Raw genomic sequence first — 57671 nt, forward strand, 5'->3', positions numbered from 1 at the left:
TCCGCATAGCGGAAGAAGCGCACGACGACTATTCGTTCCTGACCAATATGGAACGTCTGGTCGGCAACTCGGTGCTCGCCGCCGAATCGGTGCCGGCGGCGCTGGGCGTGGTCAAGTATGCCAAGGGCGATCCGCTGCGCACCATCACCCTGAGTTCGTCAATCGGCAACGACACCGACTCCATCGCCACCATGGCCGGCGCGATCGTCGGCGCCTTGTGCGGCACGGCGGCGCTGCCGCAGGAGATGTGGCGCGAGTTCCGCCTCGCCAATGCCGCCGAGTTCGATCTCGATGCATTGGCCGATGGTCTGGGCGGCCTCGCACAATGCCGGCCGGCGGCATAGATGCATAGCGCTCAATCCATGCCGACGGCGTATCCGCATTTGTTGGCGAACTCGGTCGGACGTCGTTTCGACCTGCTTGCTTTTGGCGACCCGGTGCTCGACATCGTGCTTGATGCCGCCGTCATGCCGGCGCCGGGCGGCAAGGTGGTGGGACGCTTGCGCGGCGCCTGGGGCGGCGGCACGACCGCCAACGCCGCCTGCGCGGCCGCGCGCCTGGGCCTGGCGAGCGGGATATTCGGAGGCGTCGGCGACGATGTCCATGCGAGTGTCCTGCACCAATCGCTGGCGCATTTCGGCGTCGATCGCTCCTGCCTGATATCGGTCCAAGGCGTGCCTTCCGCATTGGCAATCACCATGCTCATGCCCGGCGGCGAGAAATCGATCATTTACCTGCCGATGCCTGCGATGCCGACCGACGGTATCCGCCTGGATGCGGCGTTGTCGGCGGCACGGATAGTCTACGCAATGCCGTATGACCTCGACGAGCTGACGCAACTGAGCAAGCTGGCGCGAAGCCACGGTACCCTGGTCGCCATCGATCTCGAACCGGCGGTGGCGCCCGATCCACAGGCCATGCGCGCACGCGCGGCGCTGGCCGACATTGTATTTTTCAACGAAGCGGGATTTGTCGCCGGCACCAGCGCGGCGCCGGGCGACGCTGCCATGCGCAGCGTGCTCGAACTCGGACCGGCGCTGGTGGCGGTGACCTGCGGCGCAGCGGGTGCGATGGCGATAGGACGCAGCGCGGCGGCAATCGAGTACGCGACGCAGGCAGCATACCCCGTGGAGGTGGTGGATACGACCGGCGCCGGCGACACCTTCAATGCAGCGTTCCTGAGCGCCATGCTGCGCGGCCTCGACTTGGCCGCCGCCTTGCAGTTCGGCTGCGCCGCCGCCAGTTGCACGGTCGCGGCGATGGGCGCCCGGACAGGGCTGCCCGACCGCGCGCAAGTGGAGCGGATCGTACAACAAGCCCAATCAGGTGAATACATGAAAGCGAATCCGCGATGACGCCGATCATTATCGACTGCGACCCCGGCATCGATGACGCACTCGCCTTGCTGCTGGCGGCAGGCAGTCCCGCAATGGATATCCTGGCGGTGACCACCGTGGCCGGCAACCGTCCGGCCCCGGTGACCGCGCGCAACGCGCGCAAGATCATGGATCTGGCCGGTCGGCATGCGGTGCCGGTGTATGCGGGCGCCGAACGGCCTTTCAGCGGGGGCGAGGCGCGTTGCAATCTGGTGCACGGGGTCGACGGCCTGGGCGGGGTTGCGCTGGCGTCCGAGCGCGAGATCAACGCGGGACACGCGGCATCGATGCTGGTGCAACTGCTGCAAGAGCGTCCGGCTGCGACGGTCGAACTGGTTGCCATGGGACCGCTGACCAATCTCGCACTGGCCGAGATGCTCGCGCCCGGCATCCTGCGCCGGGCCCGGCGTCTGCTGGTCATGGGCGGCGCCTTGCGGGTCCCGGGCAACGTTACTCCGGCCGCCGAATTCAACTTTTACGCCGACGCGCTCGCGGCGCACATCGTGCTGGGAGCGCAAGCCGAGCTGTTGCTGTTCCCGCTCGACGTTACCGCCAAGGCGATCATGAGCGACGCCTGGATTGCATCCATCGGCGCGCTCGGTTCGGACAGCGGCAGGGCGGCGGCGGCAATGCTGGCGGCGTATGCCGAACAGGATCCGTTGTTGCATGACGCCTGTCCGGTGGCGTACCTGCTGGAGCCTGCCTTGTTCGCCGGCGAACCTTGCGAGATTGCCGTCGACTGGCGCGCCGGTCCGACCGACGGTCAGGTGCTGGCGCATTTCGCGCATAGCCGCGGTGCTGCGTTCGCGCCCAACGTTGTCGCCATGACCGGCGTGCATAATGCCGACTTGCTGGCATTGGTGCGCAACCGTATTGCCGCACTGCCTTGATGCCGGATAGCTGGAGAGCGATGTGAGCAAGCACCCGAATACGCACTTGAATAGACGCCTGTACCGATCGTGGCAGGCCCTCATCCTGTTCGTGCTGGCGTTATCGGCCTGTTCCGCGCCGTCGCAGCGCGACACCCAGGCAGCATCTTACGCCGCAGCCCACAGTGTGGGCAGTCTGCGCCTTATCGGCGAACAACGCATACCGCTCAACCAGCCGTTCATGGATACGATCGTGGGCGGTTTGTCGGGCCTTGACTACGATGCCGCCACCGACACCTGGCTGGCCGAGAGCGATGATCGTTCCGAGGTCAACCCGGCGCGCTTCTATTCCCTGCGCTTGCGATACGACCTCAACGGCTTTGACAGCGTGGAGCTGACCGGCGTGACGTTTTTTCGCCAGGCTGACGGCAGCACTTATCCGAGCGTCGCCACGTTCGCCAAACGCGGCGGCGATGTGCCGGATATCGAGTCCATCCGGCTCGATCCGCACGACGGCAGCGTCTGGTATTCCAGTGAAGGCTACCGCCGCTTGGGGTTGGCGCCGTTCGTCCGGCAGGCCGGGCGCGACGGTGGGCTATTGCGAAATTTTCCGGTCGGCGCCATGTTTGCCATCGATCTTCGCGGCGAGCGCGGCCCGCGCGACAACCTATCCTTTGAAGGCCTGAGTTTCTCTCCCGACGGTCGCTATTTGTGGCTCGGCATGGAGGCGCCCTTGTACCAGGACGGGCCGCTGCCGACAGTGCAGGCAGGTGCGATGGCGCGCGTGACGAAGTACGAGCGCGACGGCGCCATGGCGGCGCAATACGCCTATCCACTCGACCCGATTCCGGTTGCGCCGGGCGGACGTTATGCCGACAACGGCCTGTCGGAAATACTGGCTGTCGACGATCATCGCCTGCTGGCGATCGAGCGCGCAGGGGTGCAGGATAAGCAAGGCATTTTTCATTTTCATATCCGTCTCTACGAGATGGATGTGGACGGCGCCAGCGATATCCGCGATGTCGATACGTTGCGGACAAGCCGCTTCACCCCTGTCGCCAAACGGCTGCTGCTGGACTTCGATCATGGCCAACTGGAGATGGTCGACAACCTCGAAGGAATGGCCTGGGGCCCCAGACTGGCCAACGGCCACGACAGCCTGGTGCTGGTCTCCGACAATAATTTCACCGCATCTCAAGTGACGCAGTTGCTGGTGTTCGAGGTTCTGCCCAGGCAGGATTAAACCGCCTTGACGCTGTTCCCGCCGCCGGAAAACCAAAATCCGGCAACAGATTCCAATATAAAAAACGCCTTTCCCTTTGCCTTCGGGATCGTGAAATCGTTTTCATTGAATTTCTTTATTATAAATAGGTACGTACCAATATATATATTTTTGAATTCAATTTTTAATAGACGTGTCATAAAAATGTGTTAGAAAATTTATTTTAAATGTTTTTTTAAATAAATAAAACTACCACGTAACCATTGCAAACAATGACTTTCATTGAATTCAATGGCGACATTTTCTATTTTGTGTACGCGCAAACTCGAATGCCATAACTGCAATAAAGAGATCTGAGGATGAAAACAGGACCGTACCAGCAAAGGAACCTTGGCAAACTCAGCCAACACCCACGCTTGCCTGAGCCGACGGCGTACTGTTGCCGTCCCCATCATCTAACGAGTGAAAAATTATTATGGTTGAGAGAACTACACCCGCCTCCTCATCGTCCGCGCCGATCGCACCGACGACCGGAGAAATCGAAATGCAGGATTCACCTGTCGTCCGTCATCCACCGACGCCGCAGGAGCAACTAGCGACACAATCCAACCGCAGTGCATTGGCCGCTGCGGGCACGACGATGCAACGCCAATTACAGGGGCCTGACGACGCTGCGGAAGCATCCACTTCCAGCCCGCTTATGCTGCAGGCAGGCATGACATTACCCGGTGCACTCGATGCACTTGCCGAGCATACGCGGCAATTACAGAGCGACCTGGAGCGGGAGAGCCTGCGCCTCGACGGCAACGCGCCCACGGCTCAGGAGGCTTACTATCACACGCTCACTCCCTTCGCTTCGACAATGCAGGAATTCCAGCAATTCTGCACCAAGCACAATGCATTGCCGGCGCCCTCGGCAAGTGCCGGGTACACACTGAAGCAGCCTAACGACCATGCCGGGATTCTGATCGTGGGAGTCGAACATGGGCGCTACCTGATGTATGAGCAACTTGTGCTGGTGGACACGAAGATTCCCGTTAAGACTTCTCCAGGCGCGGACGACAGGCTGGAGACGCACCGCTTCGTGCTGGGCGACGATCAGCATCCGATACCACTGGATGAACTGGACCACGCTATCGAGCAGGTCAATGCCGCCAACAGCGCTTCCATAAAAGGGAAGAATAAGGCGGACGCCGCCAAAGCAGGCGCCGATGAAATGGAAACCCCATTTCGCACGCAGCGCAAGCGCCTGGCGCGCGCAGCGCCATTGCGTCTGCGAGAGAACATCAAGGAGTCGACCGACATGTTCGTCGATGCGCGTCTCGGCGCAAAAAAAATGGCGAACAAAAAAATGTGGGCCAACAGTACGCACGCGATGCCGCAAGGCGTAGGGCGGGTTGACGAGAATGGCGTCTACGATTTTTACATGAGCGACGATGCGGTCGAAAACACCTGGAATATCTTCCAGCACTTGCCTTCCAAACCGCTCAAGGTACCCAAAGGGCCCGACGGCAAGCCCCGCGCCTTCCAGGCCGAGGGTCCTGTGATCGCCTGCTTCGAGGGTATCGCGCACATCGATGTGATGGGACCGAAAGGCCAGGAGGAAAGCGTCAAGGCGGCGAAGTTGAGCGTGCGGCAATTGATGGCATATTTTCGCGACCTCGAGACCTCGGTGGAACGCCGGGATGTCACGTTGCTCCTGACGATGGAAGACAGGAGCATCCACCAGGTCGTCTTTGGCGACAACGGCTTATGGATCAAACTGCGCAATCCCAAAGCCTTGCTGGAGAAGGGGCCGGCCGCGGCGTTCGGCCACTTCCAGGGCGCGGGGGACGGCAGGCCGGAGATTTTCACCTATTCCTATGATGGCGGCGACAACGGTCTGGAGGGCAGCGAGAGCGGACATGCGGAGCCGCAATTGGTGGTGCCGGGCGGCAGCCGCCTGCCTGCCGGACCTTTTCTGCTGGGGCCGGCCGGTGCCGGCGTCGCAAGGACCACCAACGATTTTCTGGTGTCCAAACTGGGCGCCGACCAAGGCGGTGCGGTACTTCGCCTGTTCACGCAGATGACCGAAGCGATTTCCGGGAATGTCATTGCTTCGACCAGGTTGATCGCCAACGTGGCCACCGGCAATCCCGTCTTTGCAGGCGGGCGCGGCGGGGTGACAGAGGCCACCAATAAACTGGTCTCGGCGGTTGTCAGCGGCGCCCTGGTGATGGTCATGAATACGCTGCTGGAGGCATTGCCTCATGAGAAGAGCGGTGCGCGATTCGGAGGAACGCACGGCTTCAGCGCCGCCGGCGGCGGTAAAAAGGTTAGTCCCGGCATCATCTTTCTGGCGATTGCGTCCATGGCGATTGTCCAAAATTCGTTGACGGTCCTTTATCGGGCCTTGGGTTATTTTGTTCCTGCCGGTCTCACCAAACGTGATACCAAGGTGCAGATCCTGCTTAATGACGTGCTGTTGCCGACACTGCCTGAAATGGCGCGGCTGTCGGCCAGCATGCTGGTGCAAATGGGTTTTCATTTCAGTCGCGGCAGCGGCGGCGATATCGGCATGCTGGCGGCGCAGTCGCTGGGTAATGCCGCGCTGGACAATTTTCTCGGCCGGCGCATTGGCGAACCTGCCAACAATGTGATTCTCGAAAACCTGCGCCTGACCGGTCGTTTTCTTCTGGAGACGGCGACGCGCGGCGCAGGCAACAGCTACAGCTCGCCGGAATACAACCCCGCGCATGTGACTGCAAACATGCGGGAAGGGATGATCACTCGCATGATCACGCATGGCCCTTATAAACTGCTGATGCCGATCATCGGCAATATGCTGAATTACTTCGGTACGACGGGACCCAACGCCGGTGCTTACTACGGTCAGGTGTCGCGTTCCGGCGCTGCGCTTTTCAACCTGCCGGAATTGCTTATCGGCGTTGGCGACGCAGGGCTGGCCAAGGCCGATAGTCTCCTGCAGAAATCTGCGGATCAAGTCGGGCTGACGGAGTTGGTCAAGGTCTGCAACAGCTTTTTTGACGATGTCCAGCGCCACGGCAACCGCGTGTTGCTCAGGTCGAAAGGGCCGATCCAGAGCGAACTCGACGATGTCGACGCCGCTATCCGCGCACAAAAGGCTGAGCCGGGAGAAGCAGAGGAGCATGAGCGCGGGCTCGACGCGAAGATGCAGCAGATGGTGCTCGACTCCCAGGCGGGAAAGGCCGCGCAGGGAGGTCCCACCGCAATGCGGAGCAATCGCAGGCAATTGCCCAAAGGAAGCGCCAAGTTCATGCGTGAACTGGACCGGCAACAACAATTGAACAGCAGCGACGAAGCGCAGGCCGCGCTCGGGCATATTCCTTATCCGGTCAAGGTAAGCCATGACGGCAGGACAAGACCGACAGGCGGTAAAAAGTCGACGCCGTTATCGCTCCACGATAGCGCGACGATTCCGCTCAATGCAACAACCTGGAGCGAGACTGCGCAGGAGTTCGCATTGCCTACGCATAATCGGATGCTGAACGCCCTAGGCCTGAACGACATGAGGCTGCCTGACGGTTCGGAACTGCCGCGTTTGCTCAAGCTTGAAACACTGGACTATATCGTCAAGTACACCTTCAATTCAGGGCCTTTCCATTACGGTCTGCGCTGGGATAAAACCGGACAGAAATTCCGCCAGACGATCGTCGAGGGCATCAAACTTGAACTGCAGGCCATCAACAGACGCGGCCATACCGAGGGCGCATCGCCGTGGCGCCGTACCGGCGGCGCAGACTTCTACCATCCTATCGGTGCGCTTTATATCAACCTGGCGATACGCTGTTCGCCGAAATTCTCCGCCATCGTGCAGCGCGCGGTCGGACCGGAAGCGCCGTATCTTACCGCCGATCCGGGAGACGATTCGGTGCATGTCAAGCCTGGCGACCTGGTCATGTTGACCGAGGTTCTTTCTTCCACGATGTCGTCCAGGCTGGCCGCAGCGTTCGGGCAGGCGCTGGGGTTCGGCAGTCTGCCGGAAGAGCGCAGCGTCAAGCTCGCCATCAGGACGCGCGCCGTGGTCATCACTCCCAAGACCGACCTCGGGCAGGCGGAATCGCTCAATCCTCCCGGCACAATGTACCGGGTGCGTCACATCGACCCGACACCGCCTCCGCCTGAGCTGGCGCCGGGAGAGGAGGCCGATCTGGCGACCCAGATCAGTCGGGTTGCTTATATGGAGGAGGCCGATACTGTCGAAATGGAGCAGCGTTATCTTGATTTTGAAAAAGGAAAACTCGGCCCGAAAGACGACGGCCTCGAGATGCTGCACCCCGTCTCCGGCCATCTTTACCGCTATGACGGCCGCAACGATGAGGCGGTATATGACAACGCAATCAAGAGCTATTACCTCGGCACCAAGATGGAAACGCCGACGCTGACGACGGAAAAGGCGCGTTGGCGGCATCCGTTCAATTCCGATTACGCTCCCAGGATCACCAAGGACGCGATCAACGCCGCGATGTCGGACAAGGAATCGGCAATACGCGCCTACCTGGACTGGGCTTCGGAGAATGCTCCCCATGAAGAGCGCAGGATAAAGCAGGGCTTCTATTCGACGGAGGACGGCAAGGCCATGCTTGAGGCGCGCAAGACCGTCAAGGCTGAGGCAAGGAAGATCGCCGACATCTATGCCGCGCTGCCAGGCGATGCCGCCGACCGTTTGCCGAATGGCCAGCCTGGCGAGTTGCTGGCCTGGACCGTCATGAACATGCTGCGGCTGCCGATCGACATGTTCGGTGTCGACGAACACGGGCATGTCGACCTCGACAATCCGACCAGATTGAACCGGACCTACGACAAGGTTCCGGTCGACGATCGTCGTGCGATTGCCGTCGGCGTGGGGGCCGACGGGTATTACATCATCCGGCCAGAGGGCGGCGAGGCGAGGGCCTTCAAAGTCGAAGCGGGAGGAACTGGACACTCGGCAGGCAACCTCCTGCACGTCATCAACTATCGCGCCTACGCGGCGCATCAGCAATATGAACAATTGACGCTGGCCGACGGAAGGCCCGGCCTGAAGCCAGACGAAAGGGCAAGAGATACCGTACGCGACCTGACCGCCGAATTGAAAGACTATGCCTCGGTCAGCAGCTATGCGGTATGGCTGGATGGCCTGACTGGCAAGTACGATGAGCTGGGCGGCAATGACTCTGCGACAGTGAAGAAGAAGGGGAAAGAGAAGGATAAAGTGTAACGGCGCGAACGATGGGGAAACGGTTTTCCTACTGCGCCGCTCGATAGAGTTGCTTAAGTCGGGGGTATTGGGAACGCCTTCACCGCGGCATGCCGAGCGGCTTGGCTTGCCCGTTCCAACATACAGGGAGTGCGGTCGGCCGCGCTCCCTGTATTGAGCCGGTGTGCAGGTGTCGCCTAGAACTTGCCGGTCACATTGACATTGACCGACTGCGTGCTGGTCTGGGAATTGGCAATGCTGTGACTGTACATCAGCGATAGCGCAATACCGTTTTTTAGCAACAGCTTCAACCCCAGCCCACCCAACCACTGGCTGTTATCCTGAGAAGTGTCTGCGACGGTGTATATCGGACTGGACAAGGTCGGATCCGCATACGTCATGGCCGCCTGACCGGCGCCTTGCAAACTGTGCTGATAGGCGATTCTGGCTTGCGGCACCAGCGTGCCGACGGCCAGATGATAGCTGAGCTCGCCGCGCATACCCAACGACGCCGCGTCGTTGCGGACAGTTTGCCCGAAATACGTCAGAGCGCCGGCGCCGTTGCCGCTTTCGGTATAACGGTCCAGTCTTGCGCGCGCGATATCGACACGTCCGAAAGGCGACAGCATCCAATTGTCGCCACGCCATTCATAGCCCGCCGTCAACGACCCGAACAACTGACGGCCGCCGCGCGAACCGCTGGCGTTGACGCCGGCATCGCTTACGTAGCGCATCAGGTCGAAATGCAACGCACCATAACCGGCTACGACATCCACATATACTTGCGGTGCGGGCCGGACGCTGGCATAAGCGACCATCATGACAGCCTGACCGACACTCCTGGCGCTGGCATCGTCGGCAGTGTAATTGCTGCGACTGTAGCCTGCGCCGAGGCCCAGCGTCAGCTTGCTGCCGACACGATAATCACCGCCGAAGCTGATGCCGCTGGTCGTCAGCTTGAAGCCGCTCTGGACGCCATTGGATTTTTGCTGTCCCAGGTCTAATGCGCCGCCGATCCACCACGACATCTCTTGCCGACTTGCCGCACCTGGCGATTGCGGCAAGTCGGGCAGGCCTTCATCCTCCGCGTGCGTCGGCGTCGCTGTTGATTGTGCCGCCGGACTGGTTCTGCGCAGACCGCGGCGCAGGGCCTCCAGGCCGGTGCCTGCGTAGTTGACGGTGTCGCCATTGACGGCCCAGAAATTATCGGTGCTGCCGGAAGTCGCCGCGGGATTGACGCTCAAACCGAAGGAGGAGCGTGCCCAACCATCTCCGTGCAAGGTTTCCAGACGTTGGTTGAAGTTGTTCAACTGCGCACTGGAAAAACGCTGGACCGCTTGCGTTTGCGCCGCCATCAATGCCGTCACCGCGGCATTTTTGGTCGGGTCAGGCAAGGCCGCATAGACAAATACGCCAGACCCGGTAACGGTACCGTTTGCGGTAGTAATGACTACATCGATTGCGCCTGCTGCATGCGCAGGCGTGGTCACGGTGATTGCATTGACTGCATTGGCGACAATCTTCGCTGCCACCCCTCCAAACGATACGGCACTGGCACCGCCCAGGTTGGCGCCGCTGATGACGACACGGGTGCCGCCCAGGGCCGGGCCGCCGGCTGGCGACAGCGAGGCGATCGCCGGGCTGGTGCTGGCCACCGTCAGCGTGAAGGCACCGGATGTCATCGCGTCATTATTGGTATCCCCGCCATATGCTGCGGTGATCGAATGCACTCCGACCGACAGCGTCGAGGTGGTATAGGTTGCAGTCGTGCCGGAGACCGTGCCGCTGCCGATCACGGTGGAACCGTCCTTGAAACTGACGGTTCCTGTCGGTGCGCTGCCGCCGCTCAGTGTCGCCGTCAATATGACCGGTGCACGTTCGCTGACCGAAGTTGCCGACGCAGAGGCGACGATCGTCGGAGCGACCTTGGCGATCGTCACCAATGCCGCAGCCGAGACGGCGGTCGTATTATTGGCATCCCCGCCGTACTCGGCCGTCAAAGTATGCAGGCCCACTGCGAGGGTGGCGATGCTCAACGTTGCCGTTGTGCCGGAAACGCCCGCGCTGCCGAGGGTGGACGCGCCATCCTTGAACACCACCGTTCCGCCTGGCGCGCTGCCGCCGCTGAATGTCGCGGTCAATATCAACGCCGTGCCGTAAGGTGCCGATGCGGCAGACAGACCGAGTGCAACGGTCGGCGTCATTTGCACCACGGATACGGACACCGCGCCGGAAGTCACGGCGATGTTGTTGGCGTCTCCGCCATACACTGCGGTGATGCTATGCGGGCCGACCGTCAGCGAAGATGTCGTCAAGATCGCCGTAACGCCGGAAATACTGGCAGTACCCAGAGTCGCTGTGCCATTCTTGAACGTGACGGTTCCGCCCGGCGAAGCAGCCCCCGTCAGGGTGGCGCTAATGGTCACCGCACTGCCGACACTGACTGATGCCGACGATACCGTTACCGCAATACCCGGCGTCACCTGCGTCATCGCAACCGACACGGCTGACGAGGTGGCGGCGGCATAGTTGGCATCGCCGCCGTAGACTGCGGTAATGGAATGCGGTCCCACCGTCAGCGTAGAGACGGAAAGGATGGCCGCGCCGCCCGAGATGACGCCGGTACCAAGCGTGGTGCCGCCGTCTTTGAAGGTGACGGTGCCGCTGGGCGAGCCGGTCCCGGACACGTTGGCGGTCAGGGTGATTGCGGCGCCGTATGCTGCCGATGTCGCCGATGTCGACAACATCACCGCAGGCGTCGCCTGAGCGATGGTCACTGTCAGCAACGATGACGTGATGCTAGCGTAATTGGCGTCGCCGCCATAGACCGCGGTAATGGTATGCGTACCTGCCGCGAGGGACGAAGTGGCGAAGCTGGCGACGGCGCCGGACACGGTACTGCTTCCCAGCGTGGTCGCCCCGTCCTTGAATGTGACCGTGCCGGAAATGCCCGCGCCGCCGGTCAGCGCGGCGGTCAGCGTCACCGTGTTGCCGTAGGTAGTCGAGGTTGACGACGCACTCAGCGCAACGGACGGCGCCGCCTGTGCCACCACCACTGTCAGTAACGATGATGTGGCGCTGGCGTAATTGGCATCGCCGCCATAGACCGCGGTAATGGTATGCGTACCCACTCCGAGGGACGAAATGGAGAAACTGGCGGCGGCGCCGGACAGGGTGCCGCTTCCCAGCGTGGTCGCCCCGTCCTTGAATGTGACCGTGCCGGAAATGCCCGCGCCGCCAGTCAGCGCGGCGGTCAGCGTCACCGTGCTGCCGTAGGTAATCGAGGTTGACGAGGCACTCAGCGCAATGGACGGCGTCGCTTGTGCCACCGACACCGTCACCGGCGTCGAAGTGGTCGAATCGCCGCTGAAGACCGCTGTGATGGAATGTACTCCCGCGGTCAATGCAGACGTGATCAGGCTCGCGTTGCCGCCGGAGATGGTTGCCGTTCCCAGCGTCGATGCGCCATCCATGAAGGTGACGTTGCCGCTGCCTGCGATGCTGCCGGCAAGGTGTGCGGTGAGGGTGACCGCCGTCCCAAAGCCTACTGACCCGGAGGAAGACGACAACGTAACCGACGTCGCAACATAGGGCGCAACCGTGATGGTGTAGAAAAATGTGTCGATTGGCACGCCGTTGGTATCGCTAAGCGTGACCGTCAGCGACGCGGTCCCTGCCTGGGTCGGAGTACCGGCCACATAGTAAGTGCAAAAGTTGGGATCGGTTGAGGCGGGATTCAATGTGAGTCCATTGATCCAATTGCTGTACACGAAGGTCAGTTGCGGACACATCCCATTCGACGGAATCACGAACGTCTGGTTATAAGACACGCCCACTGTGCCGTCCGCAAGGGCGGTGGTGGCTCCCGCCTGTGCCATGGACAGGGTGCAACACCACGCGATCAATGCCAGTACGCCTTTGCAAATGGCAGCGCGGATAGTCCGCGTCAGCAGCCCGCCAGCTTGTTTTTCCCCGTGCGCCCGCAGGTTTTTTTTAGAATTATTCACTACACTCATCTTCCGTATTCTTATCTGGACGGCCTTGGCGACGGCCTCCACCTGGTATGGTGTGTCAACATGGCGGCAGCACACTGCGCCATGCGCGAATCGAGACACAACCAGGACTCGCCGAGCCAAAGCATCGGCAGCAGACTATACATAGAAACGACTGCGTGACATATAGTCCGAATGGACTGTGCGAACGTTTTAACAGAAGACGGTTGCGAAGGACTTCAGGCGGGACCGGCAAGTCGACACGCAAGGTCGCGTCATCAATACCTTGCGGGTCCGGGCATGGCGTTGGGGGTGAATTTTCAGGCGTCGGGAGGGCAGAGCCATGCTATCGATGGCTCCACGCGTACTAAACCGGTGTTGAAAACGTTGCGGGTTGATCGTCCGGCGGCTCGGGATCGTTAACCGCAACGGACGGAACACTTGCCAGCCAACTCTGCAGTTGCGAAGGGGACACCGGCTTATGCAAGAGCGGCAAACCGCTGGCGCGGGCCTCTCGTAGTCGGGCCGGAGCAGTATCGCCGGTGATCAGCAGCGCGGGAAGATCCATTCCGCATTCCGCGCGAATGGCCTGGATTGCTTCTGTGCCCGTACGCTGTTCACGCAGGCGGTAGTCGCTGATGATGATGTCGGGACGCCGGGATCTGGTCAGCCATAGCGCCTCTTCTATTGAGTCGGCCGCCATGCAGTGGTATCCCCAATCGCTCAGCAATTGAACCATGCCGGCGCGGACGATCTGGTCGTCATCAATGATCAGGATGTGCGCCTCGGGCAAAGCCGGGTGTTTATCAGCCGGCACGCTTTGAGGCGCTTCGGGACTGAAAGGCTGAACTGCCGTCGGCATGACGAGTCTGAACACACTGCCTCGATGCGGCACTGACAGCAACGACAGTTCATGCCCCAGCACAGCCGCCAGTCCCTGCACAATCGCCAATCCCAAGCCCAGTCCTTTTTGACGATCCCGTTCGGGATTGCCAAGCTGATGAAATTCGCGGAAGACTTCCGTTTGCTGTGAAGGGGCAATGCCGATACCGGTATCCCATACTTCAAGCCAAACATTGCCGCCTCGCCTGCGACAACCGATCAATACGCCCCCATTGACGGTATAGCGAATGGCATTTGACACGAGATTACGCAAAATCAGCTCGACCAGAGCCGGGTCCGACATGACAACGACATCGGTTTCGCGCGAACGATAGACGATCGACTTGGCATCGGCTTGCGGCGCAAGTTCATTCTCGATCTTGTTCATCAGCGATTGCAGTTTGAAAGGATGAAGCTGCGGTTCAACCACGCCGGCCTCGATTCTCGAATAATCCAGCAAGGTATGCAGCATGTCGGCCGATGCGTCTGATGCCGAACGGATACTGGCAATCAACTGGCGCTGGGCCGGAGCAAGCTCTGTCCGCGCCAGCACTTCAAGAAAGAGGCCTTGCGCGTGAATCGGCTGGCGCAGGTCATGGCTGGCTGCGGCAAGGAATCTGGACTTGGCGATATTGGCCTGTTCAGCCTTATGCATGGCCTGTTGGGATTTTTCCGACTCAAGCCGCAGGCGCTGTACCAGGTCGACGTTCTCGAAACGCAGTTCGATGGCCTGGCGCGATGCTCTCGCGCTGTTGCGCGCCTGTACCAATAATGTGCAAACGTAAAGGACCGCGGCGATGCCCAGTGCGTTAAACGCGACTTCATGGAATTGCCAGACCTTGGTCGCAATCATGCCCAGCTCCAGCACACAGAACGCAAAGAATGCCGGCAGCACAGGGGACAACAGCGACATCGAATTGCCGACGATGCCCGACAATACCGCCAGAACCAGGACGCTGCCTGAAGGGGAGGCGGTACCCAGCGTTATCCATGCCAGCGAACCCCATACCGCGCCGTCGATTGCGTGCAATGTCACCAGGCGTCGTATCAAGGAGGGGACGTCTCCCGGCAAAATCGACGACGCCAGGATACGCCGGGCATCAAAGACGTCGAACAGCTTCGATACGATTACCAGTGCGCACCAGACAAGGAGTGCGACAAGATTGCTTTTGTTGTAAAGCGAATAGACCATCACAAGCGCAACCAGAATCCCCGGGATGGCCGAGCTCCCCAAATTGCCGAGCAGGAGTCTGATCTGTTCGATCTGGATACGTTCTTCTTTTGATCCCGGCACGACTATTTGCATGCTAGTGCACCAATCCGCGTCGATGCGCCGAGGCGACCGCCTGCGACCTGCTTTCCACCTGCAACGCCGCAAGGATTGCCTGGACATGCCCGCGTATCGTATTTTCGGAGAGATCCATGCGCCGCCCGATGGCTTTGTTCGACAATCCCTGGCACAGGAAATCAAGCACTTCGAGTTGCCGCGGCGTCAGGTGCAGCTTGCCGGATTGCTCGGTTTCCGAGGCGCAGTCGATTGGCTTATCGCTGTTGCATCCTCCTCGTAAAACCAGCCGGATGAAGGAAAGAATGTGATCGGCAGAATCGTTTTTCGACACAAAGCCGGTTGCTCCGCGCCTGATGGATTCACTTACGGCTTTCTCGGTATCGTCGGACGACAGGACCACTACCGGTGTAGCAGGCCATTTACGCTTGAGCAGGGCAATGCCGTCCAGCCCGTTCAAGCCGCGTAACTGAATATCGAGCAGCAGGATTGAAGGCGGCTCGTTCAGCAACTGCATGGCTTCCTCCATCGAAGAAGCCTCCTGGATTTCCGTATCCTCCAATCCGGTTGCCAGCACCATGCGCAATCCGGAGCGAAACAGCGCATGATCGTCGATTAACAATATTTTTATCATTGGTGTCACTACAGCAGCCCCTTGCAATTCCATTTGCATCAACTTACTTCGATCGAATGCCATCTGTACTGCGCTATTCGATGATTCGGCTCGACGGACATAAAAACTTCATATTCGCCAGGCCGCAATCCTATACCTGAATATTACAACGCCAGTAAGGCGGACGTGTCCTGCCTGGACGGCGTAGCTGCATTGTCGGCTGCCGGCGCCAGCTTGAGCGCGCATTGTGAGCGAATCGAATCGATGCCGGTATAGTCCGTTTGGACTGGGTGAGCCAGAAAGATGCGCAAGGCATCGCCTTATCCATGCTCAACAGCTACAGCTTTGCGCAAGGGCTGCGCTTTGTCGTGATCGTCACCTCCGGCAGCGCCGCCTACAACGTCATCAGCCTGCCATATTCGACGGCCCCGGCGACCGCTGCATTGCGCTGTCGCCGATGGTCATGGCCGCTGCGGCAATGGCGGAAAGGACTAGTTCTTTCGGCCAGGATGCTTCTCCTTTTGCCTGCTCCGGCACAGCCCTTAGAGGAATTCCTGGCGCCGGTTTTCCTGTATAAGCTGATAAGCACTTACAAATGGAACAGGGGGCGAATCATGGAACGAGAGGGCAAGGCCTATTCGGTATTGGGGGGCAGTACGCTCGCCTTTACCATATGTTTTACGATTTGGATGATGTTTGGCGTCATCGGCATTCCGATCAAGAATACCTTGCATCTGAATGAAACAGAGTTTGGCCTGCTGACTGCCATGCCGGTGTTGACCGGCTCGCTGATACGGGTGCCGCTGGGGATCTGGACCGACCGCTACGGCGGACGCATCGTGTTTTTCTGCCTGATGCTGTTTACCGTGCTGCCGATCTATCTGATTGCCTATGCCACTGCATACTGGCATTTCCTGGTGCTGGGCTTGTTCGTCGGTCTGGCCGGCGGTTCGTTTTCGGTCGGCACGCCGTATGTCGCGCGCTGGTTCAAGAAGGACCGGCAGGGCCTGGCGATGGGCATTTTCGGCGCCGGCAATTCCGGTGCCGCGGTCAACAAATTCGTCGCGCCGGTATTGATGGCGGCCGCCGGCTGGACGCTGGTGCCCAAGGTCTATGCCGGCCTGATGCTGGCGGCGGCGCTGATCTTCTGGGTGCTTTCGGCCAGCGATCCCAGCCATATCGTGAAATCGAATTTGAGCCTGGGCGCTCAGTTCAGGATGCTCAAGGACCCCAAGGTCTGGCGCTATTGCCAGTATTACTCGGTGGTGTTCGGCGGCTATGTGGGCCTGAGTCTGTGGATGGTCAAATACTATGTGACCGAATATGGCTTCGACATCCGCCACGCAGCCCTGCTGGCAGCCTGTTTTTCCTTGCCGGGCGGCATCCTGCGCGCCTTCGGCGGCTGGCTGTCCGACAAATACGGCGCCTACAAGGTGACCTGGCGGGTGATGTGGGTGTGCTGGGTCGCCTTCTTCCTGCTGTCTTATCCGCAGACCGATTTCACGGTCAAGACGGTCAGCGGCTTGCAGACTTTCCACATCAGTCTGAGTCCGGTGGTGTTCACTTCGATCCTGTTCATCGTCGGCATCGCCATGGCGGTCGGCAAGGCTTCGGTCTTCAAATTCGTCTCCGACGATTACTCCAGCAATATCGGCGCCGTCTCCGGCGTGGTCGGCCTGGCCGGCGGGCTGGGCGGCTTCATCCTGCCGATTCTGTTCGGCGCCGTGGTCGATCTGACGGGAGTAAGCAGTTCCTGCTTCATGCTGCTGTACGGCACTGTATGCGTGTCGCTGGTATGGATGCATTTTCAGTTCCGCAGAGAAGGCATGCTGGCGGCGCAGGCGACTTTGCGGCACTAAATTCGACAATCACAGGAGTTTGACATGAGTCATGTATTGAGTAGCTGGGAACCGGAGAATTCCGAGTTCTGGACCAAACAGGGCAGCGCCATCGCCAACCGCAATCTATGGATTTCGATTCCGTGCCTGATGCTGGCGTTCTCGATCTGGATGTTGTGGAGCGTGGTCGCCGTCAATCTGGACAAGGCGGGTTTTCAGTTCAGCAAGGATCAACTGTTTTTCCTGACCGCCTTGCCGGCCTTGTCCGGCGCGACCTTGCGCATTTTCTATTCGTTCCTGGTGCCGGTGTTCGGCGGCCGCCGATGGACGGCGATTTCCACCGCTTCCTTGCTCATTCCCGCCATCGGCATGGGCTTTGCGCTGAGAGACCCTGGCACTTCGTATTCGACCCTGCTGGTGCTGGCCTTGCTGTGCGGTTTCGGCGGCGGCAATTTCAGCTCCAGCATGGCCAATATCAGTTTTTTCTTTCCCAAGGCGCGCAAGGGCTATGCGACCGGCATGAATGCCGGTGTCGGCAATCTGGGCGTGTCGGTGGTGCAGTTCCTGACGCCGTTCGTGATTTCTTCGGCCATGTTCGGCGTGGCCATATCGGGCGATGGCTTCCTGTTCCACAATGCCAAGACCGGGGCCGACCATCTGTTCTGGCTGGCCAACGCCGGCTTTATCTGGGTGCCGTTCATCGCGGCGGCGACGGTGATCGCCTGGTTCGGCATGAACGACATCGCCTCGGCCAAAGCCTCGTTCGCCGATCAGGCAGTGATTTTCAAACGCAAGCACAACTGGCTCATGTGCTGGCTGTACACCGGCACCTTTGGTTCCTTCATCGGTTTTTCGGCCGGCTTTGCGATGCTCCTCAAGGTCCAGTTTCCTGAAGTCGATGTTGCCAGGCTGGTGTTTCTCGGCCCGCTGGCCGGCGCGCTGGCGCGGCCGGTGGGCGGCATGATCTCCGACAAGATCGGCGGCGCCCGCCTGACCTTCTGGGTATTCGCCGGGATGGCGGCGATCATCGTTGCCGGTATATTGCCGGCCTTGCATCAACACCAGTTCGGCATCTTCCTGGGAGCTTTTATCGGCATGTTCATCCTGACCGGCATTGGCAATGGGTCGACGTTTTGCATGATTCCGCTGATCTTCCAGACCGAACGCGAGCGAGCCGTCGCCGGCCAGGGCGAGCCGGCGCTCAAGCAAGCGCGCATGGATGCGGCCAAGGAGTCGGCTGCGGTGCTGGGTTTTTCAGGGGCAATCGGCGCCTATGGCGGATTCTTCATCCCGCAGAGTTTCGGAACCTCCATCAAGATAACCGGCGCACCGGATTTCGCCTTGTATGCCTTCATTGCCTTCTACATCAGTTGCATGGCGATCACCTGGTGGTATTACTCGCGCAAGGGGGCGGAAATTCCCTGCTGAAACAACCGTCCCGTCAATCAGGCCTCGTCCGGCGATATGCGCCGGCGAGGCTTTTGCTTTTTTGCGGCTGCGGCGCGCGTCCTAGTTCTTAAGAACTAGTCGGCACTAGTGCCAATGCACTGGCCGGCACACCGCACCGAAGAATGTTCACTCAGAGGCCCGATCCATACACTGGCGACAGGTAAGAAATGATGTGAGCGCTTTGCTCGCCTGATATGGAGTGTACGATGAGTCATTTTCTGGATAGATTGAAGTTCATGTCGCGGGTGAAGTCCAGCTTCGCCAATGGTCATGGGGCGGTAGTCGAGGAAGACCGGAAATGGGAAAACGCCTACCGCAGCCGCTGGCAGCATGACAAGATCGTGCGTTCCACGCACGGCGTGAACTGCACCGGTTCCTGCTCCTGGAAGGTGTATGTCAAGAATGGCCTGATCACCTGGGAGACCCAGCAGACCGATTATCCGCGCACCCGGCCGGATTTGCCCAATCACGAACCGCGCGGCTGTCCGCGCGGCGCTTCGTACAGTTGGTACGTGTATTCCGCACAGCGTGTGAAGTATCCGATGATTCGCGGCCGCCTGATGGAAATGTGGCAGGAAGCACGCAAGACCATGGGGCCGATCGAAGCCTGGGAAGCGATCAGCCAGGATCCGGTCAAAGCCAAGCGTTACAAGTCGGTGCGCGGCCTGGGCGGTTTTGTGCGCGCCGACTGGGATACCGCGCAGGAAATCATTGCCGCGGCGAACGCCTTCACCATCAAGAAATTCGGCCCCGACCGGGTGGTCGGCTTTTCGCCGATTCCGGCCATGTCGATGGTGTCGTATGCCGCCGGCGCGCGTTATCTCAGCCTGATCGGCGGCGCCTGCTTGTCATTTTATGACTGGTACTGCGATCTGCCGCCGGCCAGCCCCCAAGTGTGGGGCGAACAGACCGACGTGCCGGAATCGGCGGATTGGTACAACTCCACCTATCTGATGGTATGGGGTTCCAATGTGCCGCAGACACGCACGCCGGACGCCCACTTCTATACCGAAGTGCGTTACAAGGGCACCAAGACCGTCGCGGTTTCCTCCGATTACGGCGAAATGGTCAAGTTCGGCGACATCTGGCTGGCGCCGAAACAAGGCACCGACGCCGCGCTGGCCATGGCGATGGGGCATGTGATCCTGAAAGAGTTTCACCTGAGCGGCAAGTCCGACTATTTCCGCGACTACGCCAAGCAATATACCGACATGCCGATGCTGGTGCGGCTGGTGGAACGCGACGATTGCCATGTGGCCGATCAGATGCTGCGGGCCTCGCAATTGCCCGGTTCCCTGCATGAACTGAACAACCCCGACTGGAAAACGCTCGCTATCGATGAAAGCACGGGCGAGATCGTTGCGCCCAACGGTTCCATCGGTTACCGCTGGGGCGAAGGCAAGGTCAATGACGGCGAGAAGGTCGGCCGCTGGAACCTCGAATCGCGCGACGGCGGCAGCGGCCGCGAGATCGATCCGCTGTTGAGTCTGGTCGCCCAGCATGACCAGGTGGTCAGTGTCGGCTTCAGCTATTTCGGCGGCGCCGACGCCAACGACATGGTCATGCGCAACGTGCCGGCGCGCAGAATCACGCTGGCCGACGGCTCGCAAGCCCTGGTGGCCACCGTGTACGACCTGTTGCTGGCCAACTATGGCGTTGACCAGGGACTGGGCGGCGCGGTAGCGCATTCCTACGACGACGATATTCCTTATACGCCCGCATGGCAGGAAAAGCATACCAGCGTCAAACGCGACCTGGTGATCCAGGTTGCACGCGAATTTGCGCAGAATGCGCATGACACCCATGGCAAGAGCATGGTGATCGTGGGCGCGGCCTTGAACCACTGGTATCACAATGACATGATCTATCGCGGCATCATCAATATGCTGATGATGTGCGGCTGTGTCGGCCAATCCGGCGGCGGCTGGGCGCACTATGTCGGCCAGGAAAAACTGCGGCCGCAGTTCGGCTGGGCGCCGTTGGCGTTCGCCAGCGACTGGACCCGTCCGCCACGGCAGATGAACGGCACCAGCTTCTTCTATGCGCACACCAGCCAGTGGCGCCATGAAAAGCTCCATATCGATGAAATCCTGGCGCCGACCGCGGACAAATCCAAGATCAGCCACATGAGCATGATCGACATGAACGCCAAGTCCGAACGTCTGGGCTGGCTGCCCTCGGCGCCGCAACTTGAAACCAATCCGCTTGATGTCTGCGATGCGGCTGCCGCAGCCGGCATGGAGCCGGCCGACTATCTGAAGCAAAGCCTGAAGTCGGGCGCGGTCAACATGAGTTGCGACGACCCCGACAATCCCAAGAATTTCCCGCGCAACATGTTTGTGTGGCGCTCGAACATCCTCGGCAGCTCAGGCAAGGGGCATGAATATTTCCTCAAGTATCTGCTGGGCACGCAAAACGCCTTGTTTGACGATCCCGACCAGGCGGTGAAGCCGTCGGAGGTGAAATTCCACGAACAAGCCCCGGAAGGCAAGCTGGATTTGCTGACGGTGCTGGACTTCCGCATGAGCACGACCTGCCTGTACGGCGACATCGTGCTGCCGACTGCGACCTGGTATGAAAAAGACGATCTGAACACGTCCGACATGCACCCCTTCATTCATCCTTTGAGCGAAGCCGTGCAACCATTGTGGGAAAGCAAGACCGACTGGGAAATCTACAAAGGCATCGCCAAGAAATTCACCGAAATCGGCGGCGACTATCTCGGCACGCGCAAGGACATCGTGCTGCAACCCTTGATGCACGACACCCCGGGCGAACTCGGCCAGGCCTTTGAACCGAAGGACTGGAAAAAGGGCGAGTGCGATCTGATTCCCGGCAAGACAGCGCCCAGTTTCGTGGTGGTGGAGCGCAACTACAAGGACATCTACAAGAAGTTCACTTCCATCGGCCCCTTGCTGGACAAGCTCGGCAACGGCGGCAAGGGCATCAACTGGAACACCGAACATGAAGTGCATGAAATCGGCGGCATCACCAAGGTAGTGACCGAAGCGGGCGTCTCGCAAGGCCGTCCGCGCCTGGAAACGGCGATTGACGCCTGCGAAATGATCCTGACTTTCGCACCGGAAACCAATGGCCACGTCTCGGTCAAGGCTTGGGAAGCGCTGGGCAAGATCACCGGCCGCGATCACACGCATCTGGCGGTGGGGCGCGAACATGACAAGATCCGTTTCCGCGATGTGCAGGCGCAGCCGCGCAAGATCATTTCGGCGCCGACCTGGTCGGGCCTGGAGTCGGAAGAAGTCAGCTACAACGCCGGCTACACCAATGTGCATGAACTGATCCCGTGGCGCACGCTCACCGGCCGCCAGCAGTTCTATCAGGATCACCGCTGGATGCTGGATTTTGGCGAGGGCCTGTGCGTGTACAAGCCGGCCATCGATACCAAGACCGTCGCGCCGATGCTCAACAAGTCGCCCAACGGGGAAAAGGAAATCGTGCTCAATTTTCTTACTCCGCACCAGAAATGGGGGATCCATTCGACTTATTCGGACAACTTGCGCATGCTCACGCTCAGCCGCGGCGGCCCGCATGTGTGGGTCTCGGAGATCGAGGCGAAAGAGGCCGGCCTGGTCGACAACGACTGGGTGGAGGTATTCAACAGCAACGGCACCCTGACGGCGCGGGTGGTGGTCAGCCAGCGCGTGCCCAAGGGCATGTGCCTGATGTATCACGCACAGGAAAAGATCATCAATACGCCCGGGGCGGAACTGTCCGGAAAACGCGGCGGCATCCATAACTCGGTCACCCGCGCCGTGCTCAAGCCAACCCATATGATCGGCGGTTACGCGCAACTGGCATATGGCTTCAACTATTACGGCACGGTTGGCAGCAACCGCGATGAATTCGTGGTCTTGCGCAAGATGAAAAAAGTGGATTGGCTGGAAGGCAAGCTGGACGAACGGTTGGAAAAACCACTGGAAAGCGGAATGAAAGAGGAGTCGGCATCATGAAGATCCGTGCACAAGTAGGTATGGTGTTGAATCTGGATAAATGCATCGGCTGTCATACCTGTTCGGTGACCTGCAAGAATGTCTGGACCAGCCGCGACGGTGTGGAGTATGCGTGGTTCAACAACGTCGAGACCAAGCCGGGCATCGGCTATCCGAAGGAATGGGAAAACCAGAACAAGTGGAAGGGCGGCTGGCATCGTACCGAGGCAGGCGGACTGGAACCCCGGCAAGGCGGCAAGATGCGCATCCTGGCGAATATCTTCGCCAATCCCAACCTGCCGTCGATTGACGATTACTACGAGCCCTTCACCTTCGACTACGAGCGCTTGCAGAACGCGCCGCTGTCAGAGACGCCGCCGACGGCGCGTCCGATTTCAGTCATCACCGGCAAGAAGATGGAGAAGATCGTCTGGGGACCGAACTGGGAAGACGATCTGGGCGGCGAATTCAGCGCGCGCAGCAAGGACGCGCTGTTTGAAGGCATGCAAAAAGAGATGTACAGCACCTTCGAATCGACCTTCATGATGTACCTGCCGCGGCTGTGCGAACACTGCCTGAATCCGGCCTGCGTGGCTTCATGTCCGTCCGGCTCGATCTACAAGCGCGAAGACGACGGCATCGTCCTGGTTGACCAGGACAAGTGCCGGGGCTGGCGCATGTGCATCTCCGGCTGCCCTTACAAGAAGATCTACTACAACTGGAGTTCGGGCAAGGCGGAAAAATGCACCTTCTGCTATCCGCGCATCGAGGCCGGCCAGCCGACCGTATGCTCGGAAACCTGCGTGGGCCGTATCCGCTACCTCGGCGTGCTGCTGTATGACGCAGACAAGATCCAAGCCGCCGCCGCGACCGCCAATGAACAGGATCTGTATCAGGCGCAACTGGACTGCTTCCTCGATCCGCATGACCCGGCCGTGATCGCCGAAGCGCGCAAGCATGGCATCCCGGACAGTTGGATCGAGTCGGCGCAAAAGTCGCCGGTCTACAAGATGGCGATGCAATGGAAGATTGCGTTCCCCCTGCATCCTGAATACCGCACCTTGCCGATGGTCTGGTACATCCCGCCGCTGTCGCCCATCCAGCAGGCGGCGCAGGCCGGCCACATGGGCATGGACGGCATGATTCCCGACGTCAAGTCCTTGCGCATTCCGGTGCGCTATCTGGCCAATCTGCTGACCGCCGGCGAGGAACAGCCCATCCTGCTGGCGCTCAAGCGGATGCTGGCCATGCGCGCCTACAAGCGCTCTGAAACCGTACATGGCCAGTCCGATCTGGAGCTGCTCAAGCAGGTCGGCCTGAGTGCGGCGCAGGTCGAAGACATGTATCAGACCATGGCGATTGCAAACTATGAAGACCGGTTCGTGATTCCGTCATCGCACAAGGAAATGGTGGAAGACAGCTTCAACGAAAAAGGCAGTTGCGGGTTCACCTTCGGCAATGGCTGCTCGGGCGGCGTTTCCGACGGCGCCTTGTTTGGCAAGAAGCCGCAGGGAAGCGTGATTTTTGTCGATATGCCGAAGTCGCGCAAGAAATTGCAGACAACCGATTGACGCCGCTACCAACGAAAGGAAATCGTATGCAAATTTATCGCATCTTGTCGGCGTTGCTCAGTTATCCGCAGCCGGAGTTGATCGCCGCCATTGCCGAGATAGAACTGGCCTTGCAGGACGAGCCCGAGACGCTGGACGCGCTGGAGGAACTGCTGGACTTTCTGAAGGCGACCGATCTGATCAGCCTGCAGGAAAACTATGTCGGCACGTTCGACCGCACACCTTCGGTGGCCCTGCATCTGTTCGAACATATCCACGGCGAGAGCCGCGACCGCGGCCAGGCCATGGTCGATCTGATCGAGGAATATCGCCGTTACGGCTTTGAACCCGAGATCAGCGAATTGCCGGATTACGTGCCGCTGTTCCTGGAATTCCTCAGTCTGGTGGAGCCGGAGACCGCCGAGAAGCTGCTGGGCGAGGCGATTCATGTGATCGCCGCCATCGGCGCGCGCCTGCTGCGCAAAGGCAGTCCCTATGCCAATGCCTTGCTGGTGTTGACGACATTGACCGATGTCGTGCCGCAGGAGCAGGGCGAGCCGCCGGTACGCGACATGGACGAGGCGATGGAAACCTTCGGTCCCGGCGCCGACGGCGTCGAGCCTTTGCTCAAGCCGATGCTGTCGGGCACGCATACCGTCAATTTTTATCCCAGGCAAACGAAGACTGCCGCAGCCGGTCCGTTGCCGTCCTCTTGTCAATAGTTAATAGTCAATAGTCAACAGGCGAGACCATCATGACTTACTTGCATCAATTCATCTACGGCATCTATCCGTATGTGGCGCTGGCCATCTTTTTGCTGGGCAGCCTCGTGCGCTTTGAGCGCGAACAATATACCTGGAAGAGCGACTCGTCCCAGATGCTTCACGCCGGCAATCTGCGCGTGGGGAGCATCCTGTTCCACGTCGGCGTGCTCGGGCTGTTCTTTGGCCACCTGGTCGGTCTGCTGACGCCGGTCGCGGTATGGGACATGCTCGGAGTCACGCATAGCTTCAAGCAGATGATAGCGATGGTCGCCGGCGGCGTCTTTGGCACCCTGTGCATGCTCGGGCTGCTGATCCTGATGCACAGGCGGCTGACCGATCCGCGCATTTCCGCCGTCACCAGAGTCGGCGACAAGGTGTTGCTGGTGTGGATTTTCATCACGCTGGGGCTGGGCTTGTCGACCATCTTCGAATCGGCCAGTCATCGCGACGGCCACATGATGGTATTGCTGATGACCTGGGCCCAGCATATCGTCACCTTCAGAAGCGATGCGGCCGATTTCATCGTTGCCGCGCCGTTGCTGTTCAAGCTGCATCTGTTCATGGGACTCAGCCTGTTTGTGATCTTTCCGTTCACCCGGCTGGTGCATGTATGGAGCGGTTTTGCCTCGGTCACTTATCTCAACCGCGCGTGGCAGTTGGTGCGGCCGCGCTGATCATCAAAGGAGAATCAGATGCCAGTCGTAGTCAATGGATATGAATTGACGGATGCCGAGATGGAGCAGGAGCTACCGCTCCATCAGGGCGCCCGGGATGCAATGCAGAGCGCCATGACCGCCCTGGTGTTGCGGCGCGTGCTGCTGGACGAGGCGCGCCGGCTGCAGGTGCAGGCCCCCGCCGACGGCGCCCGGGAGCAATCCGACGAGGCGCTGATCGACGCCCTGTTGCGGCAGGAAGTGCGCGTGCCGGCGCCGCAGCGCGACGAATGCCTGCGCCAGTATCACGCTTATCCCGAACGCTTCAGGGTGGGCGCGCTGGCCGAAGCCAGCCACATCCTGTTCCAGGTCACTCCGGGAGTCGATCTGGACGCCTTGCGCCATCATGCCGGCGTGGTGCTGGCGGACCTGCTGGAGAATCCGCAACTGTTCGCCGAGTGCGCCAAGGCCAATTCCAATTGTGCTTCCGGCGAGCTCGGCGGAAGCCTCGGGCAGATCGCCCCCGGCGCCACCGTGCCGGAATTTGAACGGGCCCTGTTTGCCGCCGAGGCGGGCAGCATCATCCCGCGTCTGGTGGAGACGCGGTTCGGCCTGCACATCATCCAGGTCGGCCGCAAGCTCGACGGCGCGCTGCCGTCGTTTGACCAGATTGAACCCGGCATCGCCAAGGCCATGCATCAGGCCAGCCACGACCATGCGCTGCGGCAGTATCTGCACCTGCTGGTGGGCCGCGCCAGCATCTCAGGCATCGACCTGCCGGGCGCCGACAGCCCGCTGGTGCAGTAACGGGCATCCCCGTGACCGAGGGGCCCGGCCAACTGCGCCGTCTGCATTGACCTGTGGCGACAGCAAGAATCCTCAATTACCAACTGGCGCCATCGCCGGTGACGGTGTTCGGTTGCCTGCTGCCGGCGCCCTGGCTGGGCATGATCGCGGGCCTGCTGCTGGCGTTCGGACCGGCGCAGGGCTTGCCTGACCGGTTCGCACCGATCACGCTGGCGGTCACGCATTGCCTGGTATTGGGCATGCTGGCGCCGGTCATGATCGGCGCCTTGTTCCAGCTCATGCCGGTGGCGGCCGGGCAGTCTGTCGCGGCGGCACGCAGGATTGCGCCCTATGTAGCGGTCGGATCGGCACTGGTCGCAACCGGCCTGTGCGCAGGTTTTCTGTTCGGATGGGCGCCAGGTTTCATGCTGGCGGCAGGATTGGCCAGCCTGTTATACGGCGCGGTGGCGTGCGCGCTGGCGGCAGCCGCCTGGCGCGTGCGGGCGACGGACGCGACTACCCGCACCTTGCGCTGGATCGTGCTGGCTTTGGCCATGGCAGTTGCACTTGGCGTCGCGATGGCCGGCCAGTTTTCCGGATGGTGGCGCATTGATGTGCTGCACATGCTGAAATTGCATGTTGCATGGGGGCTGCTGGGTTGGATTGCGAGTCTCTTGGCCGGTGTGGCGAGCACTACCGTGCCCATGTTCTGGCAGACGGCTCGTCCCTCGGCGCGCTGGCAGGCCGGTCTGCCGGGATTGCTGTGGCTGCCGCTGCTGTGCGCGCTCTGGCCGGGCTGGTGGCGTTTTTCCCTGTATCTGGGCTGCGCCGTGGTCGGAACGCTGGCGGCAACAGGTCTTTATGTGCTCGGGCGCGCCAGGCGCCGTTTTGATCCGGCCTGGCCTTTGTGGCTGATGTGCGCCGCCAGTTGGTTGCTGGCGGCAGCGCTGGTCGCCGTCGACGCCGCATTTTCCCCCGTCTTGCCGCACCGGCTGGCGGCGGCGCTGCCATGGTGGATAGGTACGCTGGCGCTGGTGGGCGGCGCGGTCATGCCGGTCAACGCCATGCTGGGCAAGATCATTCCTTTTCTGGTGTTCCTGCATCTGCGCCGACACACGCCGATGGGGCAGCGGGTCGTCGCCATGCAGGCGATCCTGCCGCCGCGGCGGCTGCGCTGGCAGGCCAGCCTGACGGCGCTATCTTTGCTACTGCTGCTATTGCTGCCGTTGGCGCCGGCTGTACTGGCCGTGGCGGCCGGCCTGGCTTTCGCTGTATCGCAGGCGTGCATGGCGATACTGCTATTGCATTGCCTGCTGCGCTACCGGCGCGAACTGAGCGCGATCCTGTTTCCGGCTGCCGCGATATCCCCCAAATGAACTAGTTGCAACTGGCTTTGCGGCCAATTGCGTTGGCTTGCGCCGGGCTCCACAATAGCCGCATGGATACCATTGCGTCATGTTCCGCGCTGATCGACCGCTTCGGCCGCCGCGTCAGCTATCTGCGTCTGTCGGTGACCGACCGCTGCGACCTGCGTTGCAGCTATTGCATGCCCAAAGGCTTCAAGGGTTTCGAGGAACCCGGGAACTGGTTGCGCTTTGAAGAGATCACCCGGGTAGTCGCGGCGTTTTCCCGCATGGGAGTAGGGCGGGTGCGTCTGACCGGAGGCGAACCCTTGTTGCGGCGCGGGTTGCCGCAACTGGTGTCGCAGTTGGCCGCGTTGCCCGAGGTGCAGGATATTTCGCTGTCGACCAACGCCACCCAACTGCAAAAACATGCGAACAGCCTGCGCGCTGCGGGCGTGCGGCGCATCAATGTCAGCCTCGACAGCCTGGACCGGGCCTGCATGGAGAAAATCACCGGCCGCGACAGCCTGGCCGGCATCATGGCAGGTTTGCAGGCCGGCAAGCAGGCCGGATTCGATCCGATCAAGCTGAACATGGTGGTCATGCGCGGCGTCAACGATCACGAAATCGCGCGCATGGCGCAGTTCTGTTTTGATGAAGGCTTCATCCTGCGCCTGATCGAAGCCATGCCGATGGGAGACACCGGCCGCAACAGCCAATACCAGGATATCGGTCCGCTCAGGGAGCAACTGGTGCGCCAATTCGATCTGCTGCCGTCGGCGGCCGAGCTGGGCGGCGGTCCTGCGCGTTACTGGGAGACCCGGGACGGCAAGGGAAAACTGGGCTTCATCTCGCCCATCAGCCAACATTTCTGCGCCAGTTGCAACCGCGTGCGCATGGCGGTCGATGGCACCCTGTATATGTGCCTGGGGCAAGAACAGAAATTCGAACTGCGTCCCTTGCTGCGCGCCGGCATCGGCGACGCCGAGCTGGAGCAGGCGATCCGTGCCGCGATCGAACTCAAGCCGGAACGTCATGAATTCAATGAACGCCGGCAACAGATCGTTCGCTTCATGTCGCAGACGGGCGGCTGATGGAGACTGCGATGGAAGTCAAGAACATTCATCAGTTCATTGAGGGATTTCAACGGTTTCAAAACAAGTATTTTGCCGGCAAGGATACGCTCTACGACAAGCTCAATCATGGCCAGAATCCGACCACCTTGCTGATCGGCTGCTGCGATTCCAGAGTCGATCCGGCCCTGCTGCTCGACTGCGATCCCGGCGACATCTTCGTGATTCGCAATGTGGCCAATCTGGTGCCGCCATGCAATGCGGCGGGGCATCAGCAGGGGGTGAGCGCAGCGATCCAGTTCGCAGTGGAGATGCTCGATGTCAAGCGTGTCGTCGTCATGGGACATGAAAAATGCGGCGGCATTCGCGCCCTGATGCAAAACCATCAGCCCGTGCGCCAGATCGACTTCATCGGACGCTGGATGAAAATGGTCGAGCCGGTCAAACAGCAGGTGCTGCAACAGCTTGCGCATTGCCAGGAATCGGAACAGATGCGCGCCTGCGAACTGGGCGCGATCATCCTGTCCCTGAACAACTTGCGCAGCTTTCCGTGGATATCGGAACGCGAAGCGCGTGGCGAGCTGGCCTTGCACGGCTGGTATTTCGATATGAGTCAGGGCGCGTTGCTGGCGTATTCGGAGCGTTCCGACACTTTTTTGCCGATGGTTTGCCCGCTTGGCGTGAGCCATCGGAAAAGTACCGGCGCTGCAGCCTGAATCACGGCTTGCCGCAGGAGCACCGGATGCGGCGTTTTTTCAAAGAGACAGACGTTCGCATTACCACGCGCGGCGAAAGCGCTTACACTACGATGGGTACTGAAAAATGTTGACCCCGGATATGATTTTCACCACTGATCTACCAATGCGGAAGCGCCTGACCTTCCGCATCCTGATGACTACGCTGACCGGACTGGCGCTGACGCTGGTCGCGATCGGCTATACCTTGTTGCTTTCCTGGCAACTCGAAGGGGGCGGTGCGGCCATCAATGAGGCAGGCAGTCTGCGCATGCGCTCTTACCGTATCGCCATCGAACTGGAACATGCACAGGCGCCGGCAGTAGTTGAACAGGATTTGGCGGACTTCGGCCGCAGCTTGTCTGACCTGCAAAATGGCGACGCCAAGCGGCCGCTGTTCCTGCCGCTGGAAGTTGGCATCCGCAAACAAATGGAGTTGGTGGCCCAGGAGTGGCAGCAGCATATTCATGGCAACGCCAGAGCAGTGCTCGACGCCGCCGACGCTCGGGCAAGACAGGCGGCGCTGAGGGCTTATGTCAGGGAAGCGCCGGGTTTTGTGGAGCAGATCAATGTTCTGGTCTCGCTGGTCGAGAAGGAACAGGCCGAAAAAACCACCTGGCTGCGCCTGTGCCAGACCGCGCTGGTGTTCCTGTCGCTGGCCGCCAGCGTAGCCGTACTGTATCTGCTGTATCTCTGGATCGTCGGTCCCGTGAATCGCATGCAGGCCGGAATTGCGCGCATGTCCAAGGACGACCTGGAAGTGCGTCTCCCGGTCGAGAGCGAAGACGAATTCGGCGTGCTGGCGCAGGCGTTCAACACCATGGCCGATCATGTGCAGTCGGTGCATCGCACGCTGGAAGACCGGGTCAGCGAAAAGACGGCCAAACTGCAGGCGCAGAATCATGAAATCAGCACGCTTTATGACGTTGCCGGATTTCTCGCGGGACCGCATGCAATCGAGGAACTTTGCCGCGGCTTCCTGCTGAAGATCATGCAAAGAATGGAGGCCGACGGCGGCACCGTGCGCATCCTCGACCGGCGCGGCGATCATCTGCATATCACGGTGCATGAAGGCATTTCGGAAAACATGATCGAGGAAGAGCATTGCATCAAGACCGATGATTGCCTGTGCGGCACGGCGACGCATCAGGGCATCATTGTGGTTAGGGATTTCCGGCAATTGAGTCAGCAGAAGCAATATCGCTGCCGCAACGAAGGTTTTTTCTCGCTCGCCGTGTTCCAGATATTGGCGCGCGACGAAGTCATCGGCAGCTTTTCGCTGCATTTCGCCAAGGAGCGCGACATTGTCATCGAAGAACGGCGCCTGCTGGAGACGCTGGGGAAGAACCTTGGCGCGGCCATCGAGAATCAGCGCCTGATCGCCAAGGAAAAGGAATTCGCCGTCTCGCAGGAGCGCAATCTGCTGGCGCAAGGTTTGCATGACAGTATTGCCCAGGGCTTGAATTTCCTCAATCTGCAAGTGCAGATGCTGGAAGATTCGCTCAAGCGCAACGCCGTCGACGAAATTCGGGAGATCGCGCCGCAATTGCGCGCCGGCGTGCAGGAAAGCTACGAAGACGTGCGCGAGCTGCTGCTCAATTTCCGCACCCGCTTGCAGGATAACAATCTGGAATCGGAAATGTGCAATGTCGTCAACCGCTTTCAGCGTCAGAGCGGAGTGCAGGGCGATATCCGCTTCGCCGGCAGCGGCGCGGCGCTGGCGCCCGAACAGCAGTTGCAGGTGCTGTTCATCCTGCAGGAAGCGCTTTCCAATGTGCGCAAGCACGCGCAGGCAAGCAAGGTCGATATCGTGGTCGATAATGAACGTGATTTCTCATTGACCGTCACGGATGACGGCAAAGGATTCAGCTTCGCGGAAGTCCTCGAAAAAGGCGATGCCCATGTCGGCCTGCGCATCATGCAGGAACGCGCCGAACATCTGGGCGCGAGATTTGATATCAAGAGTCAGAGCGGCGGCGGCACCACGATTTCATTACGGCTGTTAAGGCAGGAACGTCTGGTGGCCTGAATTTTTCAGGCCGCCGGCCTTGTGGCGACGGCGCGCAAGTTTTACAAGAAACGGAAAGAACCGCATGGCAATCAGGATTTTACTGGTCGATGATCACTCGCTGTTTCGCAGCGGCATGCGTCTGCTGCTGCAACGCAATCCCGAATTCGAGATCGTCGGCGAAGCCTCGGACGGCCTTGACGGCGTCAAGCGCGCCAAGCAACTGCGTCCGGATATTGTGCTGATGGACTTGAACATGCCGGGATTGTCGGGGCTGGAAGCGATGCAGTTGATTGTCGATGATTTGCCCGATACGGCGGTGCTGATGCTGACCGTGTCCGAAGAGGCCGAAGATCTGACGACCGCGCTCAAGCAAGGCGCGCGAGGCTATCTGTTGAAGAATATCGAAGCCGATTATCTGACCCAGGCCATCAAGCGCGCCGTGGCCGGCGAGCCGGTGATCGCCGAATCGATGACGGCCAAGCTGGTGATGCAATTCCGCTCGGGAAACAATCTGAGCAGCACGCCGGAAAAAGAAAAACTGACGCCGAGAGAGCGCGAAACCATGATCTGCCTGGCGCGCGGCGAAAGCAACAAGGAGATCGCCCGCAATCTTGATGTGGCCGAGAGCACGGTCAAGATTCACGTGCAAAACATTCTGAAAAAACTCAATCTGACCAGTCGCGTGCAGATCGCCGTTTATGCGGTTGAACACGGCCTGGACAAGTAACTCCACGGCACCCGCCGCGAGCGCAACAGGCGCTTTGCGCGCCGTCATCAGCGAACTTCCGCATGCACCGCGACAAGCAATTTCCAGGCCGCAGGCCAGCCGGCGACCTGGCTCTGGTTCCTGCCCGGAGATCGCTTCGCAAGGTGCAGGGCCAGGCTGAAACGCACACTTAAATGATGCGTCCTTGATGTACATTAAAGATTCGCAGGACAAGCCATCCTATAGTGCTTCTCAGCGCGTACCGGCCCTGTGTTTTCTGGCGGCCGGGCCACTCTTTTCGACGACATTACCCCTATCTTGACCAGGGATATCGACATGTCGCACTTTCGTCATTTGTCCCGCAATGGGTAAAGCAGGTTTGTCTTCCCACTGTTCGACTGGTTATTTACCGGAATAGGAAATATCACCATGCTGAAAACTTCATTAGCGCATTTCAAGATCAAGCTCAAGTCCCTGCTGCCGATTGTCCAGGGCGGCATGGGCGTGGGCGTCTCGGCCCATCGACTGGCAGGCACGGTTGCCAGTCTGGGCGCGATGGGGACCATATCGAGCATCGATTTGCGGCGCCACCATCCCGACCTGATGGAACAGACCGGGCGTTCACGCGACAAGGAACTGATCAATGCCGCCAATCTGGTCGCGCTCGATCGTGAAATCCAGGCGGCCAAGAAAATCGCCGGCGGCAAAGGCATGATCGCCATGAATGTCATGCGCGCCATTTCGCAATACGTCGGCTGCGTCCGGCAATCCTGCGAAAGCGGCGCCGATGCGCTGGTGGTGGGCGCCGGCCTGCCGCTTGATCTGCCCGATCTGACGCGCGAATATCCCGATGTCGCGCTCATTCCGATCCTCTCGGATGCGCGCGGCATCAGTCTGCTGCTCAAGAAGTGGATGCGCAAGAATCGCCTGCCTGACGCCATCGTGATTGAAAATCCGCGCTATGCGGCAGGTCATCTCGGTGCCGCCAGCATCGAGCAGATCAACGATCCGCACTTTTCATTTTCGCGGGTTCTGAAAAGCACGCTGGAGCTGTTCAAGGAATTGAAGATCGAACGCGAGAGCATGCCCCTGATCGTTGCCGGCGGCATTCATACGCATGAGCAAGTGCGCGATATGCTCAGTCTCGGCGCCAGCGCAGTGCAGCTCGGCACCGCCTTCGCCGTCACCGAAGAGGGCGATGCCCATCCCAACTTCAAGAGCGTGCTGGCGCAAGCCAGGCCGGAAGACACCGTCACCTTCATGAGCGTGGCCGGCTTGCCTGCGCGCGCAGTGAAAACGCCATGGCTGGTGAATTATCTGGAAAAGGAAGAAAAGATGCGGCGTCGCGCCAAACCGCAGCAATGCACGGTGGGTTTCGACTGTCTGCAGGAATGCGGCCTGCGCGACGGCAACCCCAAGGCGGGGCAGTTCTGCATCGATACCCAACTGGGGTTCGCCCTGGAAGGCGACGTCAAGCGCGGTCTGTTCTTCCGCAGCTCGGAGCGTCTGCCGCTGGGCAACGCGGTGCGGCCGGTCAGGGAATTGATGCAATACCTGCTGACCGGCATCCTGCCGGAAAACCAGCCGCTGGCGATTTGAAAGCGATCAAAAATTTGAGCGAATTGCGGCGTTACGGATCGGGATCAAGACGTTCAGTCTTGACCTCGATTCGCACCTGGCGCTTCATCCCAAACAGGGCAAGCTCGCACTCACGCCTATTGATGAAATGAGTTCTATGTACTACGGTGAAAGATTCAACAGCATCACGCATCTGATCGGAGCGGTGCTGGCAACGTTTGGCGCCACCCTGTTGATTGTGCTGGCTGCGCGCGTGGGCAATCCCTGGAAAATCGTCAGTTTCAGCATCTATGGCGCAATGTTGCTGAGCCTGTATGTATTTTCGACCCTGTATCACAGCGTACGCGGCGCCGTCGCAAAAAACGTCTTGCAGAAATTCGACCATTGCGCGATCTACCTGCTGATCGCCGGCAGCTACACGCCGTTTGCGCTGGTGCCCCTGCGCGGACCGTGGGGCTGGTCATTGTTTGGCGTGGTGTGGGGACTGGCGCTCATCGGCATTGTCCAGGAAATCTGGCTGGCCAAAGGCGCGCGCATCGGCTCGCTGATCATTTACATGCTGATGGGCTGGCTGGCGGTGATCGCCGTCGTGCCGTTGATCGACGCGCTGACATGGTCCGGCTTCCTGTGGCTGGCCGCTGGAGGCCTGTTTTATACCGTCGGCATCTATTTTTATGCGACCGATCATCGGATACGCCACGGCCACGGCGTATGGCATCTGTTCGTGATGGCGGGCAGCGGCTGTCACTACGTCACCATCCTGTTGTATGTCGCCTAGGAACGCATTTCATCAACATCCGCAAGTGAGAACGAGCCTGTTGAGTTCCAAGCCTCAGGCCGAACGGAAGGTGAATTGCGCGAACATGGCGGCAATCTGTTCCAGCAGCGCCTTGCCGGGATAACCGGCGGTGGAGACGGCCTTCAATCCGGCGTCCGCGCAGCCTTGTGCGCGGAACAGTTGCAAGGCGTAGTTGCGCACTTCCATGTGCTGCAGGGTCTGCGCCAGGCTCAAGATATCCTCTTCCCCCAACAGGCTGGGATGGATGGTGGTTCTGAATTCGTAGGGAATGCCACTGGCCAGGATCAGCCTGGCGCTGTTGTGGGCCTGGCGCCAGCTATCGCCGACCGAGGTGACGCGGTGATAGCCGTCGAAGGGCGCCTTGATATCGAAGCCGACCCAGTCCAGCAGCGGCAACAGGGCGGCCAGCCGGTTCGGATAGGCGCCGGCGGTATGCAGGCCGATACTGAAACCGAGTTCTCGCACGGCGCGAATGGCGTCGCCCAGCATGCTGTCGGTAGTCGCTTCACCGCCGCTGAATACGACCGCGTCGATCAGGCCGACACGGCGCTCCAGTAACTGCATGATTTGCGGCCAGGGAACGGCGCCTTCACCGGTGCGCGATTGCAGATGCGGATTGTGGCAATAGCCGCAGCGCCAGGGACAGCCTTGGACAAAAATGACGGCAGCCAGCTTGCCGGGATAATCGGTTGCGGTGAAGGGGGCGATGCCGCCCACTTTCAGCGAGCGCATCGAACCAGCGTTATTCGGCGACATGATGACAGGCCATCACATGAGAAAATCCACAATCGACGTAGATGATTTCGCTTGTGATGCCGGACGCCAGATCGGACAACAGGAACGCCGCCGTATTGCCGACTTCCAGGATGGTCACATTGCGGCGCAGCGGCGCATTGGCCGCGGCGATGCCGAGCAACTTGCCGAAATCCTTGATGCCGGAGGCCGCCAGCGTCTTGATCGGTCCGGCCGAAATGCCGTTGACGCGGATGCCTTTGGCGCCGAGCGAGTCGCTCAGATAGCGCACGCTGGCTTCCAGCGACGCTTTGGCCAGCCCCATCGTGTTGTAGTGCGGAGCGGCGCGCACCGAGCCCATATAGGTCAGGGTCAGCAGCGAGGAATCTTGATGCAGCAAGGGCAACGCGGCTTTGGCCAGCGCCGCGAAGCTGTATGCCGAGATGTCATGCGCGATGCGATAGGCGTCCCGCGACAGTCCTTCCAGAAAGTCGCCGCTGATGGCTTCACGCGGTGCAAAACCGATGGCATGCACCAGTCCATCCAGTTGTTGCCAGTGCTTGCCGAGATCAGCGAACAGCGCATTGATCTGCTCATCGGAGCCCACGTCACAGTCGAAGATCAGTTCACTGCCGAATTCCTTCGCAAAATCTGCGGTGCGTTCCTTGAAGCGCTCGCCGACGTAGGTAAACGCCAGTTCAGCACCTTCGCGTTTGCAGGCCTGGGCGATACCGTAGGCGATGGAACGATTGGACAACAGGCCTGTGATGAGGATTTTTTTGCCTTGCAAGAATGCCATGTATGACTCCGAGGTATGCGTGCCGCCCATGATTGGCATGGTCTGGATATCCTGCTGCCAGCCGTATCGACCGGCTCCGCGAGATGTCCTGCATCTTAGGCGGCGCACACCGGGCTGTCCTTGATGTACCTCAAGGCGGCGGCCCGGCGTCGGTCATCATGGCAGATGCAGAAGTTCGCGGCGGCTCGGTGGGTGGTTGGAACGCATTTTATGTGTTGATGAAATGCGTTCTAATTGATCCAGGTTAAAGATTATCGATCTACCTGCGCTGTACAGTACCCGCTTACCATTGAGAAAGGCGTTCGATGCGTTCGCGGCCGCTGTCGGAATTAGCAGGACGGTTGTGCCGGACGCTGGACAATCAAACGATATGACTATGGATCAGGCAGTAATCAAATCCACTCCTTCCCAAGAAACCGCCGCAAATTCCGCCACCGAAATCAATGCCGCGAAAGTGCTCGAGCTGGTCTGTCCGGCCGGCAGCCTGCCGGCGCTCAAGGCGGCCGTCGATGCCGGTGCAGACTGTGTTTACCTGGGTTTTCGCGACGCCACCAATGCGCGCAATTTCGCCGGTCTGAATTTCGACGAAGCGGCCATTGCCGAAGGCATCGACTATGCGCATCAGCGTGCGCGCAAGGTATTGCTGGCGTTGAACACTTATCCGCAAGCCGCCACCAGCCAACTGTGGCGCGGCGCCATTGATCGGGCTGCCGTCGCCGGCGTCGACGCCGTCATCATGGCTGATCCAGGCTTGATGCGCTATAGCGCCGACAACTATCCCGATTTGCGCATCCATCTGTCGGTGCAAGGTTCGGCGACCAATTATGAAGCGATCAATTTCTATCAGAAGCATTTCGGCGTGGCGCGTGCGGTGCTGCCGCGCGTGCTGTCGCTGGCGCAGGTTGAACTGGTGGCCAAGAACACCGGCATCGATATTGAAGTGTTCGGTTTCGGCAGCTTGTGCGTGATGGTCGAGGGGCGTTGCGCTCTGTCGTCCTATGTCACCGGCGAAGCGCCCAATACGCACGGCGTTTGTTCGCCGGCCAAGGCGGTGCGCTGGCAACAGACGCCAAAGGGGCTGGAGTCGCGTCTGAACGGCGCGCTCATCGACCGCTATGACGATCATGAGAACGCCAGTTATCCGACCTTGTGCAAAGGGCGCTTTGATGTCGAAGATGAAAATTATTACGCCATTGAAGAACCGGCCAGCCTGAATACGCTCGCGCTATTGCCGCAACTCGTCGCCATGGGCGTCAAGGCGGTCAAGATCGAAGGCCGCCAGCGCAGTCCGGCCTATGTATCTCAGGTCACGCGCGTCTGGCGCGACGCCATCGATCATTGCCTGTCGCAGCCGCAGCGCTATTCGGTCAAGCCAGGCTGGATGAGCGAATTGAACAAGGTGGCGGAAGGGCAGCAGCATACGCTGGGCGCCTTTCATCGTGCCTGGAAATAAGAGGGAAGAACATGTTAAAACTAGCCTTGGGACCGATTCTTTATTACTGGCCGCGCGATACGGTATTCGCGTTCTACGACAAGATTGCTGCAACCCCGGTTGATATCGTCTATATCGGCGAAACCGTGTGTTCGCGCCGTCATGAATTGCGTCCATCCGAGTGGCTGCAGGTTGCCGAAACACTCACGGCGGCGGGCAAGCAGGTGGTGTTGTCGACGCAGGTGCTGCTGGAATCGGGCAGCGATTTATCGACGATGCGCCGGATCACCGACAATGGCCGCTTCATGGTTGAGGCCAACGACATGGGCGCGGTCAGTTGCCTCACCGGCAAGGGCGCCTTTGTGGCCGGCCCGCATCTCAATATCTACAATCCGCCGACGCTGGAGCTGATGGCGTCGCTGGGCGCCAGCCGTTGGGTGATGCCGCTGGAAATGGATGCAAATAGCCTGGCAATCATGCAAGAGACACGTCCTGCCGGGCTGGAAACCGAAGTCTTCGCCTATGGCCGCATGGCGCTGGCGTTCTCGGCGCGCTGCTTCACGGCGCGTCATCGCAATCTGGAAAAGGATCATTGCCAGTTCAGTTGCATCGCCCATCCTGACGGCCTGACGTTGAAAACCAAGGAAGGGCTGCCGTTCCTGGTGCTTAACGGCATCCAGACGCAGTCGTCGCTGGTATACAACCTGCTGGGCCAGGTGAAGCAGATGCAGGCGCTGGGCGTGGATATATTGCGCGTCAGTCCGCAATCGGCGCATACCGAAGAGATCATCGGCGCATTCGACAGCGTGCGCACGGAGCGCGTGGCGGCAGAGGAAGCCGCCGCCGCCATGCAGCAATGGATGCCCGAAGAATCATGTAACGGCTACTGGTTCGGCCAGCCAGGCCAGTCATTGAATACAGACAGGAGTTACGCATGAACCGCATGAACGGCATGACCAAAGCCGGCAGCAACGCCGGAAAAGTACTGCCGCCGATGGTTGCGCAGTTGATGGGGATGTTGCCGGCCTATCCGGGGTCGCTGCTGTTCGTGACGGCGCTCAATGTGGCGATTGCAAAGCACATGCCGCAGGATGTCCGGCAATCGCTGAGCGGCAAGAAGTTGAGGATCAGGGTCAAGGATGCGGGCGTCGAGTTCGATTTCGAATGGCGCGAGCAGCGTTTTGCAGCCTGCCGCAAGGGCGACGGCAGCGATCTGACGATTGCCGCCAACGGCCATGATTTCGTGTTGCTGGCGCAGCGTCAGGAAGATCCGGATACCTTGTTCTTCAGCCGGCGCTTGTCGATGGAAGGCGATACCGAGCTTGGCCTGATGGTCAAGAACACGCTTGATGCCATCGATTTGTCGGCCTTCAATCTCAAGCGCCTGGTGCGGGCCCGGCTGGAGAGCATTTTCAGGGTGTAACCCTTTCCCCGGCCAGGGTACCGGAAAACGCCCTATGTCGAGCTGCACCTGAAAGTGCAACCTGTGGCATGGGGCGTCTTTATGTTCGCGCCGTGCGCGAGCACATTACTTCGTCAATGCCGCAACGGTTTCGCTGAAATAGCGGCGCTCATGAAACTCTCCCTTTTTTCCCGTATTGAACGAAGAGACCGGGCGGTGATATCCCATCACGCGGGTCCAGATCTCGCATGGTTGACGTTCTTCATCGGACAGTGTGACGCATGCTTGCGCCATGAAGTTGCTTTGACTCAAATCGGACATAATGCTCTCCTGTGAATTCCTGTGGATATGAGGCTGAAAAACGACTGCTGCTGCAAATGACTGCAATGACTGCAACTGCGGTTGCTACGAGCAGGCGGACGCCATCGGGGCGATCAGGCCGGTTCGCGTTGCTTCCTGGCGATGATGTCTTCATCGCATTTCGGGCAAAAGGCATGACTGCCGCCGAGATAGCCGTGTTTCGGACAGATTGAGAACGTCGGCGTGATCGTGATGTACGGCAGAGAAAACCGGCCCAGCGCGCGCTTGATCAGCTTGCGGCAGGCATCGGCGCTGGAGATCGGGTCCGTCATGTAAAGATGCAATACCGTGCCGCCGGTGTACTTGCGCTGCAATTCGTCCTGACGCTCCAAGGCCTCGAAAGGATCGTCGGTGAAGCCGACCGGCAACTGCGAGGAATTGGTGTAGTACGGCATGTCGGCGGTGCCGGCCTGCAGGATGTCGTGGTAGCGCTTGCGGTCTTCCTTGGCGAAACGGTAGGTGGTGCCTTCGGCCGGCGTGGCTTCCAGGTTGTACATGTTGCCGGTCTCGTCCTGGAATTCCAGCATGCGGGCGCGGACATGATTGAGCAAGCGTATCGCCAATGCATGTCCCCAGGGATCGGTCAGGTCATGCTGGTTGTCGCTGAAGTTGCGGATCATTTCATTGACGCCATTGACGCCCAGTGTCGAGAAATGGTTGCGCAGGGTGCCGAGGTAACGTTTGGTGTAGGGAAACAGGCCATTGTCCATGTGCCGCTGTATCACCTTGCGCTTGATTTCAAGACTGGTCTTGCCGAGTTCCAGCAGATGATCGAGCGCGGCCAGCAGACCAGGCTCATCGCCCTTGTGCAGATAACCCAGGCGCGCGCAATTGATGGTGACCACGCCGAGCGATCCGGTCTGTTCGGCCGAGCCGAACAAGCCGTTGCCGCGCTTGAGCAGTTCGCGCAGGTCCAGTTGCAGGCGGCAGCACATCGAGCGGATCATGTTCGGCTTGAGTTCCGAATTGATGAAATTCTGGAAGTAGGGCAGTCCGTAGCGCGCCGTCATTTCGAACAGCAGTTCGGCGTTGGGACTGTCCCAGACAAAGTCCTCTGTGATGTTGTAGGTCGGAATCGGAAAGGTGAAGACGCGGCCCTTGGCGTCGCCGGCCATCATGATCTCGATGTAGGCGCGGTTGATCATGTCCATCTCGTGCTGCAGGTCGCCATAGGTGTAGGGCTGCTCAATGCCGGCGATGACCGGCACCTGATCGCGCAGATCTTCCGGGCAGACCCAGTCGAAAGTGAGGTTGGTGAATGGCGTCTGGGTGCCCCAGCGCGATGGCACGTTGAGGTTGTAGATCAGTTCCTGCAGATACTGCCTGACGTCGTTGTAGCTGAGATTGTCGGTCCGGATGAACGGCGCCATGTAGGTGTCGAAGGAACTGAAGGCTTGCGCTCCGGCCCATTCGTTCTGCAGCGTGCCGAGAAAATTGACGATCTGGCCGATTGCGCTGGACATGTGTTTCGGCGGCCCCGACTCGACCTTGCCGGGAACGCCATTGAGGCCCTCGGCCAGCAACATGCGCAAGGACCAGCCGGCACAATAGCCGGCCAGCATGTCCAGATCATGAATATGGATGTCGGCATTGCGGTGGGCCTGGCCGACTTCGGCAGGATAGACGTGACTGAGCCAGTAGTTGGCGATCACCTTGCCGGAGACATTCAGGATCAGGCCGCCCAGCGAATAACCCTGGTTGGCGTTGGCGTTGACGCGCCAGTCCAGTTGATTGAGATATTCGTTCATCGAGGCTTCGACATCGACCAGGGTCTTGCTGTCGTGGCGCAGCTTGCGATGCTGTTCGCGATAGACGATGTAGGCGCGCAGCGTGTCGCGATGGCCGCTGTCATACAGGACCACTTCAACGGTGTCCTGCACCTGTTCGACATGCAAGGCCGCAGCGCCGGCGGCAAGCAATCGGCGGCAGACTTCAATGCTCAGGACCTGAGCTTCGGCAACATCGAATTCTCCTGTGGCGCGGCCAGCGCGCAGCAGGGCCGATTCGATCTTGGCGGCGGCAAAGGGCTTGCTGCTGCCGTCGCGCTTGATGATTTCGCTATGGGTATTCGTTACATTCATGACATCTCCACAAAACACTATATATTGTGCCCAGGTGAAGATTAGTAACTAAATATAGTGAGGTCAATTGAAAACGCCGCTGCATTCAGTTTCTTTGATGTGGGTCAAAATAAGGAAATCGCGTTTCTCTTGAGGTGATATTACTGCTGCTTTTTTCCAGCTACGGGCGAGTGTTGCCGGCGGGTGTAGCGCAATTGCTGCCGGCAGGCGAGAAATGCCATGTCAGTATCGATATCGATGCTCTGGATATGTCGCTGGTGCCGGGCTGCGTATCGGCCGAGCCGAATGGGCTGATGTATGCCGAAATCCGGGATACCTTGATAGCGCTGGCGCAGCGCACGGACATCGTCGGCTTGGACCTGGTGGAAGTGTGTCCGCCTCTGGTCTGGATGTGGGTACCGGAGTGACGTCCTATCTTGCCGCGCATGTGATGGTCGAATTCATGGGGCATATTTTCTCGCGCTAAACAGGTTTCGGCGACGTTGTGGTCGGGCCGGAGCCGGTCGCAAACGTTGTGCAATTTTCATATGCAGGAATTCCTTTAGCGGCGTATCACTGCGGTTGCATCGATTTCGAACAGCATGCCGTCCAGAGCGAGACGTGGAACGGGAATCAACGTGCATGCAGGCCCAGGCCGTCCTGCCAAGAGCGTTTGCAATGCGGTCGCAAATATTTCCAAGCGTTGTTGCGAGTGCTCAACGATCAGTACAGTAAGTTTCACGACGTCGCCAAGATCGGCTTTTGCAGCGGAAAGGGCCAGTTGCAGATTGAGAAGGCCTTGTTGTACTTGCTCCGCAAAATCCGGCGGTAACGTGCCGTTCCGGTTTTCGCCTCCTTGGCCTGCCACATAGATGAAACGCGCGGGTGTTTCAACAATCGCCAGATGTGAATAGCCGTTACCACTTGGGTCGTACAATCCTTGTGGATTGAGGAAAACCGGCTTGGAGAAATCGGAAGAGGGTATGAGGGGAGAGGTGGACATCAGGCGCTCACTTTCAAAACAAGGGAGTGAGCAGCATAATTCCTAAACCCGACTTGAGGTCAAGTTGTGGTTTCAGGCGGGCTGCATGTGGTGCATTGAATCGAGGAAAGGGTGAAACAGGGCGCGACGCCAGCAAGATCATCGAAGATCATCGGTACCAATCGGTGTGATCACGTTGATCCGGCGCGTCAATATGGCTGACGTGCCAGCGCATTCTCTGAAGGTTATGGCCGCGACACGCTCGTTGGCACGCCAGTGACTTCCGCCACATTGAGCAGCAGCATCGGCGGATACAGATCCAATTGCCGAGATGTCCCCATGTTGATCAGCAAGGAAAAGCGTTGCAAGGTCGACGCCGGTATTTGCGACACAGGCTCGTGAGCGACAAGAATCTGCATCGCCTTGGAGGCAGCGAAGCGCCCCGTATTGGCGCCGTTGGAAAACAGGCCAAACATGCAGCGCGCCTGGCGTACGATGCTCTCGGTTGCACAGAAAGTGGGGAGGTGTGCATCCAGCGCTGCCTGGGTCACCAGATCCCGATTGGTAAAGGCCAGGAAAGTACTGGGACCGATATAAAGAAAGTCGGCTTTGCGCTCGGCGATGCCTCGGATCAGTCCCGGCAGTGCATTGGCATCGGGCTCTCCGGTTGACGTGAGGGGAATATCGGAATTGACCAGTTCGAACTTCTGCTCAGCCGCCAACTTTTGCAATTGAGCCCGTACCAGCGCCGAGTTGGGTTCTGCAGGATTATGCAGGTAGCCCAGTCGGGTGAAGGGGCGGTAGGCGCGGATCGCATTGAGTTGCACCGGCAGCGGCGCTACATGGCTGACGCCGGTAATGTTGCTGTTGTGCTTGTCGAGCGAACGCATCAGTCCTGCGCCCACCGGATCTGTCACTTCGGTAAAAACGATAGGAATGTCCCGGATGGCGTCCTGTGGAGGGGCATCCGCCTTGCCAGCCAGCGCCAAGGTAGTCGGCGTACCCCAGACATAGATCAGGTCCGGCTTGGCTGCACGTACTTTGCGCCGTAACTCGACGGCGTCGTCGGCACGGCCGGTAGCGCGGATCGACACATACCGCACCGACAATCCGTTGTGCTGCAGGTAACTCCTGAAACCTTCTTCGATATTTTGTTCTTCCCGCGGCAGTACCATGACAATGGTCACCGTGCCGACCGCCTGCGCCGCGGCGATGCTGTTACGCGGATCGGTAATGGTTTTTTGTGCAACCGCCGCCTGCGTGCCGTAGATGCCATAGAGCAGCAGGGCCAGCACAACGGCCACGGTACGGAACCAGTGTGCAATGCGGGAAAACGTATCAGACAGAGAATGCATGGAATGATCCTTGAAAAATCAACTGGCTCTGGGCAGGCGAACGGCGGGCGCGGGGCCTCGCAAGCCGAGCCCTATCCCGATACCGCCCAGCAGGAGCAGAATGCCGACTGCCGCAACGGCTCCCGACAAGCCTAGCAATGTGATGCTCAGTGCCGTCACGAATGGCGCCGTGATGCTACCGATGCGCTCGATCAGACGGAAAGCCGCAAGGGCCTGTTCGGGGGTGGCGCCGCGCGATCCGGCCAGGACGTCATCTTCGAATACCTCGGTGACCAGGGTGAGCTGTGGCGACGACTGGACTGCTTGTCCGATGCCCAGCAGGGCACAGCACGCCGCCATGCCCGCAATGCCGCCGATGATGGGTAGTTGCAGGCAGGCGGCAGCGGCCAGCAGGCAGCCCGCGACAATGAAAGGTTTCCGTTGGCCCAAGGTGTCTGACCAATGCGCCATCATCGAAGCAGTGGCTGCAAAGCACAGGAAGTACAGCAACATCACGCGCCCGGCAGTGTCGGCGGGCTGTGCGATTTGACGCATATAGAGCGGCACCACCACCACCAGCACGGTGACGGCGACCAGACGGGCGGGTACTGCCGAACCCAATATCACACACATGGCGCGTGGGTTCAGCAGCACGGCGGCATATCCGCTCCAGCCAGGACTGGCGGTTGGCACGGTACGACCATCGGAATTTGATGAGCGAGGCAAACGCAGCCGCAATATGGCAACTGCGGCGCCGACCATGCACAATGCGCAAGCCAGCATCGCATAGGCATCGCCAACCCGACCGGCCAGCATACCGCCGAATGGCGGACCGACGATGCCGGCAGCGACAATGGCTGCCGCCACTTCAGCCAGGCTGCGCGCACGCTGTGTCGCAGGCGCATGGCGCACGATGGCCGTCTGCACCAGGATCAGGCCAAAGCCATACGCTGCACCGCTGACGGCACGCAGTATCACAAGCACGTCGACATCACGCGCCAGCGCGGTGCAAGCCAGCGCTATTGCCCCTGCCGGGACGACGAGCAACAGCAAATGGCGCAGGTCGAAACGCTGTGCCAGCATGGGGCCGACCAGTTGGGTCAGCGCCAGCGTCGTCATGAAGGCAGCCACCGGCAGACCCGCCATCATGGCGGGCGATAACCAACCGGCCGAGGTTTGCATCTCGCTGGCGAACGCGGTAAAGAACGGACGCAATAACTCGTCGGACAGCGCGATGAGGAATACGGCAAGGCGTAACCGGGTCATCTGCCGACTGAAGTCGCCGACGGCATCGCCCGCAGGAGCGCTCACGGCCGCAATGCAGCGCTGCATTGCCTCGGTTTCTGCCTGCTCATCCAAACGTCGGCGACGTAATTGCGCCAGCCATCGCCAGGCGCGCGCCAGACGATAGTCGAGCAGCGGATGCAACAAGGAACGCCGCCATAGTCCCCGCGTGAGTTCTCGCACCAATACCGCACTGATGACCAGCGCCAGCACGAGGTCCAGCAGTATCTCGCCGAGCGCTTTGTCCACATAGTTGAGCGAATAGGCTGCGACCACCCGCACGCCGCTGCCACCGGCTGTGGCGACCTGCTCGGACAATGGCTCGCCGACATCGGCCGCCGCGCCGACATGCGCCAGTTTCGCGCCGTCGGGGGCGCGCAACTCCAACCACGATAGTTCAGGTGCTGCGCTCAGCCGCTCCTTGAACAGCGCATCCAGACCGGTCAGCGACCGCAGCGGCACGCCCAGTTGCAAGGCATGATCGATCTGCCCGGCCAGCGTGGCTGCAACCACGCTGGCATTGGCTTCGATTTGAGTCGTGACAAATGGACGGGCGGCTTCCCGTGCGATCCAGATCGTGGCCGCTGGCGCCAGCAGCAAGGCTGCAAGCAACAACAACGTTGCCTGACGTGGCGGCTGGCGCCCCTCGCGCTGTGGTGTCTCCGGCTGGTTCAGCATGGCCAGGGTGCGGCACGCCCAGTCGTACATGATCAGGAAAAGTATGCCGAACGTAAGCAAGGCCAGTGGTGCCGCTCTGATCACGATGTCCTGCGCCGCACCACGCGCCTGGGTTCGCAAGTAATCCGGATCCGACACGATCCAGATCGCCGCCGCCGGCGTGCCGGCAGCATCGAGCATGTTGGTTCCGGTAAGAATATTGCCTGGCAACGTGCGCAGCTCGATCGCCGACGCTGAGGCGGTATGCGACTGGTCGGTGTCGATTGGGCCGAACAGGCGTGCCGTCCAGCGCGAATCCACCAGGCGGCGCAATGCCGGGTCACCGCTCAACGCCACCGTCGCCCCTTCGCGGGTAGTAACAAAGCTCAGGAGCACGGCTGGGTCTTGACGCCGCAGACGTTGCAGGCGTTCCTGAAAGAACTGCAGGTCGCTGGCGGCCAACCCGAGACGCATCGCGCTTTCGCCTTCATCGGCCAGTTGCCGGATCACCCGATCGGTTCGATTTTGCGCAAGCGTGCTCAATACCTGTTCCACCCGCCAAGCGATGAGAAGCAGCGACAGGCCGAACAGGACGCCGCAGAACAAACCAGCGAAAAGCATTGCCTGCTGCCGCAGTTTTTTGCGGGTTGCAAATGTTTCCGGTGGAGAAACCTCTATCGTCTGCTGCATGCTAGACTCCGATTGCATTTTATTTTAGTTCCCGGCGCCAAAGAATCGCGCACCTCGGCGCTTGTCACGCCCCATGAGGAGATATTGTCTTGTTTTCATCGCGACATTCCCAGTTGCGGCAGCATTTCACGCCTGACGGTATTGCCTGCAACTCCGATTTGCATACCCGCCTGTTGCTTCCGGAGGACCAAGCGCTGTGGAGCGCACTGCGCGACGACGTGCTTGGGGCGCTCCCGGACCCCGACTGCTATGTGCGAGAGCGCGACGAGCAGGAGTTTCTGCTGGATCACTGTGCTTCTGGTGGCGAGACTATCGGCGTCTTTCATAGAGATGCCCTGGTGGCCTATGCCATGCTCGGACTTGTCGCGCCGGACGATCCTGACCATCTGGGCCGGGCACTGGGGATGAACGCCTCGGAGCGGGGCGCGACAGCCCATCTGGCCAGTTGCATGGTCCGACACGACTGGCGTGGCCTGGGCCTGCAACGCGCATTGCTTGCCGCGCGGCTGGCGCTGGCGCGATCGCATGGGCGTCATCTGTGCATCGCGGCCGTTTCGCTGCACAATCATTCGAGCCGTCACAACATGCTGCGCTTCGGCATGCATCTGGCATGGGCCGGCGACCTCAATGGCTTGCGCCGGCAGATCACCCTGATCGATCTGCACGGTGAGCTGAGTACGGCTTCCGACGACAACCGCCTCATCGACAGCCAAGACCTGGCCGGCCAGCAGCAAGCCTTTGCCGATGGCTATGTCGGCGTTGGTGAAATGCGCTTCCCGGATCGGCTCTGCCTGCGATTTGAACGACGTATCCGCGGCGGCGGCTTTTCCGCATCGATAATATAGATAAAAAGCCGCCTCCCGGCGACAGCGTAATCCGGCGTTCATCGGGTACTCCGGTAACGCATCATCAGGCAGGTGATATCGTCTGCTTGCGGACCGTCAGCTTCGAACTGTTTGATACGATCGACCACGTGGGTAGTAATCTGCTCCACCAATAACGCCTCTGCCTCCTTCAGCACGAGTGCCAGTCTCGGTTCGCCGAACAATTGCCCGGATGGATCAACCGCCTCGGTGATGCCATCTGTAAAGAGAAATAGACCGTCGTCCGGCTGGAGCGTGATGCTGCCTTGTTCAAAATGCATGCCGCCGGCAACCGCAAGCGCGATGCCACGGGTGTGGGCTAGACGCTCGATTTCACCGTTGGCACGCAATAGAAAGGGCGGATTATGGCCGGCATTGACATAGGAAAGGCTGCCGTTACGGGTGTCAAGAATCGCGTAGAACATCGTGACGAACATCATTTCTTCGTTATCCGCAGCCAGGAGGTCGTTGACACGTGTAATACATTCCGTCGCGCTGTCGGCATAGAAGGCTACCGCGCGCAGCAGCGTGCGCGAAATGGCCATGAAGAAGGCGGCCGGCACGCCTTTTCCGGAAACGTCGGCTACCACCAGTGCGACACGGTGCTCATCGAGATTGAAGAAATCATAGAAGTCACCGCCCACTTCCTTGGCTGGCAGCATGGTTGCGTGCAGCGACAGTTCCCGATGAGCGGCAAACTCGCGCGGCAGGATTGACGACTGCATCTTGCGGGCGATTTCCAGTTCCTGTTGCAAGGCAATGAACTGGGTCTTGGCGCGTAACGCCTCGCGTAGTTCGGACACTAGGCGATCAAGTTCCTGATACTGTTGACCGACCCGTCCCACCAGATTCTGGAATCCAAGCGCCAGCACGCCGAATTCATCGGCGATACGCTCCGAGCGCGGGTCGCTGGGAGATTCAATTGATTGCTCATGCCGGTGTGGGCTGCGGGCATGCTCGATGCGCTGCAGATCTTCCAATATGCCGCGCCGGGCGGCTTCGTCCAGACCCTGCGCCAATTGCATCATTTGCTGACGGATGAAACGCGCCTGCCGCTTTCCCTGACGTTCACGCGAACGGCGCAGTGTTTCCAATGCATCGATCTTTTCGGCAATGCGGCGGATCATCCGGTAAAGCAGACGAGATTCACGATTTTGCTGCGGAGGTTCCTGCTCGTCGGTATCGCCATCGGCCAACCGTGCAAGCTCATGCGTGGCCAGCGTCATCGGCACGAACTGCGCGCGCAGGTAGAGCAGCAAGGCACCAAGGCAACCCGCCAGGATGGCAATATAAAGAAGCGCCAGGAAATTATCGAAAACATCCAGCAACGGTGGCAACGGTAACTGTGCCAGCAGCGTCCCCAGCGCGTGGCCGCTAGGTGTGTTAAGCCCCAACGCCAGTACCATTCCAGCCTGACCGCCACTGGCGTCGATGAAGTTGACGTGGCCATGTCCGGTCCATTCGCTGGCCAGCGGCGCATCGCTGTCGAGCAGCGGATGGCCGCGCAGGTCGACTACGGCCACTTGCAGGCTGCGGGTACTCTCGGTCACGACTGTCTGCGTAGCCTGCAGGCGTTCGCGCAAGCGGGTCACACTGTCTTCGAGCGGATGCGCGACCATGATCAGGGCCTGTCCGGCAGGCTGCTGCGACGGGCTTCGCAGGTTGATTGCGCGCACCAGGCCAATTTGGTATTCATGAGCTCCGTTTTGCCAGACTCCATGGACCGTCGGCGTACCCGAATCGCTTTGACGCAGCAGATTCAGCGTCAGCGGATCAATGCGTGCAGCATCCTTGTGTTGTCCGCCTGCGGCGCGCAGCGTGCCATCAGCGTTGAAAACGGCAAAAAGCAGCGTCGAAGAGGCACTTTTGTCCAGTGCTTTTCCCAGCGTCTGGTCGCTATCGCTTTCGACGAGAGTGGTCATGATCGGATTGGCGAGCAGGCGATCAAGTTCGGTATCGAGCTGCGCATGATCCCGTTCGAGCACAGCTTGCCAGGCTTGCTGCAACACTTGTGCGCCATTGCTTAGCAAACGTCGCTGGTCGGCCTGGCGATATTGGATATGTATGCCATAGATACAAGCAGCCAGTACCAGCATGCCGCCAATGGTTGCCAGCGAGGCGCGCTGCAAAGCACTCAGGGTCCGTCCGGAGACACTGCCGACCGGCGCGGCCTCGGTGACGGGCGACTGGCGCACGATTAGAGGCCGGGCAAGCTCATCGAGGACTTGCACGATCTCCGGATCAAAGTGCGCGGCGCGCACTTCATCGATCTTGAGCAGCAAGGCTTCATTGCGTCGGCGCAGCCCATGCAGATGTTCGGCCAGGGTCGACTGGTATTGCGTGGCCGGATCGCTGATTCGCCGGTTCGGCAGTAGCGGCAGCAAGCCGTTGGCCAGCGCATCGACCGCTGCCTGTGAAGCTTTCAGAGGCAGCAGCAGACGCTGTTGCACCAGACGCAGCAGCAGTAGCGACACGATGCCCGCCAATACCAGCGCCGTCGCCAGCGACCACCACCAGGCCTGCCAGGGAGGGGCGCCGGCGACGCTGCCAACATGCAGCCAGCCGACGATGGCGCCTTCTGGTGAACGTAGCGGTAGCGCATCCACATACATTGCCTGGCCGATAACAGTATCGTAGCCAGCATCGTGGGCATCGACGGATGCCGTGAGTTCGCTCAGGAGACGTTTGTCGGCGCCGACACCGGCGAGGATATTGCCGTGGGCGTCAGTGAGCGCCATCATCCTGAGCATCGGATTATCCTTGACCAGGCCGGCGAACCATTCATTGACGGCCACCATGCGATCGATCGGAATCCGATAAAACAGTGCGCGCTCAATGTTGTTGGCCACGGCACGGCCGATCAACTGTGACGCTTGCTTGAGCTCCGGTGCCGCGATGCGTGCGGCCGCATGCTGCGCCAGCCAGCCCAGGCCGAGTGCCATGGCCAGCAGCACGCCCAGCGCCAGCAGCGACCAGCTCAACCAGAGTCTGCGTAGGCGCGGGTGCATCAACGGACCTCCAGATTGTCGATCCGGTCAGTTTCACGGTCGGTGCGCGCAAGATCCTGACGGATAGCGCGGCCTTGGGCAAGGGCATTGGCCAGTGGGCCGGTGAGCAGATCATTGCGGGCTTCACGCTCGCCTGCCAGCGCCGCCACCTGATGCTGCAAACGACGCTCGAGCGGGCGCAGCAGCATCCAGCCAAACATGCCGCCTATCAGCGTAAGCGCAGCAGCCCAGACAAGCGCAAGGATCCAGAAAGCACCAAATTGGCCAAAGGTGCCCGCTCGATTGGCTAGCCGGTAACGCAGCGCAACGCCCCCGGCGACTTCGCCAAAGCCATTGATGACGGAGCCGCACAACAGCCGGCCTTCGTCGTCCTGCGTACTCCAGTCGGTACGGGCCGAGGTCAGGCAATTGTTGCGCCAGGCGGCCGGGATGTTGGCGCCCACGCCGCCGCCATCGGTGGTAAAGACAATGTGGCCCTGAGCATCGAAGATATCTACAGACAGGATCACCCGTTCCTGTGCATGCACCTGTTCGATCAGTTGTTGGGTGGCCTTTTGCTCAGGCAACTGCAGGCCGACCTGAAGGCCGGATTCAAGATTGCCTCTGATGGTGTTGAGGCCGAATTCGAAGCGCCCCTCGCGCAAGGCTGCGCCGTGTTGCTCCAGGGCTTGCGACCATGCCAGGATGCCGGCACTTGCCATCAGCAACAAGGCCAGAGCCAGGGCCATCACATAAAAGCGGTTCAGCGTGAGCGTCAACAACCAAAGGCGCCTCAGGGGCTTCATGTCGTCATCGCCTCTGTGGCGGGGGCTCCAATCAGCTTCATACGGCTCGCCCAATCCTTCATTCCGTGCGCAGAAGAAATGCAGACGCCCCGATCGATCTGTCGCAGCGTCAGTGCATACGACGCATCACGGTCCCTCAACCTGCGCTTGATGCCTAGTCGTCTTTTCAAACCGTTTCCCCCATCCCATTAGAACGCGCCAGACGTGCTGTTCGCTTGGCGGCCCGCGCGATATTGTAGATTGAAACTTTGCCTCTTGTGTGTAAAATGCCTCGGTCGTCGCGCCGCGCGAACCTCGTCCTGGCCGTAATCCGCCGCTGTGTAGCGTCGCCAGACGGCCTGTGGCGGCATGTTACGGCGCCAGAGAGCGGAGCGGCACTGATATTGCTTATCCGGATGCGACGATGATCTTTACATTCTATTAACGCGCGGGCGCCGACGGCGAGCCGCGCATGAGGGGGAGAGCGGGGCATGCCTGTATCGGTAAGAGAGCTTGCTTACACCTATGGCCAGGGTCATCTTGCTCGCAAAGTGCTCAAAGGCGTGACGTTCGATGTGGCAGACGGCGAAGTCGCCATCATCACCGGGCCATCCGGTTCTGGGAAAACGACCTTGCTGACCATACTGGGAGCTTTGCGTACCTTTGACGAAGGCACGGTGGTGGTCAACGGGGTGAGTCTGCAAGACCAGCCGACTGCTGAACTTCTGCGGATACGTCAGCGCATTGGTTTTGTGTTCCAGCGACATAACCTGCTCAAATCCCTTCCCGTGTTCGAGAATGTCGAGTCGGGTCTGCATCTGCTGCCGGAATCCGATACAGAAATGAATCGTGCCCGTGCGCAGGCCATGTTGAGCGCGGTCGGGCTCGGTGACCGCGGCAATGATTATCCTGCCACCATGTCCGGCGGCGAACAACAGCGCGTGGCCGTGGCGCGCGCACTGGTACGCATGCCGGACCTGATTATCGCCGACGAGCCAACCGCAGCGCTGGATTCAAAATCCGGTCGGTTGGTGGCCGACCTTACGCGTGATATCGCCGGTAAGCTGGGGTGCGCGGTAATCGTGGCGACTCACGACGAACGGATCTTCGACATCGCCGACACCCGCTTGCATATGGAAGACGGCAGGCTTGTGAAGTTATGACATGTCTTCTGAATCCGCAACTCCCGTATGCCTTCCCAATAATTATCGTGCAATGAAATTTCCTCACTTGAGACAACGCTGGTCGTCCTGGCCACGCCACAAGCGAATCGCTGGCATAGTCGCCGGCGCAGCGGCTGTTGCCATGGCGGCGACGGCAGCCGTACACCGATCATCGAAGCCAGTCGCGAATGCGAGCCAAGCCGGGCCCGCCGCCATCGTGGCGCGCGGACACATCGAACCGGCTGGCCGCGTGCATGATGTGTACGGTCCGTCGACCGGCGGCACGATTGAACAGTTGCGGGTGGCAGAGGGAGATACGGTACACAGCGGCGATATTCTGGCGGTGCTCGATACGCATGCCGTGCGCCGGGCGGAAGTCGAAGTCGCCGAACGTGATCTGGAAGTGGCGCGGCGCGAACTGGAACAGATAGCGGCCGGCGCCAAGAAGTCCGATATCGCCGCCCAGCATTCCATGGTGGAAGTACGCAAGGCCCAGTTGGCGCACGCGCGGCAGCAGCTTGAACGTACGCAGGGCCTCCTTGCCATCGGCGCGACCTCGAACGCCGAGCTGGAACAGAATCAGATGGATCTGGGCGTGGCGCAGCACCAGGTGGCACAGGCGTCCTCCCAGGTTGTCGCATTGTCGGAAGTGCGGCCAGTGGATATCCAAGTGGCACGTGCCCGTGTCGAGCAGGCGCGCGGCAAGCTCAAGCAGGCAAGGGCAGAACTGGAGCGCACTCTGGTGCGAGCGCCGGTAGATGGCACCGTGTTGGCGATCAAGGCACGCAGCGGCGCCACCTTGAGCACAGAAGGCCTGCTATCGATGGGCGACATGGCACATCCGATCGTCGTGGCTGAATTTGATGAAACCGACGCGCCGAAGGTAGCGGCGGGCAGCGTGGCTGTGATTTCCTTGCGCGGTTCCGATCAGGTGCTGCGCGGCCGCGTCGACAAGGTGTTCAATTACGTCTACCTCAACGGACGACCGACTACCGAAGTACTCAAGGGGCGCGATGCAAGAATCGTGGAAGCGGAAATCCGCCTGGACCGGGGACAGCAAGTGCCGGCCTTGGCTGGACTGGAGGTGACAGTGAGTGTCCCGGTTGGCGCATCGATGAAATGAATTTGCCATTTTCCACCCGGCTGGCTCTGCGCCAACTGCAATACAAAGGATTCGGCCTGCTCGCACCATTCGCCGGCGTGTGCGTAGCGGTCATACTGGTGTTCATCCAGCTTGGGTTCAAGGATGCGCTCACTGGCAGCGTCCTCAATTTCGATCGCGCGCTGTCGGCGGATATCGTCATCGCCGGTCGGCAGTTTGAAACCATCGCCTATTCGCCGCCATGGTTTGCACGCAGCGCAATCTACCAGGCACAAGGCGTTCCCGGCGTGAAAAAAGTGACACCAGTTTATATATACATGGCGCAGATTCGCGCCAACGAAAGAGGCGATCTGCTCGCCACCCGCTTCATTGGCTTCGATCCGGCCGACGAGGTCCTGACTGTCCCCGGACTGGATGTCCAGCGCAGCCAGCTACGGCTGCCCTACACTGCCTTGCTCGACGCACGCTCACGCAATCAGTTGGCCGACATGGTGCCGGCGCTGGAGCAGGGGAAGACGCTACGTATCCATCTGCAGAATCCGGTCGCCGGCACAGCGACCCACATCGATATGATAGGCACCTATTCGCTTGGACCTGACTTTACCTTTCCCGGCAGCCTCGTGGTGAGCGATCTGAATTTCTATCGCCTGTTCCAGCAACCGGCGGACCGTGTCTCATTGGGCCTGGTCACGCTGCAGCCAGGTGGCGATCCTGAACGCGTGCGCAATGCGCTTGCCGCCCGTCTCGGGGACAATGTGCAGGTTTGGCTGCATCGCGATTTCGTCGAAGCTGAACGGCAGTATTTTACGTACCGTACGCCGGTGGGTATCGTCACAACTTTCGGCATCGTCGTCGGCATCCTGATCGGTGTGGTGTTCATCCTCGAAGTTCTGCATGGCATTATCGAAAGCAACTTGTCAGAATATGCCGTATTGCGAGCGATGGGCTACGGCAACGGGTTTTGCCTGGCGCTGGTGCTGCAACTTGCCGTGGCCGTGGCCGTGGCTGCCTTCGCCGCCTCGCTATTGATAACGCTGTTGTTCTACCGCTTGTTGGAACAGGCCACGCTGCTGAGCTTCACGCTGGAGCCGGGCATGACTTTGACGGTGTGTCTTGCAACGCTGATCATGAGCATGCTGGCGGTCGTATTTGCACTACGAAAATTGTTGAGCAGCAATCCAATCGATCTTTTCGCTTGATATTCGCCATGTCCGTCACCGCATTTTCCCGCATACCGTCCTTATCGCTGTTGGCAGTCCTTTGGCTGACGGCTTGTTCGCTGGCACCGGATTATCAACGTCCCGCCGCTCCGTTACCAACGCAGTGGCCCCAGGGCGAAGCATATCGAACACTCAAGAATGCCAGCGCCGCAGTGCCGATGGGCTGGCGCCGGTTGTTTACCGATGCGCGCTTACGTACGCTGGTCGAACAGGCACTGACCAACAATCGCGATCTCCGGGTCGCCATTCTCAACATTGAAAAGGCACGCGCCCAATATCAGGTGAACGGTGCCGCACAGTTCCCTACGGTTTCGCTCGGAGCTTCCAACGCATCTGCTCGTACGCCCGCGAGCGTGTCGCTGCTGGGCGTGGAAGCCACCACCCACCGTAACGACCTCAATGTCGGCATTACCTCATACGAAGTGGATTTGTTCGGACGCGTGCGCAATATGAAGGAATCGGCGCTGGCGCAATACCTGGCGACCGAGGAGGCACGCCAGAGCCAGGAACTGAGCCTGATCGCTGAAGTGGCATCAAGCTATCTGACGCTGGCGGCGGACAAGCTGCGCCTGAAACTGGCACGCGACACACTGGACAGTCAGGAGGCCAGCTACAGACTTACCCAAGCCCGCTGGCAGCAGGGTGCCGCCGCACAGTTGGATGTCTATCAGGCGGCCACGAGCGTCGAGGCCGCGCGCGCCGACGAGGCCACCTACAAGAGTCGCGTAGCGCAGGATATCAATGCCCTGGAACTTTTGATCGGCGCGCCGCTAGCCGAGTCGCTCCAGCCGCCGACGGAATTGGCGGCAATTGCCGAGCTGCCGCCGGTGCCGGCACAAACACCTTCCGACGTTCTGCAAAACCGTCCTGACGTGCTGCAGGCAGAGCATATGCTGCGAGCCGCCAACGCTGATATTGGCAGCGCGCGCGCAGCTTTCTTTCCGCGCATCTCGCTGACGGCCGCAGCGGGAGTGGCAAGCGACAGCCTGTCCGGGCTGTGGCGCAGTGGCGCTGAAGCATGGAGTCTGAGTCCATCGGTTTCCCTGCCGCTCTTTGACGCCGGCGGCAACAGGGCTAGGCTGGATGTGACGAAAGCGCAGTATGCGATTGAACTCGCCCGTTACGAAAAGACTATTCAGACTGCCTTCCGCGAAGTCGCCGACGCCTTGGCTGAAGCCGGAACTCTCGATGAACGCCGACGGGCACAGGACGCTCTGGCTGATGCCTCGGAGCATAGTTATCGAATCTACGAAGGGCGCTACCGCGGCGGCGCAGATACTTACGTCAACGTACTGACCGCGCAGCGATCAATGTACGCGGCACAACAACAGCAGATTTCGGTGCGCTTGGCACAACAGATCAATCGCGTCACTTTGTACAAGGTACTGGGGGGCGAGCGCTGAACTTGTCGTGTCCGCTTCAGGGCAATACCGGATAGGGCCGGCAGTCCATTTGGCTTTTACTGACGCTGCGAAGAAGGGCGCGTCCCGCCCGGGCTGTGCGGCGGAAGATCCGACTGCAGCCTTTTTCTGCTGTTTTTCGTATGCTACACTGCGCCGCGTTAGCGAAGGGAGGAGCGATGTCTGAATCATCTGAACTGTTGCTTGAGTTAAAAAATGATGTGGCGGAGATAGATCGTCTGGCTGAGGCGGTCGACGATTTCTGCGGTGAGTGCGGGCTGCCGCCCAAGTTGGTGTTCAACCTCAATCTGGTGATCGAAGAAGTAGTGACAAACGTGATCAACTATGCGTTCCCTGATGGCAGAGCGGACGAACCCATTTATGTGCGCATGGCGCTGGAAGGTGACGGCAGCACCAATTCGAGGGTGGTAGTCGAGGTTCGCGATACTGGCACAGCGTTCGATCCGCTGATGGGCGGTCCTCCTGATTTCGAACTGGATCTGGAAAAGCGCCCCGTGGGCGGACTCGGCGTGCACTTCCTGAAGACGCTGATGGACGAAGTATCATACCGTCGTACCGAACGCTACAATTGCCTGAGGTTTACCAAATGCATCGGTACTTGATCTCTTTATTATTGATACGCGTCGAGCTTGCGACGCCTGAAGGCATCTGAATCATGAATACTTCTTTTGAAAAGCTCGGTTCAATTCTTGTGGTTACCTTGACAGGCAAGATTAACAGCGTCAACGCAGCCCAGGTCGAGTCCGACATCATGGGGCAGGTGAGCAACGGCGAACGCGCATTGCTGTTGGATATGGACGCTCTTGAATATATATCCAGTGCCGGCCTGCGGGTGGTTCTCCTTGCTGCAAAAAAACTCAAGCAGTCCGGCGGTGTACTGGTGCTGTATGGGATGCAAAGTCAGATACGGGAAGTTTTTGACATTAGCGGATTCCTGAATATTTTGACCGTGACCGATACCCGTGAGCAGGCTCTAGCCATCTTTCCATCGCCAGGATAGCGAGAGGATTTACGGCATTGGATCGATTGCCGGATAAGGCTTCGTAACCTACGCAGTTGATCCAAGGTACGCGGGACATGCTCATTTTTTGAGCAAAGCGCTGAACAATAGGCACCACACCGAATTCCATCGGTGAAATAGAGTTATCCACAGCCTTGCACACAGGTTCTGTTGATAATGAGTCGCGCAAAGATATCCAAGATGACAGACGCGCAGCACTTTTTGACTTGAACCGTGTTTTCCATAGTTCGGCTCAAAATGGCCATCATTGCGTCGCCTGGTTCTTCGGAACAGGTTCTTGCTTTTGCCAGAAATAAATCAAAAACAAGGCCCCGAGTGCAAATACTGCGCCGGCATAGAACGTCGTTGTCGAACCATGCATTTCCCAGAACCAACCTGCAATAACACTGGCAAGCAGCATAGCGAGACCGCTGACGAGGTTGAATACGCCAAATGCGGTTCCCTTGAACTCGCTAGGCGTCGTATCGGCTACCAGGGTAGTCAGGATACCTTCGCTGAATCCCATATGTAGTCCCCACAGCGCTACGCCCGCCATTAGTCCGCCGATTGAACTGAACTTCGCCAATGCCAGGTCAGCAAGGATAAGCAGCACGAGCCCGATACCCAACAGCGTAATTCGGCCGATACGATCCGACAGTTTCCCGACGGGATAAGCCGATAGCGCATAAAACAATGCCATTACCACCATGACCGTGGGAACCCAG

At 59.7% G+C, this 57671-nt stretch carries 43 protein-coding genes (2 of these 43 running past the window's edge); 30 read left to right on the forward strand and 13 right to left on the reverse strand.

The features are described from left to right. The 5 genes from RV1423_RS03110 to RV1423_RS03135 all read left to right on the forward strand — a co-directional run. Positions 1-344: the final stretch of an ADP-ribosylglycohydrolase family protein gene (locus RV1423_RS03110; protein WP_051516440.1), read on the forward strand. It extends 751 nt beyond the left edge of the window; only the last 344 of its 1095 coding nucleotides appear in the window; its start codon lies off the left edge, out of view; it ends in the stop codon at positions 342-344. Further along, entirely contained in the window at positions 345-1355 is a 1011-nt protein-coding gene (locus tag RV1423_RS03115; RefSeq protein ID WP_034292966.1) for a carbohydrate kinase family protein, read from the forward strand. It begins immediately after the preceding gene. After that, positions 1352-2266 carry a nucleoside hydrolase gene (locus tag RV1423_RS03120; RefSeq protein WP_034292968.1) on the forward strand — a complete coding sequence of 305 codons (915 nt, stop codon included), beginning with the start codon at positions 1352-1354 and terminating at the stop codon, positions 2264-2266. Before RV1423_RS03115 ends, RV1423_RS03120 begins: the two co-directional genes overlap by 4 nt. Positions 2267-2312: 46 nt before the next feature. Next, complete coding sequence (locus RV1423_RS03125) at positions 2313-3488, forward strand: esterase-like activity of phytase family protein (protein WP_034293167.1); 1176 nt, start codon at positions 2313-2315, stop codon at positions 3486-3488. Between the two features lie 523 nt (positions 3489-4011). Further along, complete coding sequence (locus RV1423_RS03135; RefSeq protein ID WP_155835008.1) at positions 4012-8688, forward strand: hypothetical protein; 4677 nt, start codon at positions 4012-4014, stop codon at positions 8686-8688. A 176-nt stretch (positions 8689-8864) separates the two neighbouring features. On the opposite strand, the gene RV1423_RS03140 is transcribed toward RV1423_RS03135, so the two are convergent. The 3 genes from RV1423_RS03140 to RV1423_RS03150 all read right to left on the reverse strand — a co-directional run bounded on the left by RV1423_RS03140 (position 8865) and on the right by RV1423_RS03150 (position 15523). Beyond that, the gene (locus RV1423_RS03140; protein WP_197034863.1) at positions 8865-12674 is read right to left on the reverse strand and encodes an Ig-like domain repeat protein; all 3810 of its coding nucleotides are present in this window, start codon (positions 12672-12674) and stop codon (positions 8865-8867) included. A 352-nt stretch (positions 12675-13026) separates the two neighbouring features. Further along, on the reverse strand, positions 13027-14847 hold the full coding sequence (locus tag RV1423_RS03145; RefSeq protein ID WP_051516441.1) for a hybrid sensor histidine kinase/response regulator: 1821 nt from the start codon (positions 14845-14847) through the stop codon (positions 13027-13029). Position 14848: 1 nt separating this feature from the next. Next, positions 14849-15523, reverse strand: coding sequence for a response regulator transcription factor (locus RV1423_RS03150; protein ID WP_231502031.1), 675 nt, complete (start codon positions 15521-15523; stop codon positions 14849-14851). 530 nt (positions 15524-16053) lie between these two features. On the opposite strand from RV1423_RS03150, the gene RV1423_RS03155 reads away from it, so the two are divergent. The 14 genes from RV1423_RS03155 to RV1423_RS03220 all read left to right on the forward strand — a co-directional run bounded on the left by RV1423_RS03155 (position 16054) and on the right by RV1423_RS03220 (position 34652). Beyond that, complete coding sequence (locus RV1423_RS03155) at positions 16054-17298, forward strand: nitrate/nitrite transporter (protein WP_034293170.1); 1245 nt, start codon at positions 16054-16056, stop codon at positions 17296-17298. 24 nt (positions 17299-17322) lie between these two features. After that, on the forward strand, positions 17323-18705 hold the full coding sequence (locus RV1423_RS03160) for a NarK family nitrate/nitrite MFS transporter (protein WP_034292978.1): 1383 nt from the start codon (positions 17323-17325) through the stop codon (positions 18703-18705). Between the two features lie 227 nt (positions 18706-18932). Next, a complete protein-coding gene (locus RV1423_RS03165) occupies positions 18933-22697 on the forward strand; it encodes a nitrate reductase subunit alpha (protein WP_034292980.1) in 3765 nt (1254 codons plus the stop codon). Further along, entirely contained in the window at positions 22694-24247 is a 1554-nt protein-coding gene (gene narH, locus RV1423_RS03170) for a nitrate reductase subunit beta (protein ID WP_034292982.1), read from the forward strand. Before RV1423_RS03165 ends, narH begins: the two co-directional genes overlap by 4 nt. 26 nt (positions 24248-24273) lie before the next feature. Continuing rightward, positions 24274-24948 (forward strand): nitrate reductase molybdenum cofactor assembly chaperone, encoded by a 675-nt coding sequence (gene narJ / locus RV1423_RS03175; protein WP_034292984.1) that lies wholly within the window; start codon positions 24274-24276, stop codon positions 24946-24948. A 32-nt stretch (positions 24949-24980) separates the two neighbouring features. After that, complete coding sequence (gene narI / locus RV1423_RS03180) at positions 24981-25664, forward strand: respiratory nitrate reductase subunit gamma (RefSeq protein WP_034292986.1); 684 nt, start codon at positions 24981-24983, stop codon at positions 25662-25664. Positions 25665-25682: 18 nt separating this feature from the next. Further along, positions 25683-26450: a peptidylprolyl isomerase gene (locus RV1423_RS03185; protein WP_034292990.1), complete on the forward strand. Its 768-nt coding sequence runs from the start codon at positions 25683-25685 to the stop codon at positions 26448-26450. Positions 26451-26503: 53 nt separating this feature from the next. After that, positions 26504-27805, forward strand: a complete 1302-nt coding sequence (locus RV1423_RS03190; RefSeq protein WP_034292992.1) for a hypothetical protein — start codon at positions 26504-26506, stop codon at positions 27803-27805. 62 nt (positions 27806-27867) lie between these two features. Next, entirely contained in the window at positions 27868-28866 is a 999-nt protein-coding gene (moaA, locus tag RV1423_RS03195) for a GTP 3',8-cyclase MoaA (protein WP_034292993.1), read from the forward strand. 11 nt (positions 28867-28877) lie between these two features. Beyond that, on the forward strand, positions 28878-29561 hold the full coding sequence (locus RV1423_RS03200; protein WP_034292995.1) for a carbonic anhydrase: 684 nt from the start codon (positions 28878-28880) through the stop codon (positions 29559-29561). Positions 29562-29706: 145 nt separating this feature from the next. Continuing rightward, positions 29707-31608, forward strand: coding sequence for a type IV pili methyl-accepting chemotaxis transducer N-terminal domain-containing protein (locus RV1423_RS03205; protein ID WP_231502032.1), 1902 nt, complete (start codon positions 29707-29709; stop codon positions 31606-31608). 64 nt (positions 31609-31672) lie between these two features. Beyond that, on the forward strand, positions 31673-32317 hold the full coding sequence (locus tag RV1423_RS03210) for a response regulator transcription factor (protein ID WP_034292999.1): 645 nt from the start codon (positions 31673-31675) through the stop codon (positions 32315-32317). A 408-nt stretch (positions 32318-32725) separates the two neighbouring features. Beyond that, positions 32726-33895 (forward strand): nitronate monooxygenase family protein, encoded by a 1170-nt coding sequence (locus RV1423_RS03215; RefSeq protein WP_051516442.1) that lies wholly within the window; start codon positions 32726-32728, stop codon positions 33893-33895. 136 nt (positions 33896-34031) lie between these two features. Beyond that, complete coding sequence (locus RV1423_RS03220) at positions 34032-34652, forward strand: hemolysin III family protein (protein WP_034293001.1); 621 nt, start codon at positions 34032-34034, stop codon at positions 34650-34652. A 54-nt stretch (positions 34653-34706) separates the two neighbouring features. On the opposite strand, the gene RV1423_RS03225 is transcribed toward RV1423_RS03220, so the two are convergent. Both RV1423_RS03225 and fabI read right to left on the reverse strand, forming a co-directional pair. Further along, positions 34707-35429: an anaerobic ribonucleoside-triphosphate reductase activating protein gene (locus RV1423_RS03225; protein ID WP_034293003.1), complete on the reverse strand. Its 723-nt coding sequence runs from the start codon at positions 35427-35429 to the stop codon at positions 34707-34709. Beyond that, positions 35416-36204: an enoyl-ACP reductase FabI gene (gene fabI / locus RV1423_RS03230; RefSeq protein ID WP_034293171.1), complete on the reverse strand. Its 789-nt coding sequence runs from the start codon at positions 36202-36204 to the stop codon at positions 35416-35418. Before fabI ends, RV1423_RS03225 begins: the two co-directional genes overlap by 14 nt. A gap of 376 nt (positions 36205-36580) precedes the next feature. Here fabI and RV1423_RS03235 point away from each other — a divergent pair, with 376 nt between their 5' ends. From RV1423_RS03235 to RV1423_RS03245, 3 genes are read left to right on the forward strand one after another with little or no spacing between them, the layout of a single operon-like run. Continuing rightward, on the forward strand, positions 36581-37657 hold the full coding sequence (locus RV1423_RS03235; protein WP_081768665.1) for a peptidase U32 family protein: 1077 nt from the start codon (positions 36581-36583) through the stop codon (positions 37655-37657). A gap of 11 nt (positions 37658-37668) precedes the next feature. Continuing rightward, positions 37669-38574 carry a U32 family peptidase gene (locus RV1423_RS03240; protein WP_034293005.1) on the forward strand — a complete coding sequence of 302 codons (906 nt, stop codon included), beginning with the start codon at positions 37669-37671 and terminating at the stop codon, positions 38572-38574. After that, the gene (locus RV1423_RS03245) at positions 38571-39059 is read left to right on the forward strand and encodes an SCP2 domain-containing protein (RefSeq protein WP_373419947.1); all 489 of its coding nucleotides are present in this window, start codon (positions 38571-38573) and stop codon (positions 39057-39059) included. The genes RV1423_RS03240 and RV1423_RS03245 overlap by 4 nt, the downstream gene beginning before the upstream one ends. A 105-nt stretch (positions 39060-39164) precedes the next feature. Here RV1423_RS03245 and nrdD read toward each other — a convergent pair whose 3' ends face one another. Both nrdD and RV1423_RS03255 read right to left on the reverse strand, forming a co-directional pair. Further along, complete coding sequence (gene nrdD, locus RV1423_RS03250) at positions 39165-39359, reverse strand: anaerobic ribonucleoside-triphosphate reductase (RefSeq protein ID WP_034293007.1); 195 nt, start codon at positions 39357-39359, stop codon at positions 39165-39167. Positions 39360-39472: 113 nt separating this feature from the next. After that, positions 39473-41479 carry a ribonucleoside triphosphate reductase gene (locus RV1423_RS03255; protein ID WP_034293009.1) on the reverse strand — a complete coding sequence of 669 codons (2007 nt, stop codon included), beginning with the start codon at positions 41477-41479 and terminating at the stop codon, positions 39473-39475. A 134-nt stretch (positions 41480-41613) separates the two neighbouring features. On the opposite strand from RV1423_RS03255, the gene RV1423_RS30325 reads away from it, so the two are divergent. Beyond that, positions 41614-41886, forward strand: coding sequence for an arginase family protein (locus RV1423_RS30325; protein WP_034293011.1), 273 nt, complete (start codon positions 41614-41616; stop codon positions 41884-41886). A gap of 134 nt (positions 41887-42020) precedes the next feature. Here the strand turns inward: RV1423_RS30325 and RV1423_RS03265 are convergent, their stop codons facing one another. From RV1423_RS03265 to RV1423_RS03275, 3 genes are all read right to left on the reverse strand, one after another. Continuing rightward, positions 42021-42461 carry a RidA family protein gene (locus RV1423_RS03265; RefSeq protein WP_034293013.1) on the reverse strand — a complete coding sequence of 147 codons (441 nt, stop codon included), beginning with the start codon at positions 42459-42461 and terminating at the stop codon, positions 42021-42023. Between the two features lie 224 nt (positions 42462-42685). Further along, on the reverse strand, positions 42686-43795 hold the full coding sequence (locus tag RV1423_RS03270) for an ABC transporter substrate-binding protein (RefSeq protein ID WP_051516443.1): 1110 nt from the start codon (positions 43793-43795) through the stop codon (positions 42686-42688). Positions 43796-43813: 18 nt separating this feature from the next. Further along, entirely contained in the window at positions 43814-46336 is a 2523-nt protein-coding gene (locus tag RV1423_RS03275; RefSeq protein ID WP_034293015.1) for an MFS transporter, read from the reverse strand. A gap of 158 nt (positions 46337-46494) precedes the next feature. On the opposite strand from RV1423_RS03275, the gene RV1423_RS28905 reads away from it, so the two are divergent. Continuing rightward, entirely contained in the window at positions 46495-47250 is a 756-nt protein-coding gene (locus RV1423_RS28905) for a GNAT family N-acetyltransferase (RefSeq protein WP_197034864.1), read from the forward strand. A 38-nt stretch (positions 47251-47288) separates the two neighbouring features. Here the strand turns inward: RV1423_RS28905 and RV1423_RS28435 are convergent, their stop codons facing one another. Next, positions 47289-50276, reverse strand: coding sequence for a PP2C family protein-serine/threonine phosphatase (locus RV1423_RS28435; protein ID WP_081768668.1), 2988 nt, complete (start codon positions 50274-50276; stop codon positions 47289-47291). Then, complete coding sequence (locus tag RV1423_RS03295; protein WP_034293022.1) at positions 50276-51061, reverse strand: hypothetical protein; 786 nt, start codon at positions 51059-51061, stop codon at positions 50276-50278. Before RV1423_RS03295 ends, RV1423_RS28435 begins: the two co-directional genes overlap by 1 nt. A 470-nt stretch (positions 51062-51531) precedes the next feature. Between RV1423_RS03295 and RV1423_RS03300 the strand changes: the two genes are divergently transcribed. The 6 genes from RV1423_RS03300 (at position 51532) to RV1423_RS03325 (ending at position 56946) form a co-directional block, all read left to right on the forward strand. Beyond that, positions 51532-52203 (forward strand): ABC transporter ATP-binding protein, encoded by a 672-nt coding sequence (locus tag RV1423_RS03300; RefSeq protein ID WP_034293023.1) that lies wholly within the window; start codon positions 51532-51534, stop codon positions 52201-52203. Positions 52204-52255: 52 nt separating this feature from the next. After that, positions 52256-53326 carry an HlyD family secretion protein gene (locus RV1423_RS03305; protein WP_197034865.1) on the forward strand — a complete coding sequence of 357 codons (1071 nt, stop codon included), beginning with the start codon at positions 52256-52258 and terminating at the stop codon, positions 53324-53326. Continuing rightward, entirely contained in the window at positions 53323-54504 is a 1182-nt protein-coding gene (locus tag RV1423_RS03310; RefSeq protein WP_081768670.1) for an FtsX-like permease family protein, read from the forward strand. Before RV1423_RS03305 ends, RV1423_RS03310 begins: the two co-directional genes overlap by 4 nt. An 8-nt stretch (positions 54505-54512) precedes the next feature. Next, positions 54513-55928, forward strand: coding sequence for an efflux transporter outer membrane subunit (locus tag RV1423_RS03315; RefSeq protein ID WP_034293179.1), 1416 nt, complete (start codon positions 54513-54515; stop codon positions 55926-55928). A gap of 176 nt (positions 55929-56104) precedes the next feature. Continuing rightward, complete coding sequence (locus tag RV1423_RS03320; RefSeq protein WP_034293029.1) at positions 56105-56548, forward strand: ATP-binding protein; 444 nt, start codon at positions 56105-56107, stop codon at positions 56546-56548. A gap of 53 nt (positions 56549-56601) precedes the next feature. After that, complete coding sequence (locus RV1423_RS03325; RefSeq protein WP_034293031.1) at positions 56602-56946, forward strand: STAS domain-containing protein; 345 nt, start codon at positions 56602-56604, stop codon at positions 56944-56946. A gap of 265 nt (positions 56947-57211) precedes the next feature. On the opposite strand, the gene RV1423_RS03330 is transcribed toward RV1423_RS03325, so the two are convergent. Next, positions 57212-57671, reverse strand: partial view of an MFS transporter gene (locus RV1423_RS03330; protein ID WP_034293033.1) — the final stretch only. It continues 776 nt past the right edge of the window; only the last 460 of its 1236 coding nucleotides appear in the window; its start codon lies off the right edge, out of view — the gene reads right to left on this strand; it ends in the stop codon at positions 57212-57214.

It is taken from the genome of Herbaspirillum sp. RV1423 (assembly GCF_000577615.1).
In the GTDB taxonomy this organism is placed as follows: Bacteria; Pseudomonadota; Gammaproteobacteria; order Burkholderiales; family Burkholderiaceae_D; genus Herbaspirillum.

Excerpts from the sequence above, each read along its gene's own strand:
- RV1423_RS03115 (WP_034292966.1), top strand. The coding sequence starts at position 345 with ATGCATAGCGCTCAATCCATGCCGACGGCGTATCCGCATTTGTTGGCG.
- RV1423_RS03120 (WP_034292968.1), top strand. The coding sequence starts at position 1,352 with ATGACGCCGATCATTATCGACTGCGACCCCGGCATCGATGACGCACTC.
- RV1423_RS03135 (WP_155835008.1), top strand. The coding sequence starts at position 4,012 with ATGCAGGATTCACCTGTCGTCCGTCATCCACCGACGCCGCAGGAGCAA.
- RV1423_RS03145 (WP_051516441.1), bottom strand. The coding sequence starts at position 14,847 with ATGCAAATAGTCGTGCCGGGATCAAAAGAAGAACGTATCCAGATCGAA.
- RV1423_RS03150 (WP_231502031.1), bottom strand. The coding sequence starts at position 15,523 with ATGGCATTCGATCGAAGTAAGTTGATGCAAATGGAATTGCAAGGGGCT.
- RV1423_RS03155 (WP_034293170.1), top strand. The coding sequence starts at position 16,054 with ATGGAACGAGAGGGCAAGGCCTATTCGGTATTGGGGGGCAGTACGCTC.
- RV1423_RS03160 (WP_034292978.1), top strand. The coding sequence starts at position 17,323 with ATGAGTCATGTATTGAGTAGCTGGGAACCGGAGAATTCCGAGTTCTGG.
- RV1423_RS03165 (WP_034292980.1), top strand. The coding sequence starts at position 18,933 with ATGAGTCATTTTCTGGATAGATTGAAGTTCATGTCGCGGGTGAAGTCC.
- narH (WP_034292982.1), top strand. The coding sequence starts at position 22,694 with ATGAAGATCCGTGCACAAGTAGGTATGGTGTTGAATCTGGATAAATGC.
- narJ (WP_034292984.1), top strand. The coding sequence starts at position 24,274 with ATGCAAATTTATCGCATCTTGTCGGCGTTGCTCAGTTATCCGCAGCCG.
- narI (WP_034292986.1), top strand. The coding sequence starts at position 24,981 with ATGACTTACTTGCATCAATTCATCTACGGCATCTATCCGTATGTGGCG.
- RV1423_RS03185 (WP_034292990.1), top strand. The coding sequence starts at position 25,683 with ATGCCAGTCGTAGTCAATGGATATGAATTGACGGATGCCGAGATGGAG.
- moaA (WP_034292993.1), top strand. The coding sequence starts at position 27,868 with ATGGATACCATTGCGTCATGTTCCGCGCTGATCGACCGCTTCGGCCGC.
- RV1423_RS03200 (WP_034292995.1), top strand. The coding sequence starts at position 28,878 with ATGGAAGTCAAGAACATTCATCAGTTCATTGAGGGATTTCAACGGTTT.
- RV1423_RS03205 (WP_231502032.1), top strand. The coding sequence starts at position 29,707 with ATGCGGAAGCGCCTGACCTTCCGCATCCTGATGACTACGCTGACCGGA.
- RV1423_RS03210 (WP_034292999.1), top strand. The coding sequence starts at position 31,673 with ATGGCAATCAGGATTTTACTGGTCGATGATCACTCGCTGTTTCGCAGC.
- RV1423_RS03215 (WP_051516442.1), top strand. The coding sequence starts at position 32,726 with ATGCTGAAAACTTCATTAGCGCATTTCAAGATCAAGCTCAAGTCCCTG.
- RV1423_RS03220 (WP_034293001.1), top strand. The coding sequence starts at position 34,032 with ATGTACTACGGTGAAAGATTCAACAGCATCACGCATCTGATCGGAGCG.
- RV1423_RS03225 (WP_034293003.1), bottom strand. The coding sequence starts at position 35,429 with ATGTCGCCGAATAACGCTGGTTCGATGCGCTCGCTGAAAGTGGGCGGC.
- fabI (WP_034293171.1), bottom strand. The coding sequence starts at position 36,204 with ATGGCATTCTTGCAAGGCAAAAAAATCCTCATCACAGGCCTGTTGTCC.
- RV1423_RS03235 (WP_081768665.1), top strand. The coding sequence starts at position 36,581 with ATGGATCAGGCAGTAATCAAATCCACTCCTTCCCAAGAAACCGCCGCA.
- RV1423_RS03240 (WP_034293005.1), top strand. The coding sequence starts at position 37,669 with ATGTTAAAACTAGCCTTGGGACCGATTCTTTATTACTGGCCGCGCGAT.
- RV1423_RS03245 (WP_373419947.1), top strand. The coding sequence starts at position 38,571 with ATGAACCGCATGAACGGCATGACCAAAGCCGGCAGCAACGCCGGAAAA.
- nrdD (WP_034293007.1), bottom strand. The coding sequence starts at position 39,359 with ATGTCCGATTTGAGTCAAAGCAACTTCATGGCGCAAGCATGCGTCACA.
- RV1423_RS03255 (WP_034293009.1), bottom strand. The coding sequence starts at position 41,479 with ATGAATGTAACGAATACCCATAGCGAAATCATCAAGCGCGACGGCAGC.
- RV1423_RS03265 (WP_034293013.1), bottom strand. The coding sequence starts at position 42,461 with ATGTCCACCTCTCCCCTCATACCCTCTTCCGATTTCTCCAAGCCGGTT.
- RV1423_RS03270 (WP_051516443.1), bottom strand. The coding sequence starts at position 43,795 with ATGCATTCTCTGTCTGATACGTTTTCCCGCATTGCACACTGGTTCCGT.
- RV1423_RS03275 (WP_034293015.1), bottom strand. The coding sequence starts at position 46,336 with ATGCTTTTCGCTGGTTTGTTCTGCGGCGTCCTGTTCGGCCTGTCGCTG.
- RV1423_RS28435 (WP_081768668.1), bottom strand. The coding sequence starts at position 50,276 with ATGCACCCGCGCCTACGCAGACTCTGGTTGAGCTGGTCGCTGCTGGCG.
- RV1423_RS03295 (WP_034293022.1), bottom strand. The coding sequence starts at position 51,061 with ATGAAGCCCCTGAGGCGCCTTTGGTTGTTGACGCTCACGCTGAACCGC.
- RV1423_RS03300 (WP_034293023.1), top strand. The coding sequence starts at position 51,532 with ATGCCTGTATCGGTAAGAGAGCTTGCTTACACCTATGGCCAGGGTCAT.
- RV1423_RS03305 (WP_197034865.1), top strand. The coding sequence starts at position 52,256 with ATGAAATTTCCTCACTTGAGACAACGCTGGTCGTCCTGGCCACGCCAC.
- RV1423_RS03310 (WP_081768670.1), top strand. The coding sequence starts at position 53,323 with ATGAATTTGCCATTTTCCACCCGGCTGGCTCTGCGCCAACTGCAATAC.
- RV1423_RS03315 (WP_034293179.1), top strand. The coding sequence starts at position 54,513 with ATGTCCGTCACCGCATTTTCCCGCATACCGTCCTTATCGCTGTTGGCA.
- RV1423_RS03320 (WP_034293029.1), top strand. The coding sequence starts at position 56,105 with ATGTCTGAATCATCTGAACTGTTGCTTGAGTTAAAAAATGATGTGGCG.
- RV1423_RS03325 (WP_034293031.1), top strand. The coding sequence starts at position 56,602 with ATGAATACTTCTTTTGAAAAGCTCGGTTCAATTCTTGTGGTTACCTTG.